Below are 57,671 nucleotides of genomic sequence, written 5' to 3' on the forward strand. Positions count from 1 at the left end.
GGCGGAAATCCGCTTCACCAGATCCAGCGCAGGCAGATATAACCAGCGATCATCGTCCTCACTGACGGCAGCATGTTTTTCTACCCGGAACACCGTATCGCGCACATCGGCCGGACGGGTGAAGAACACCATCATTTTCTGATCGCCATTGTCGGCAACGTCTTTTCTCAGAATCGTGAATTGACGCAGCTGCTTACGGCCCTGCGCGTCCACAATCATCATTCGCGCATCTGAACGGCCATCGTCACCGGCATAATACGATGCCCGTTCTGATGCCTGAATCAGCTCGTTTACATCGAGTTCAGCAGACCATGCTGGTACAGACGCCACCAGTAAACCGGTGAATGCCAGTGCCATTGCAGATTTCATACTTCCCACAACCATCTTACTCTCCTGCTCCCGGTTAACGGGATTTGAAAACAAAACGATGCAGCAAACTCATTGCTGCAGGCAGCACCAGTAGGGTAACCAGTGCGGAAATTGCCATGATGCTGGCGAGGAAAACACCTACGGTGATGTAGGGCACCAGCGGGGCAAACAGTAAAGGCGTAAAGCCCAGCGCGATAACCAGTGCGTTACGGGTAATAGCAGAAGCTGGTTCGCCGAACATGGCTTCAAGTGTCGCGGATACATTGTTAGTTTCTTTGAATATTGCCCGTGCACGTTCGAGGAAATGTATCGCGAAATCCACCGATAACCCCAGTGTTAGTGTGGAAAGTACGGCAATGGGCATGTCGTAATCTTTGCCGACAATACCAATGAGGCCGTAAATAAAGGCAATGGTAATCGTCAGAGGTAGCATGGCCAGCACACCGAAAACAACGGAGCGGAACAGCACCACCATCATGACGAAAACCATGATGAATGCACCAAGCAGACTGTCGAGCATGCCGGCGACCATATTTTCCTGCCACACCACATTCAGATAGGCCTTGCCCGCCCACTGATAATCTATGCCAGCAGGGAGCGGGTGCTCATCCACGTATTGCGCAACCAGCTTCGTCGCCGCTGTCATGTCCTGATTGTCACCACTGGTAAGCTGCAACCACAGCAGGCTTTCACGGTAATCCGGAGTAACGAAGTGCCATAAATCATTGGGTCGGTGTGATGACTGATATTGTAATAACGTTTGCGCCACCGCCTGTGGCGAGTCCGGCAGGGCATAGTCTTTCTCTTCACCGCCACGGAGTTCGCGATTAACCACCTTTACTACATCAGACAGGGAATTCGATTTACCCACCAGGCCTGTAGTCGCCAGATATTGCTGCAAATCTGCGATATAGGCCAATTGCTCAGGAGACTGAAACGTTTTACTGACCGACAGGGCTTGCTCTGCGCGTGCTACCAGTTCATCCAGATACGCCACGGCTTCATCCGACTCCACGGTAAACATGGCGTCGTCAATAGCGATAATCAGTGATTCCAGTGCAGCAGTTGGGGGTTGTTCTGTCACAGATTTAAGCGTATCCCACTGCCAGCCAGATAATTCTTCGGGTACATCCACCCCAATTAATGCCGCTGCCGACGGCACTGCATTGGTATCACTAAACACCAGGTAGGCATTGTAAGTACCGGCAAAATTCTCGTTCAGCACTCTGTCGGCCACACGAATTTCGTGGTCAGCTTTAAACCAGCGAACCGGGTTGTCATTAATCTGAATCTGGGTAATGCCCCATACTGATACTGCAAACAGTGCGCTGAACACCACCAGCCAGCCGCGACGCCAGGACATTGCCAGCTTACCAATACTTCGGGCAATGGCAGCAACACGAGACTGACCATCACCTTCACCGTGCAGTGCCTGCTGCAAATTCACTAAGGTTTTGTCACTCATCCGAGATACATAGGCGGGCATAAACACCAGCGTGACCAGGAAGGCAAACAGAATACCGAAGCCAACAAACGCGCCGAAGATCTGCACCGGTGGAATGGGCGTGAGCATCAGCGAGAAAAAGCCTACGGATGAGGTTATTGAGGTATATAGCATGGGCGTGAACAGATGAGACACCACCTTACTGATGACTTCCCCTGCGTTCTCACCGGGCTTATAGCGGTCTGAGAACTCAGACAAAATGTGCACCGAGTCTACTACCGCGATAGGCATCAGGAAAATCGCTATCATCGACGACATAATGTGCACGGTAAAGCCCATGCCAATCATAATACCCATGGTGACAATCACCGTCGCCATGGCTACCACCATAGGCGCAATGATCAGCGGCAGACTGCGGAAAAACAGGAACAGCAAAATGAAAATCATCAGCCCGGCCAAAGGCGCAGAAATCCCCATCTGGATAAACATTTCCACGCCAAACTGATCTTCTGCCACCGGCAGGCCGGTGATATACCACTGCTGCTGCGACCCCATTTTGCTGATAGCGGCACGGATGTCTTCAGCAATACGGTAACTTTCATTTTTATCCGCAATGGGCACATAAATCGCAGCCGCTTTACCGGTTTCCGCCACCAGCGTATCGTACAGCAGCGGCAGGCGGGAGATGTTCTGTTCAACGGCTTTAGCGCCCGCTTCATCAACGGGTGCTTTGTCCATCATCCATTCAAACCGAATCGTTCCCGGCCCGGCCTGAGAGATATTGTCCACCGTGGAAAGTGACATTAAATCCGCATCAATCACACCATCCATATCAAGAATGGTATCCGTAAGCTGCTTTACTTCAGACAAGGTTTCCGGTGTGTAGACACCGTTGGTGTCCTGCTCTGCCACCACGCCTACTACAATGGCATCGTGCATGGCGAAAGTCTGCTTGGTCTGGTTATGAAAAATCCTCGCCGGATGGTCGGCAGGCAGCATGTTTTCCGGATCGGTATCGACTGTCAGATAAGGGATCATCGCGCCGGCACCCAGAGTGAGTGCCAGAAGAAGAATGTAGACCCAGCCAGCGCACTGAGTGGCAAAGCGTAACAACAATGAAGACATTAGATTTAGCCTGGTTATTCACATCAAGTCTAAGATATTCGCCCTCATTATATAAATAAAAACTAATGTATCAATGTATTTTGCAAAAAAAAACGCAGCATGTTGATCATGCTGCGTTTTTATATAAGAAAAATCTATTTAGTTGTTTAGCTGATTTGCAAACTGGCCAACAGCATCAACAACCGCTCTGGCACCATTTTGAATTTCTTCAATAACCGCACCGGCCTCTTCAGCGTACGACAAACCTGTCTGCGCTTTCTCATCACCCTTGTTTACAAGGTCTACCGCTTCAGCAGCCAGAGATTGGTTGTGTTTCACCACGTTGACAATTTCATCAGTCGCTTCTGAGGTGCGCGAAGCCAACTGACGCACTTCATCGGCAACAACAGCAAATCCACGACCTTGGTCTCCTGCCCGCGCCGCCTCGATGGCCGCGTTCAATGCAAGCAGGTTGGTTTGATCTGCAATGGCGCTGATACTGCCAATAATCGTGGCAATTTGTTGAGATTGTGAGTCGAGGGCGTGAATACCTTCTTTCGCTTTATCCATTTGTTCAGACAGCGAAGACATTTCCTCTAGCACCTTGTTAATAACATCTTTACCTTTTCGTGCCACTGCATCGGTATTGTTAGATGTGTGATAGGCAATGTCTGCCGCGTTCGATACGGCTTGCTCCTGCGCAACCTGGGCTGTGATCTCAGTGGCAAACTTAAATACCTTATAAAGGCGTCCGTGAGAATCGTGAATCGGGTTATACGTTGCTTCCAGCCAAATTGTATTTCCATGCGAATCCACGCGCTTAAAGCGACCCGCGACAAACTCGCCACGGGCTAACTTGGCCCAGAACTGTTTGTAGCCCTCAGAATTCGCTTCTTCATCGGTACAGAAGATTCGGTGATGTTTGCCTTTGATGTCATTCAGGTCGTATTTTACTGTGCGCAAAAACGGCTTGTTGGCGTCGATGACATGACCGTTAAGGTCAAACTCGATAGTGGCTGTCGATTTGTGCAGTGCTTCAACCAAATCTTCATGTTCTTTAGACAACGCAATCGTTCTTGTGAGATCTGTCATGCTCACAGAGTAATGATCTAACCGGCCTTCTATATCAACAACGGGCTGCAAAATGCTGCGCAGCCAGGCTTCTTCGCCATTTCGACGCGTAAATTCTATAGCGCCCTGATAAGTTTGATTAATATCGAAAGCACTTTTGAGCTTTTTGTAGTGCATTGTCGACTTAGCAATTTCAGGAACAAACTCTAGAAATGGACGGCCCTTTACGTCAGATGCGGTATATCCGAGCTCGTTTTGAAAATGTTGATTAACGAAGTCAATTCGACCAGCATGATCCAGACGCAGATAAATCGTTTCCTCTAAAAAACTTTCACGAACCTGTTTGAGCATGTGAAGCTCTTGACGAAGTGCTTCATTTTCTTTGACGAGGTGACGATTAAACATAGACTGTCTTTCCAACGAGTTATTTATTGATATTGAATTCGATTTCGCAGCGCACTTGCCTGAGCGCCAGGATAGTATTTGTATCGGCACTATCATCCGCTTTCTTAACCAGAAACCTAACCAAAATATGTTTCAATTTTAATATCTTGGCGCAATCCCTGACATTGTTTGGCACCCAGGCCAGGTACGACCACGGTTTTCTCTTTTAAAACCGCTCGTCAAATAGACGTTAGGCGAATTATCGATATATGACGTTACCACCGTGGCAAAAAAGATGAAATGCAAAACTTAAGATATAAGTATGTCATTTCAAACCCTTTTAATTAATACAACTAAAGCACAAGTTGTCGCATTACAGCGAGTAAAAGCAATGTCAATAGATCAAAATACATACACCCGGCGTAGCTATCTCATTCGCAAGTTAATACTGCAACGAGGCAAACATGGCTAAAAAAGCAATTCTCTATCGCATGGTAACAAACGAGCATATTTGCCCTTTTGGCTTACGCTCAAAAGATTTGCTAGAACGAGAAGGCTTTGAGATTGAGGATCATAAGCTGACCTCGCGCGAAGAAACCGACAGGTTTAAACAAGAGCATGGTGTAAAAACGACGCCACAAACATTTATCGACGGTAAGCGTGTGGGAGGCTATGACGACCTCCAAGCCTTTTTCAACAAAGGAGACAGCGCCCAGTCTGGTACAACTTATACACCTGTACTCGCCATTTTTGCCGTTGGATTATTGTTAGCGCTGGCTATGCAGCATGCGTTAATGGCGAATCTATTTAGCATTCGCACGCTATTGCTCTTCATCGCCTTTTCTATGACCCTATTAGCCGTTCAGAAACTGCGAGATTTATTCAGTTTCACCAACTCTTTTATCACCTACGATTTGCTGGCTATGCGACATCTTCGCTACGCCTATATTTATCCCTTTCTTGAAGCATTTGCCGGTATTGGCATGGTAGCGATGTTGCCCGCAGTTCTCATTGCGCCAATCTCGCTTTTTATCGGTACCATCGGGGCGGTTTCCGTTGTTAAAGCGGTTTACATCGATAAGCGGGAACTCAAGTGTGCTTGCGTGGGCGGCGACAGTAATGTGCCGTTGGGTTTTGTATCACTTTCAGAGAATTTGTTCATGATAGGCGGCGCTTTACTCATGCTGTGGCTTTCTTATGTGTAAAGCGCCCATGCGCCTTATCTGAGGTTCAGATAAGGCGTGAAAGGTTATTCCGGCTTGTACATTTCCAGTACGGTTAGCAACTCTTCGGCATCAACCGGCTTAGAAACATAGTTGGAAAAGCCCGCCTTCAGGGCTTTAACCCTATCCGCCGTATAGGCATAAGCAGTCAGTGCAACCGCATCGAAATTCCGAATATCTTCTCGTTGACTGCTTCTGATTTTCGCGATGTAACCCAAACCATCAAGTTCCGGCATACCAATATCAGAAAGCACCAGATTAAACGCTTCTGGCGTTTCATTGAGTAACTTCCAGGCTACCAGACCATTTTTCGCCAGGGTGACAACTGCACCGTGACTTTCAAGGAACAGGCGAATGAATCTGCGGGCATCTTCTTCGTCTTCAGCAACCAGAATACGCAACCCACGAAGACGATCACTGCTTCCCGCTGCGCCTTCAACAATATTGGTTTGCGTTTCTTCCGGGCGTTTCGTAGCAACAGGGGCAATGGGTAAGGTCACATAAAATGTGGTTCCCAACCCTTCCCCATCGCTCATTGCCCAAATACTACCGCCGTGCATTTCCACAATACTTTTAACAATCGATAACCCAAGGCCCAAGCCCTGTTTATTGTGTGAAACCTTACCTTGATAAAAGCGCTCGAAAACGTAATTTAATTGCTCTTCCGGGATACCTTTTCCGGTGTCACGCACGAAGAATTTATAATTAGAATGGTCGCGGGCCCCACTAATGGTGACAGAGCCGCCTTTAGGCGTGAATTTAAGGGCATTGGAGAGCAGGTTGTGTATCACCTGTTTGATGCGCACTTTATCTGCCAGAATGGTGGTATGCTCGTCTTTGAACACACTGGTTAAGTGAATGTTCTTCGCCCCGAAACCTGCCTCGAATTGCTTGGTTACGTCTTTAATCGCTTCGCTAATTGGCACTGTGTGCGTACTCAGCTTCATGGTGCCTGAGATGATTCGGGAAAGATCCAGAATATCATTAATTAACGCAGCCTGAGTACCCGCCGCCCGCTTCACCACATTCAGCGCTTCAACCAGACGCTCTTTATTCGACGTATCCATTAATGCCAGATCCGTCCACCCCATAATCGAGTTCAGTGGGGTACGTAGTTCATGGGAAATACTGGCGAGAAACTGATCTTTTGCTTTATCCAGTTCTTCTAATTTTGCCACCTGGCTATCCAGCGAATTTTTCATTCCCAGCGCATAAGGGATAAACAATTGCTCAAAGGCTTCAATGAGTAATTTATCGTCGGTAGTCCAGTCAACAGACTGATCCACCACTGTTTGCAGATACGTCTCGAATGAATCTCTCGGCGTTAGTGATTTAGGCTTATCACTATCGGTTTGCAATTTACCTGCCCAGCGTACGGTTTTGTCTACAGGCTCACGGAACCACATTGTGTAGTAACCATGGCGGCTCGAAACCGGAGATATAAACAAGCCGCGAACACCATTCAACTTAAAGTTTGCGATTATGTCGCTGGAGATCCGTGTCAGTGCGGTTACCTTCGATGGTCCAGACTTATCGCTGGAATACTCATGAAACAGGTGGGAAATCGTTTCAAAGCTGGGCGTTTTCCCTACCAGATAATGGGAGTTAGGCGTGACCACCGCAATACCACATACCCGCATGGTCGATAATAACAAGTCCTGCTCGTCTTTTAGTCCTTCCAGCGGATTACCTTTGGTGGTCAAGGCATTGATCGCCTGATTCAAATTTTGCTGACGTTTCTGCAGCGATTCTCTTTTGACCTCTACGCTTTTTCCATGCAATTGATAAGTAAAAACCTGGCACAAGCTTTCGCAAATTAATCGACTACGCTGCTCTACATATTTCGGCTCGCGGTTATGGCAAGCAATGAGTCCCCAAAGACGATTTTCAAAAATCAGCGATACGGAGAAAGAGGCGCGAATGCCCATGTTACGCATATATTGTAAATGAACAGACGAAACCCCTCTTACCATAGAAAGTGACATATCAAGGGGCTTTCTTTCACTATCAGAGAGCGCGGGTAGTAAAGGTACTGGCGCTTCATCGGTATCGTATACACAACGAACCAGGTTCTTAACGTAAAGTGCACGAGCCTGAGAAGGAATATCTGAAGCGGGGAACCGTAAACCTTTGAACGGTACCATATCGTCGGCGCAATCTTCACCGATGACTTCTCCACAATAGTCCTTATCAAACTTGTATACGCACACCCGGTCGAAATCGATAAAGCCGCGCATGGCCGACGCTATCTTATCTGCCACGGCTTCCACAGAGTTAAGTTCAAAAAGACTAGGCAGTAAGGGGCGGATATCGGTATCTGTTGGCGTCCATTTAGACGATACACTGCCAGTGAGCACCGGTGAGGGCTCGAGCTCAATAATGAGATAGACACCACTGGCGTAAATAACACTGCTGACCAATTGGTGCCATTCACCATCGTGGTAAATTTGATTGCGAAACTTCCACTCGTACGAATGACGGCGACCTGCCGCTTCCGCCTTAGCATAAAGTTCGGTGAGAATATCTGTACTGTTGTCGGGCATTTCTACCAACTCAGACATCAGTGTTTCATTTGGCACGATGGGCGATGAAAAAATATCGCCGATGTTTGCACTCATCACGCGAACCAGCCCAGTTCCTGGCTCAATAGCCAGAAGATAGCCAAAGCTCTGTACTGACTCGATTAAATGAATCGCTTCGTCTTCACAATTTTTGATATTCATGAAAAGTACTTCCCTGAAATTTAGCGCTCCATTATGCATTTTTTTACAAGTGTGGTCTGGAAAAAAGTAAAAAAAATAGACGAAAGTATAATTATTTAAACTAGTTGAACCCCAAGTTCTTTACTTTGCGAAATAACCTTTAAATTCAGATATATACACTTTAAAAAGTCAGAGTTTAAAACTGTTAGATTAAAAACCTGTCATGTTTTGGGGGTAGATAATTCAATCGGTCAAAAAAATTTAAATACGTCTATTTAAAAATATAAATATAAATTTATTTTTAACACTCGCATATTTAATTAGATAAACCGAAATGCATTCCTATATGCAGAAGGCGAAACGGTATAATTACGAATAAAGGCCCGGCGAAAGCCATCGTAAGAGGAAAAACCCACTAACCCGGCAATGGCTTTCATTTCCCGCTCTGAACTGACCAACAGATCGCTGGCCACCTGCATGCGAAATTTCTCCACATAGGCTGCTGGATTAAGCCCCGTTTCATCAATAAAGAACCGATGACATTGTCGTTCGCTTAGGCAAAGTTGTTCCGCAAGAAGAGAAACCGTGATATCGCGGCCGATATTGTCCCGAATCCAATCAATCACATTGCCCAGGCGATCTTGCCTGGGCGACTGAATATCAAGTAAGTCCGAGTACTGCTTCTGATTACCTGAACGTTTCATATAAACCACAAGGTGTTTAGCCACATAATGAGCAACAGCCTTGCCGCAATCGGCTTCAATCAGGCTTAATGTTAAATCGATGCCAGAAGTCACACCGGCAGACGACCAATACTTCCCATCTCTGATATAGAGTTTTGCGCTTTCTACCGTTAGTGCGGGAAATGCGCTTTTCAATTTTTCTGCGAAAGCCCAATGTGTGGCGACTTTCGTTCCCGAAGGCAATCCTGTTCGCGCAAGCAAATATGCTCCGGTACAGATAGAAACCACCCGCTCTGAGTGAGCCATCAGCTTTCTGAGCTTTTCTAAATCCGATTCGGTAATACTGTCACTACGACTACCCGCGCCGCCAGGAATAATGAGGGAATGGCAGTTACCGATATCTTCAATAGACAGCTCGGGTATAATCTGCAGGCCGGCCTCACAAGTAACAGCCTGAGTGCTGAAACCCACTACTTTCATTTCATAGCTATCGGGCTGACACTGATTCGCTTCAAAAAATGCAGACTGTGGGCCTGATAAATCCAGTAGTTCGACGCCCTCATAGGCAAGAATACAAATCGTTTTAGTCATAATATTTGCTCAACATTTATTCAGGAGATGATTAATCTACTGCACTTAGCTATGTCACATATGACTACAAAACAACTAAAACTGCCATTATTCTCTCAGCCCTTTTCTTAGCTGACATCCATCAGATATTAGTCCTGCTCAACAAATTATTGCAGCAACCTGTAATAAAAGTGATTCGCCTTGGACTAAGCACAATGAACAAGTTAATAAGGAGAGTGACCGTGAATGAATTTTTTACCCGACTTCAGGATGTATCCGCTGTAGAGCTTATTGTTATTTGTGCTGCTGTAGCAGTCTTGTGGTTCTTGCCCGCGATCTTAGCGATGATTTTTAACCGTAAACAAGCAAAGCTCATTGCGCTGGCTTGCATTCCCGCCGGCTTTTCAGTGATTGCCTGGACGGCCGTGCTTGTGTGGTCGGTTACAGGAAAGGCTGTAGAGAAATACTTACCCGCCAAAATAAGAAAACAGTTAGCCTAAGCGCTCTCGAATTGGAAAGCGGGTTGCGTTATTCCAATGCGCCTGCTCCATGAAGTATGTAGAACCGCGAATTCATCGAGATAAAAATGCAGTGTTAACAGTGTGTATGAAAAAATACACACTGAGTGGGTAAATATTTCCATGCTTATTTACCCGCAATATCCACCCTCGCTTCCATTAACATAAAAAACCCATAAAATTCATTAATTTAAAATAACAACGGGTAAAATTACCACTCTGGCACACAACTGGCATTAAAAGAATCAGACAAGGAAATCACTTTAGGAAAAGCAGACAGGATGTCAGCAGTACGAAGGATTGTTACCTAATTTAGCAGATCTGAATACTTCACAGAGGAATGTTCAGGTTGTGCAAAGAACACTGATGACGTTGTGACGTTGAAAGTGAACTGTCTTCTTGGCAGTTAATCTCCCCTCTAGGCCTATCCCGGCCTTTCCAAAACCTCTGATTTCTCCCGCCACATGGCGGGAGCTTTTTTTCCAGGGTTTAAACAATCAATTTTACTGCCATAGACGAATATTCTGGTCAATAGGTATACAGTTTACTACGTTGATATGGTCTTCCATGTCGATCAATAAATCATCATGAACTAATGTTTATCTTACAGAACGACAGTTGTTGAATGTCATTGTTTCTGCTTCCATGTGTATTCCTAAAAGTGTTTTGCCGGTGCCGTCAGGTCACCGGCTTTTTTTTTATGTTCGATTTATACGATTTCCCGGTGTTTGTTTATCCGTAACAATGAGCTGTTCTCAATAATGATTCGTATTTACAATCACCAGTGAATAGTTAAATGAGAAGAGTATTATGGAAAAAAGACAGCCAAGACAACCCGCCTGTCTAGTGGTAAAAGAAAATCGTGAACTCACCCCTAACATGCGTCGCATTACCTTTTCTGGTGAAGCACTGAAGCAATATCCTGAAATAGAAACCTCTGCGTACGTCAAACTGATGTTTGATTTCGATGGTAATCCACTAACATCCCCCCCGCATCTATGAAAGATGCACAGCTTCGTACCTACACCATTCGGGCAATTAATCAAAATGCCGGTGAAATGGATGTAGACATGGCAATACACGGTAATGGCAAACACAGCGGCCCTGCGTCCTATTGGGCTGCCTCTGCATTGGAAGGTGACACCATTGTCGTTGGCGGACCGGGCAGTTCCAAAGGTTTAGCCGAGAGTTATGACTGGGTATTATTCGCTGGTGACATGACGTCGCTACCCGCTATCTCTACCTATCTGGAGAAACTCGCACCAGAAACCGTGGGTTATGCAGTAATTAAAGTAACGACGGCAGACGACATTCAAGCTCTGGAAGCACCCGCAGGCGTATCGGTTATCTGGGTAACCGGCAATGACAACCTGATTGACGAAGTGGCAGCACTGTCGTGGCACCCTGGAAAACCCGGCATTTGGGTAGCGTGTGAATTTTCAGATATGCGCGGATTGCGTCAACTATTGGTGAAAGAACGCCATGTTGCCCATGAGCAGTTGTATATCAGTAGCTACTGGCGGGAAGGTCGCTCTGAAGACCAGCATAAAGTTGATAAACGTAAGGATGCAGAAGCATTTGAGGCAGGGAACTAGGCCCAGCCTACCTTCGCATCGTTCTTTCTTCGTCATCATTGGCCGCATGAATGTGGCCTTTGATATCCACAAACGGCATTCCCCCTCCGCTGTGCAAATCTTCAAGATAATCCGTAACGTAAATAATGCCTGCCAAATTATGACAAACGGTAAGCGGCACTGCATTTAGATGAAAATTAAAGCGGTTCAACCATTCAGCAATACGCCGACTGTCACCATCTGACAACGCAAACAGCAAATGATACATCCGTACCAATGCCAGTTGAATTTCTGCTTCGTTGGAGTTTTCTGCAAACCCCACATATAAACTCTGGGTTAGCGCATTTTCCGACACACCCAGTAAATTCGCAGCCTCTGGCGGTGTCAAACCTATCGCTTCATAGGCCATTACATAGGCTTTCATTAAAACGGCTGGTGATGTTCCCGTTGCATGCATAGCGATTGCTCCTGTAATTGGGACCTGTATGCTCCTGTTGTTGCGAGAACCATTCCAGTTATTACAGTTTAGTTAAATTTATCCATTTAACCGCTGAAAATAAGGAAAAAATTGCCCAAACTTTCCAGAACATCAATTCTGGCAACAGGGAAAATGGCTTTTTGCTGCATAAACATCAACTTTAGCAACAACATGGTTTGTTCAGAGAATAGAAAGTCTTAGGTAAATAGAGGGTCGCAAGTTATTTCACGACCCACTTTATTTGAGCTGAAACCGGCATGGCAAGAACACCATACCAGTTTCTTCGTTCAGGCAGCAATCACGCTGGATAACGCAGAGAAGGAGGGCTGAGCCTGAATATCTAGAGGCAGGTGCAATTCTCTGGCAATGTCACTCACACTGATAATACCGCGTATAACGTGCTCCTCACGGTCGATCACCAAACAATGCTGCTGCCCATTATCTTTCAGCGTACAGATAATATCTTCAACGGTAGCGTATGCGAGCTGCTCATAGTCGAACGACTGCAACATAGATTTAGGTTGCATGAAATCTGCGGCTGTCAATTCGCTGCGGGGAATTCCCTGAGCAACTTTCTGCATAATGCGCTGACTGGTCAAATCTGCCAATGTAACAATACCGCTGAACTGGCCGGATTTATCCAACACAATTTTCATTTTCACGTGCGACTGCTTCATCAACTGCTCGAGGTCAGCCGCTTTAGCATCGTAATCAATGACCAGCGGCATATGTTGTTTAAAGTCGGTGAAAACGGCTTTTGCAGGCGACTGCAAGGTGAGTCTGTTTTGCACTTCAGGCCAGGCGAGTTTATCCACAGATTCAGTTTTGTATAGAGGTAAAGTATGCATAGCTAATTCCTTAAATATCGAAGATTCTGGCTGCAACCAATTTGCAACCCGCAGTTGATATCAGGAAAAGCGGGGCGGACCTCTGATCTCATTGTTACTGTAATAATCGGCAACGCCGTGACTGACTATTTCAGTATCAGAGAGAGAAATAAAACGCGGAAGCGCGATGTCGACAGGAGACAAGATGCCATCGCCGTTTTCGGACTCCGACTCAGCATCTGGTTGCTCGGCAACAACAAACAAATCGCCGCTGACAGCTGCAACCAAGGCTTCTGTTTTCGCGCCCGCAGCCACGCCTCTGCCATCTGACAATGCAGGCAACAAAGTAAGCAGACATAGAGCAATAACCCAGAAACGCATGTGTTCTCCTTTGAGGCATATCAATTTTCTGCATGCCTCTTTAATAACATACGACGTTTTTCAGAATTTAAAACTACACTTTAACGCAGTATTCAAAGGGCTCGTCGACAGGGAAATATTCCACCGCAGCTAAAGATTGGGAAGTATTCCCACCCAAACCGGGAAAAGTTCCCATAAGTTGATACCAAAGTACCACCTATCTTCAGACCATAAGTTAATTTTCTGTAAATGGCACTTGCCATACGATTTACATTATAATAATTGTGGAATAGCACTATGACTCAGAGAACATTCAATAGAAGCCTTTTAGCACTTTCAGTGTGTGCGATACTTCCGGTAACCGTTGCTCATGCCAACAAAGTAAACTGGGAGGATCAGGAGCTTATTGAAGTGGTTGGTCAGACCCCGCTCTCCGGCTACGGTGTCGATAATTCTCAGGTTAACGCCTCTCTGAATGCCGACGATCTGAGTCTGGCGAATGCGAACTCACTGGCCCGCCTGCTCGACAGTGAATTACTGTCGGTGTCGATTAACGATGTTCAGAACAATCCCTTTCAACCCGATGTACAGTATCGTGGTTTTACGGCGTCACCACTCCTTGGCTTACCGCAAGGTTTGTCGGTTTATCTGAACGGTACGCGCTTTAACGAACCGTTTGGTGATACCGTAAACTGGGATCTGCTGCCCATGTCAGCATTTGACAATGTGAGTCTGATAAGCGGCGCGAATCCCCTGTTTGGTCAGAACACGCTTGGCGGCGCGCTGTCTCTGCGAAGCAAAACCGGTTTCTCATTCACCGAAAACAAGCTCACCTTACAAGGGGGTAGTTTTGGTGAGAAAGGCGCTACGTTGGAAAGTGGCGGCAATAATGGAGAGTGGGGTTACTATGTAAATGCCAGTCTTTATGAAGAAGACGGCTGGCGCGACTTTTCGCCTACCGAAGTCAAACAGCTTTTTGGTACGCTTTCGCGGAAAACTGACGACTCATCCACGCAACTGACGCTGGCACTGGCCGACAACGATCTTATCGGCAACGGTGCTATACCAGTAGACCTCATTCCTCACGAGGGCCGCGATGCCATCTATACCCGACCAGACCAAACGCTGACCAACCTCATTTTTGTGAGCCTGGCTCAGGAGTGGGAACTGAATGACAACCTCCAGCTGGCAGTTAACCTTTATTATCGCGAGAACGAAATAGAAACCTACAACGGTGACGACAGCGATTACGAAGAATGTGATGTTGGCTTTGGTGAAACTCTCTGTGAAGAGGGTGAAGAAGATGACGATGACGACGATGATGATTTTGATGGTGATGATGAAGTCATTGTCGATGACGACGATGATGATGACGACGGCGATGCAGATGATATTCCAGTGCAGTTTGTCGGCTACTTACCCAACACGGCGTTAGAAGACATTTCTGATATAGACCCAGACGAGCTGGACGGCACCGCCAACACTTCACTGACTAAAAACCGCAGCTATGGTGCGAGCTTTGAGTTACATGGTAAAGCACAGCGCATGCATACTCACAACTGGGTATTTGGTGGCGGTATCGACAGAGCGAATATCGACTTCAACAGTGCGACTGAGTTTGCGATTCTGGACAACGACACAGCAGAAGACACCCGCGGCGTGACCGGTGTGGGCTTATTCGATGCGGGTTCAGAGGTTTTCCTTCGAACTGACGTAACGCACTACCACTTGTTATTAAGCGATTCAGTACAACTGTCTGAGAATTGGCAGGTTTGGGCTTCTGGCCGCTTTAATCGCTCTGAAATAAAAATGATGGATCAAATTGAAACCGGTGAAGGGTCGCTGAACGGCGATCACACATTCAACCGTTTCAACCCTGCCGTTGGGGCACAGTACCAACGTGACGCATTAACGGTTTCAGCAAGTTATAGCCAATCGTCGCGGACACCAAGCCCAGCAGAACTGTCTTGTGCCGATGAAGATGATCCGTGCAAACTACCTAACGGTTTCGTGGCCGATCCTCCTCTTGAGCAGGTTGTTACCGACACCCTGGAGCTACGCGCTTCCTGGATCAAAGATAATCTGGAGTTAGCCGGTGCGATTTTCCACAGCAACTCTAAAGATGACATCATCTTCCAACAAGCCGGCGACCGTCCGTCTGTGGGTTACTTTGTGAACGTGGACAAAACCCGCCGTCAGGGTGCAGAATTTGCGGCTCGCTATAACTTTGACACCCTTTCTGTAGGTGCCAGTGCCAGCTTCTTAGATGCTACGTTCCAATCTGACTACACCGCTTTCAGCCCGCAAAATCCGCTGGGTGGTAACCGTCAGGTTCAAGCGGGTGACACCATTCCAGGACAGCCAGACATGCAACTTGGACTGGACTTCGATTGGCAGGTGATGAATAACCTGCTGCTTGATATGTCAGTAAGCTATACCGGCGGGCAGTACTTCCGTGGCGACGAAGCCAACGAAAACCGCCAGCTTGGCGGCTACACGGTTGTTGATGTATCTGCGACCTGGCAGCTTACCGAAGCCTTAAAACTCGGTTTGCGTGTCGACAACTTGCTCGACAAAGAGTACGAGACCTTCGGTACCTATGGCGAGGCCGACGAGGTACTGGAAGGTATTTACGACGATATCGAATCTACTGAGTTTGTAGGCGTTGGTGCACCGCGCAGCATCTCTGCATTTGTCAGCCTGGTATTCTGATTTAAGCTCACTGAAGCTGGTCATTCCCTATGACCGGCTTTTTCCTATCACCTCAAAGCACCCTTCGATACCGGCGCTAATCCACATGTTGCCGTTTTCTCCGCTAGCACGACCTGCTAAAGTACAGTTTTTAGCATCAAAAAAACGCGTTTATGGAAAACCCTTTGTTTAAATCTGCCCTGCTTTCTGTGGCGACAGCGTTGTTTCTAACCGCCTGTGCCAGTACGCCAACGCCCAAGGGCGCAGTGAAAATTACAGAAACTACGTCTTACTCTGATATCGATGCGAAAGTGGATGCCTTTAACCGCAAATACGGCCCCGAGAATGTGCTGATTGTGTCAGATATCGACAATACCCTGCTCACCAGTGCGACTGATTTAGGTGGCGACATCTGGTACCAGTGGCAGCGTGGCAAACTCGACATCCAGCCCACAGACCAGCAAAAAGTGTCCTGTCTGTTTGAAGACACGATTGGGTTGCTTTATGAGCTCAACCCCATGCGATTAACCGATCCCCTGGTACCGGAAATGGTCGCAACCTGGCAGATGAACGGTAATACGGTAATGGCGCTCACTTCCCGCGATCCTCGCTATCGTGCCGCCACCGAGCGGGAACTGGAGAGTAACGGTATTGATATGACCAAATCGCCGCTTACCACCGAAGATGGCGCACTGCCCGAATACCGCGAGCAACTGGAGCGTGAACTGACTTACAGCCAGGGCGTGATGATGACAACCGGCATGAATAAAGGCGACATGCTGCATTGGGTCCTGAAGCAGACTAATCGTCACTTCGATGCAGTAGTGTTTATCGATGACTCTGAAAGGAATATCGACAACATGTATGCCGCCTGGAAAGACAGCGGCACCGACATGCAAATCTTCTACTATACCCACGTAGAAGAGGCCCGGATTGCCGCCTTCGGTAGCGTTCTCACCCAGCAGCAAGCCGACAAAATGGCTGCAGACTACGAAATCCTCAACAGTACACTGCTAAGAGTATTTCCGGCACGTCCCACTCAGCATTGTCTGACGGTAAACTGATGACGACGTTATTTATTACCCCCACCCTGCGCATTGATGACAGCGAAATTGATATGAGTGCTATTCGTGCCCAGGGGGCTGGCGGTCAGAACGTGAATAAAGTGAGCAGCGCAATTCATCTGCGCTTCGACGTGGCCGCCTCTTCGTTACCTGAGCACATTAAAGCGCGCCTGCTAGCTAAAGCTGACACACGGCTCACTGCAGAAGGCGTGTTTGTGCTGAAAGCACAGAATTACCGCACTCAGGAGCAGAACCGTCAGGACGCCATCGACCGACTTTCACTATGGATTGGCGAAACCACCAAAGTACAGAAAACCCGCCGCCCGACGCGTGTAAGTAAAGGCGTACAGAAACGTCGTGCGGAAGCAAAGAAACAGCAGAGCCAGCGCAAGGATATGCGTAAGAAGGTGGATTACTAGCCCGTCATCTAAAGTTCGAAAAGTGAGACAGATGATTACGGATGGCTCATTGCTGATTACTTATTGCAAATACTTCATTGCAAATAGCTTTGCGCCGAAGTAACCACATGCTCCCTTAACGCTTTCAGTTGCGGGCTTTCTGATTGCCAGTAATGCCAGTACAGGTGAATATCCATATACTTGCCAGGAAACAAATCGACCAGCTCACCGGTGTTGATGGCATCCTCAATCTGAAGATCCGGCAACATGCCGTACCCCATTCCCGCTAACATGGCCTGGCGAAAGCCTTCGGACGACGGACACCAATGAATATATTCTGGCTCATCATCCGCGTATTCACGCATAAAATCGTGTTGGGTTCTGTCGTTGTGGTCGAACACCAGACAAGGGGCACGGAATAGGTCAGCGGTTTCTGTGATGCCGTGAGCCGACAGAAAGCCAGGACTCGCCACGGCGCGGTAACGAAGCGCACCAAGATAAACGGATTTACCACCATTAACGGTTTCATCGCTGCTGCAAATACACACCATCACTTCACCCTGTTTCATTCTTTTCAGGCTCACAGACTGATCTTCTACCAGAAAATCGAAACTGAATTTCTGCTCAGGTAACGTCAACGCCCGGGGTAACCAGGTGGCCAAGGAATCTGCATTCACCGCCATGCGAACGGCAAGAATATTTTTCTCGGCGTCTTCATCGCCCGACTGCATACCCAACGCAGCCTCAAGCTGAATAACCTGTTGCAGATGGGTGAGTAGTCGGCTCCCTGCCGGTGTAGCCACTGGCGGTTGAGAGCGCACCAGCACAGGTTCACCGATTTGCTGCTCCAGTTGGCGAATACGGCGACTCACCGCAGACTGGGTAATAAACAGCTTTTGCGCCGCCCGTTCAAAGCCCCGGTTGGCAATAACGGCTTCCAGTGCCCGGAGTAATTGATAATCAAACATGATTTTTACGCATGATAGAGTAGGTTTATTCATTAGAATCATAAACCATTTATCTTTATTCTGCGCACTGTTTGAAAACCCATGAGCAATGTAAGAGGAAATAGCGTGGAATCGTTGATCACCGGAATTTTGATGGGGCTTAGCCTGATTGTCGCCATTGGTTCTCAGAACATCTGGGTACTGAGTCAAAGCATGGTGAACCCTCATCGCGTAACCATCGCACTCACCTGTATTCTATGCGATGTATTACTTATCATTACCGGTGTGTTTGCTGCGGTAAAAATTCAGGCTTTTTTACCGGCGTTGTTACCTTTTCTTATGTGGGGCGGCGTAGCGCTGTTGCTTTGGCTGGCAGCTCAAGCCCTCACTCGGGCATGGAAAGGAAACGGTGGGTTGCAGGTGGCACCACAACAAGCTTTGTCTGCACGTAAAACCTGTCTGGTGGCATTGGGGATCAGCTTACTCAACCCTCACGTGTATCTTGATACCGTGGTACTGCTGGGGAATATTGGAAGTTTACAGCCACAACCTGAAATTTTTGCCGCAGGCGCGATTGTCGCTTCTATTTTCTGGTTCAGCAGCCTGGTGTGGTTGGCGCCGAAATTGAAAGTCTGGTTAAGCTCACCATTGCGGTGGCGTATTTTCGATGGAACCGTGGCTGTTGTCCTCATTGTTATTGCCGTTAAGCTTGCCAGCATAGAGGTTTAACAGCCACGTCTTTGTATGGCTTAGTGTTTCTTAATTTTTTCCAGATAGCCCATGGCAAACGCAGAAACCACAAACGTGATATGAATAAACAGATACCACATGATTTTCTCATTTTCGATGGTCTGGGCATTCATGAAAACTTTCAGCAGATGAATAGATGAAATCGCCACAATGGATGCGGCGACTTTATTTTTGAGCGAGCCCGTATCCAGCGTGCCTAACCAACCTAGCTTGTCGCTGCTCTCGTCGAGATCGATTTTAGAAACGAAATTCTCGTAACCTGAAAACATCACCATGACCACAAGCCCGCCCACCAGCGACACATCGACCAGTGTCAGCGCCAGTAGAATCAAATCAACTTCCGGTACTGAGAAAATGATGGGCACTATATGGATCAGTTCCTGAAAGAACTTCACCGTTAACAAAATTAGAAGCAGGCTGAGCCCCAGATAAATAGGTGCCATCAGCCAGCGCGATGCATAAAGCAACTTTTCGAACAATCTTTCCATTTTCTATTTAAATTCCAAAATAACTATCGACTACTTTCATTAAGCCGCCTGACCATCTCGTCATCCAGCTTGAGCATGCGGGCAAGTTCTTGCAAGTATACGGTTTCCATATGATTTTTTTCATCAATCACTAAGCATGAAGCCAAATAAATTTCTGAAGCCTCAGCAGGTGTCGAAGCCAGTGCCGCCACTTCTGAAGGATCTAACGGCTTGTTGATTTCTCTTTCCAGAAACTGCTTTTCATCGCTGCCGATGGCTGAGTTAGCCAATGCCTCATGAATATGCTTCATTTCAGTTTCATCAATATGACCGTCGGCTTTCGCCGCGGCAATCATCGCTTTAACACCATTTAAGTGCGCAAATTCGATTCAGCCTTCATAAATAAAAAAAGAGAGCCAGAAGCCCTGACTCTCTAACCCATTACGTTGGCTTTTATACGGTGCTAGTGCAGCTTGAGTTTATGACCCACAATATTGCCCACCTTGCGACTCATCAATGTCATGGTGCCTTTAAACCAACCATGTACGGCAAACTGGTGCATGTTATACAGTGAAATATAAACCAGACGCGCCAGTCGCCCTTCAATGAACATGCTGGAGTTAGACAATGCGCCCATCAGGCTGCCGACAGTGCTGTATTTACTCAGATGCACCAGCGAGCCATAGTCTTTGTATTCATATTCTTTCAAAGGCTTGTCGCGGAACATAGCAATGATGTTCTCACCGGCAGTGGTGGCCATTTGGTGTGCGGACTGCGCACGAGGCGGTACCCAGTTGCCGTTTTTCTGTTTGAAGCCACAGCAGTCACCGATGGCAAAAATGTGGTTATCAATGGTGCTTTGCAGATACTCGTTCACCAAAATCTGATTGGCACGGTTAGTTTCAAAAATGCCCATATCCACCAGGAAATCCGGTGCTTTCACACCTGCTGACCACACCATTAAGTCAGCATCAATTTCCTGACCGTCTTTGGTTTTAAAGCCTTTTTCTGTGGCTTCAGACACCATAGCGCCTTCAAGTACTTCTACACCCAGTTTTAACAGCGCATTCTTAGCTGATGCAGCTATTTTTTCAGGTAGTGCGGGCAGAATACGAGGGCCAGCTTCAATGATGGACACCTTTAAACGCTTGGCAGACATTTCCGGCATACCGTACGCCCGGGCGAGGTTGGCTATATGGTGAAGTTGTGCCGCCAGTTCGGTCCCCGTAGCACCACCGCCAACAATGGCAACGTGAAGCATATCCTGCGCGGTACAAGATTGATTGATGCGTAGTAGCTGATTCAGTAACGCCCGATGGAAACGTTCAGCACCGGCCAAAGAGTCGAGTTTATAGCAATATTCGGCCACGCCGGGGGTACCAAAATCGTTGCAAACACTGCCCAGGGCCATTATCAGGTAATCATAGTCGATAGTACGCTCTGGCAAGATTTCTTTGCCGTCGCGGTCGTTAAGGGGGTCGAGAATTATCTGCTTTTTATCTTTATCCAGTTGGCGCATATTGCCCAACTGGAACTGGTATTTATGGCGCACGGCGTGCATGCGGTAATCCACACCGTCGGAGTTTTTATCAATAACCCCGGCCGCCACTTCGTGAAGTAAAGGTTTCCACACGTGTGTCTGGCTACGATCAACCAGAATAACTTCTGCCTCACCTTTGCGGCCCAGCTTGTGACTCAGATGTGTCACTAATTCGAGACCTCCAGCACCACCGCCAACAACGACGATCTTTTTCATGATGTTTCCTCAATACAATTTTTCCAGCTATTGAATGTCTTGAAAACGGTGTCATCCAATAGCTCGAAAAACTGCGTGTGGTGCTGAAACGCCCGCTGCACGTCTGGCGCGCGGATGAGGTGGGAGTTCAGCAAGAATGTCTGGCGCTTCTGCAAGGGGTCGGCGTTGATTTTCAGAACACGGCGTAAACCCATCCATGGGGCCTCGGCTGCCGCATCCCTGCGGCAGACGGTTCTGAGAAATCAACGCCTCCCCCATGCGCGCACCAGACACTCAGCGACTCAACGTCCTCCTCAGCCGGAAGCGCCAGATGCCAGACATCACAGATTCACCACCTTAAATACGGTTGGAAATATTATTCCCAACGATAAACGAGACTAACCATGTAGTTTCTCGGACGACCGGGGAAATAGCGGTCTCCGCTGAATGAGGTGTAGTCTGCGCGTTCTGCGTATGCTTCATCAAACAGGTTATTAATTCGTCCAGACACCGTCATTTGCGGTGTGATATCCCAGCTGGTTCTCAGGTCCACAATGTCGTGGCCATCATATTCGTGCTGGTTTTCCGGATCGGTGTAATACGAGCTTACGTGATTCCACGCCAGTTCAGCAATAATGTTTTCCGCAGGCGTGTAGCGAAGGCGGGTGTTGGCTACGTGTCTTGGCGCGGTATCCATGTCATTGCCGTTAATGTCTATTTCGCCAGAAAGCTGTGAATGGCGGTACGTATGTTTCGCTGCGGTGGCAGCAACAATTAACGCGAACTGTTCGTTCATCTGCCATTCCATCTCAAGCTCAACGCCCTGATGACGGCTCTTGCCGTTGGCCACATAGAAATAATCGCTGTCACGATAGATGAAGTGGTCTTTATCCATCTGATACACCGACAAGTTATAGCGAAGTACGTCGCCTTTGCTCTTAAGACCAATTTCGATGTTGTCGGCAACCACCGGTTCAAGATCGGCAACAGACTGGGCGCGTTGCAATCGGTAAAGCTCGGTGGCTTGTGGCGCGCGGTAGCCCCGCGAAAGGTTTCCGTACACTAGTAAATCGTCTGATAGCGAATACGATGCGCCTAACTTTGGCGAGAAATTACTGAAACTGTCATCGCGACTTTCCGGACGGGTGTAGCGGCAGCCCCCCATACCACAGGTGGTGCCATCTTCCCGTACCCGGCCTGCATTCATATTATTGGTGTAGTCGTATTTGGTGTGCTCATATCGCACGCCCGCGCTCCAGTGCCAGTTATCGATGTCTCCGCTGAGTTCTGCAAAAGGCGCAAGTACAGTGGCGTCTACGCTGTAATCGTAGTGACGACCGGAAGGAATGGTTTCTACCAGAAATGCAGAGCCTACGGTTGGCGAGTCCTGATATTGCAGCAAATCACCGGAGGTGTATTCGCCATCGACACCGGCCTGCAATGTCATATTGTCAGCCAGTTCATGAGACCACAGCGTTTGTATGCCCGCACCACGCTGGCTGTTTTTTTCAATGGGTTGGCCTGGCAGGAAGTGCATCAGAAAGTCCATGTCCTGATCGCGTAAATAAGGGGTCACAATGATTTCATCGCCGTTATCCAGCGTCATTGCTACCTTGCTCCACAGTCTCAGTGAACGGGCGTTGCGATAAGCTTCCGGGTTTTCATTACCCTGCGCCAGTGCTTTATCTTTGTAGCTGTCGGTGCCGCTGATATAACCCGCCGTATCTTGCTCCAGGTTGGTGTATGTGAGACCAGTATTAACAGAAAATTGGTTACCCTCGTAGCGGTGACGAAGATTCACTTTCTCCTGGTCCAGCCCCTCATCTACACGGTAACCATTATCACTGGTCACACTGGCATTAATACCAACGCCGGTGTTCCCAGCGTCGTAGCCAGAACGCAGCTTGTATCGTGTATAGCCGTAGGAGCCATAGTCAAAACCCGTCATACCGCCACCCTGAGTGGTATCTGGCGTGATCACGTTCACTACGCCGTGAATAGCGTTGGAGCCGTAAAGTGCCGAGCCGGGTCCTTTTAACACTTCAATTCGCTGGGCCATTTCGCTGTGGGCTTCAAACAATTCGTTAATGTTACAGAAACCGGCCGCTCGCAGGGGAATGCCGTCTTCGGCAGTAAGTAAGCCGCCACAGGCACCCGGCCCCGAAAATACCGGTGAACGTAATGCTGGAAGATATTCCTGGCCGTTACCGCGTTGTAGTTGCGCCCCGGCGATATTATCGAACACTTCCTCGATATGTGTTGCCGATAAAAGGGCAATGTCGTCTTCCTCTACGCTACTTACCGTTACCGGTTGGGTAAAGCTGTCTGTGCCAGTGCGGGATGCAGTGGTAGTGATGTGCTCAATACTTTCCGATTCAGTTTGCGCTGCCGCAGAAGAGACTGCGCCGATAGTCAAAAGGGCACAGTACAGCGAGCTCAACGGAAATGATGTGTGACGCTTTGCAGTCATAATTCTCTCAAAATGGATTACAGACAGCTTGAACTGTCTCAATAGTAAGTGGAAAAAAACAGTGGGGGAAGCCTGCGCACGGCCTCATTCAGGTTTGTTTTAATGGTACTTTTTAGCGCTACCTGAAGCCACCGCCAATACTACTACTTTGGAAGTACACCTATAGTTTCATTTCATTGACGGACTAAAGGATAAGCGAATCACCCCTATCGACGAGTTTCCAATTTAGCCCCCGACAACAATACTCGAAGCATCAAAAAAGTTCGCTGGCAACGCATCAGTGAACAATGGGCATGAGTAACCCGGGATCGAAGTGAATTGTTGCTCCGCCTATACGAAAACTAAACAAATCAAAGATAGGTGAAACACATGAAAAACAAGAACGTAAGCCTCAAGCCTCAAGCCTCTTGCCTTAGCCGTATCAGCACTGGTTTGCTCAAGCGCCAATGCAGCCATCAAGATTTATGATGACGCAGAAGTTGCTACAGTATCTGTAGACGCATCTTTCAACACATTTTACGTAAATACCAGCACAGAAAGCGATGCTGCTGGTACATCACGCGACCAGTCTCGCGTTAAGATGGGCTTCCTGCCAAACTGGCTGGGAATGAACTTCAGCAAAGACATCAACGGCCTGAAAGTAGGTGGACGCTCTTCTTTCTGGGTCACCATCAATGACAGCAACAGCACAGTAACTTCTACCGGTATTGATGTACGTCAGTTCTACGCAACACTCGGTTCAGACTGGGGTGAAGTGTTACTGGGTAAAGATTTTACTCTGTTCAACCGTAACAACATTTTCTTAGACGAAATCCTGATGGGTTACGGCAACGTGAATGACACGCTTGGTCTTATCGACGGTCAGGGCGTTTCATTCGGTAACATCGGCAGCGGTTACACCTACCCTATGCCAACCTCTCAAATTCGTTATACCACTCCGACTTTTGGTGGCGGTTTCAAAGTAGCAATCGCAGCAATCGATCCATCACCGGTAAATGCGGCTGATGACCGCGAAGAATCTGCACCACGCATCGAAGCGGAAGCCACTTACTCAACAGATTTCGACGGCGGTAATGTAACAGCTTGGGTTGGTTTCCTGAACCAAAGTTCAGAGTCAGACACCATGGGTGACGTTGACTCAACAGGAACTTCTTACGGCGTAAAAGTGGGCTTTGGTGGCTTTGCACTGCATGCATCAGGCTACACCGGTGAAGGTATCGGTATTTTGCTTGGCCCAACAGAAGCAGCGCTTGGTTTAGGCCCAGTTACGATGTACGACATGAACATGAACGAATTAGATAGCAGCGGTTATCTGGTTCAAGGCTCATACAAAATGGACGATCACCGTTTTGTGGTGTCTTACGGTGAGAACGAAATTGAAGATTCTGACTACATCGGCCACGAAGCGATGCAGGTTGCTTGGTTCTACAACTACAACAGCCACGTCACTTTCGCGGTTGAGTATGCCACCAGTGAATTCAGCGGCATCCTCGGTGACGAAGAAGCCGACACTATCGCGATTGGCGGCATTGTGAATTTCTAAACTGTTATTTGATTGCCAGAAAAATAACAGTCATTCATTTCCGGTCCGCGGGGCCGGGGTCGGGACAGACGAAAATGCTGTCCGCAGACTAAAACCCGCGATCTGGCAACGCTTTTAAAATTGAAAAACCGGAGTAATACTTATGATTTACGCAGCACCTGGACAACAAGACTCGGTTGTAACGTTTAAAGAACAATATGGCAACTACATCGGCGGCGAATGGGTCGCTCCAGTAAAAGGCCAGTACTTCGACAACGTTTCACCGGTTAACAACGAAGTATTCTGTTCTATCCCACGTTCTACTGCAGAAGACGTAGAACTGGCACTTGATGCCGCTCACAGAGCGAAAGCTGCTTGGGGTAAAACGTCTGTACAACAACGCTCTCTGCTTCTGCTGAAAATTGCAGACCGCATTGAAGAAAACCTGGAAAAGCTGGCAGTAGCTGAAACTTGGGACAACGGTAAAGCAGTACGCGAAACACTGAACGCCGATATTCCTCTTGCCGCTGACCACTTCCGCTATTTCGCAGGCTGTATCCGTGCACAAGAAGGTACCATCGGTGAAATCGACGAGCACACTGTTGCTTACCACTTCCACGAGCCGCTGGGCGTAGTAGGTCAAATCATTCCTTGGAACTTCCCTCTGCTGATGGCAGCGTGGAAACTGGCGCCGGCACTGGCTGCGGGTAACTGTATCGTTCTGAAGCCTGCTGAGCAGACGCCTGCTTCAATTCTGGTACTGATGGAAGTTATCGGTGACCTTCTGCCTCCTGGTACCCTGAACGTAGTCAACGGTTACGGTGCAGAAGCGGGTCAAGCACTAGCAACTAGCAAGCGTATTGCTAAGATTGCTTTCACAGGCTCCACTCCGGTTGGTTCTCACATTCTGAAGTGCGCTGCAGAGAACATCATTCCTTCAACCGTGGAACTGGGTGGCAAGTCGCCTAACATCTACTTCTCTGATGTAATGAAGCATGAAGATGAGTTCCTCAGCAAGTGTGTGGAAGGTACTGTTCTGGCCTTCTTCAACCAAGGTGAAGTATGTACCTGTCCTTCACGTGCCCTGATCCAAGAAGATATGTACGATGACTTTATCTCTCTGGTAGTTGCACGTACTCAACAAATCAAACGTGGTAACCCGCTGGATACTGATACTCAAGTTGGTGCACAGGCATCTGCTGAGCAGTATGACAAGATCCTGGGCTACCTGGAAATTGGTAAGAAAGAAGGTGCAGAAGTCCTTATCGGTGGCGGCCCTGCTAACATCGAAGGCTTCAACAAAGGTTTCTACATCGAGCCTACGCTGCTGAAAGGCAACAACAACATGCGTGTATTCCAGGAAGAAATCTTTGGTCCTGTAGTAGGCGTGACTACCTTTAAAGATGAAGCGGAAGCACTGGCCATCGCTAACAACACCGAGTTTGGTCTGGGTGCTGGTGTATGGACCCGTGATACTAACCGTGCATACCGCATGGGTCGTGGTATCGAAGCTGGCCGTGTATGGATGAACTGCTACCACGCATATCCTGCACACGCCGCGTTCGGTGGTTATAAGAAATCAGGTGTAGGTCGTGAGACCCACAAAATGATGCTTGACCACTATCAGCAAACTAAAAACCTGCTGACCAGCTACGACATCAACCCGCTGGGCTTTTTCTAAAAGCGTTGCCTGAAAAGGCGTAAGTCCGGTACCCGTCATTCTGGCGGGTACCTTTTTCCTCTGCTGGTCTACGCTTAATAAGGTAAGCCATTCTCAAAACCTAGAAGAAAAAAGTACCTTATGACTGCATTGCCGCGCATTCTGTTTCTGTTAAGCCTCCTGTTCTCCAGTTTTATGCTGGTTAAAGACGCGTTTGCCAAAGACGTTGTCCGCGTGGGTGTTTTACAGTACGGCACAGTGAACTGGGAGATGCAGGCCATTGAACACCTAGGCTTGAAAAAAAACGATGATATTCAAGTAGAGGCGATACCACTGGCATCTACTCAGGCGTTACTTGTCGCACTTCAGGGCGGAAAAGTAGACGTCATTCTCAACGACTGGCTATGGGTTGCCAGACAAAAAGGCCTTGGCCGCGAATACCGTTTCGCTCCCTACTCATCTAACGGTGGCCAACTTGTTGTTCGAAACAACGCAAACATTCATTCACTCAGTGACTTAAAAGGCAAAACCATCGGTATCGCCGGTGGGAAAACCAATAAAAACTGGGTGCTATTCAAAACATTTATTCAGCAACAAACCGGATTAATACTGGGCAAAGACATCGCCGTTAAATTCGGTGCGCCGCCTATGCTCAATGCACTGGTAAAACAAGGCGATCTGGACGGTGTTCTCAACTTCTGGCATTACGCTGCGCAACTCAACGCTGAAGGCATGCCGACACTGCTGACAATGGAAGATTTACTTCAAGGTTCAGGCATCGAGACAAAATTACCGGTACTAGGCTGGGTTTTCAGTGAAAACTGGGCCAATGAGCACCGTAGCGCGATTAATCAATTTCTGGCGCTGTCAGCTGACGCGAAACACAAAATGAAAGAACAGGACGATGTGTGGCAATCGCTACCTGCTTTCACCCGCTATCCACAACCTGCGCAGCCTTACCTTATTGCCGGATTCCGTGATGGTGTCTTCACCCACGTGACCGAACAAACCGAACCCACCATGGCGAAGGTGTTTGCCATGCTTGTAGCCAACCAGGAAGACAATGATGTCACCGGTAACCTCACAGCCCTACCAGAAGCCATCCTTTGGCAATGGGAATAGCGTGTCTGGCGAACTAAATGCCAGCACACCGCACTGGTACCAGCTTCCGGTATTGAAGCGGCTGGCATCTGTGTGCCTGTTACTGGCTTTCTGGCAGGTGTGCGTAGTCGCGTTTAATCCTGCCCTACTGCCTGCGCCAACAGATGTATTTTCCCGCTTAGGTAGCGAACTGCAAGGCCCGCTACTGTATCACCTCGGCCAAACGTTGCTTCGTGTTGGCATTGCCTTTTCTATTGCAATGGTGATCGGCATTGCCATCGGCCTGGTTATGGGTCATAGCAAACGAGTTGACGACTGGGCGGACAGCATTCTCACACTCATGTTGAATGTGCCCGCACTGGTGACCATCATCCTGTGCTTTATCTGGTTCGGTCTGAACGATATCGCCGCTATCCTGGCTGTGGTGTTAAACAAGGCGCCAAATGTGGCGGTGACCCTACGAGAAGGCGCCCGTGCCGTAGACAGCAAACTGATGGAAGTTGCCAAAGTTTACCAATTGTCTCCACTACGAACCTTCAGCAAGGTGTATTTACCTCAGCTTTATCCGTATGTCATCGCGGCTGCACGAGGCGGCCTTGCCCTAGTGTGGAAAATCGTACTGGTAGTAGAACTTATTGGCTGCAGTAATGGAGTTGGCTTTCAGCTTTCTACCTATTTCCAACTGTTCGATATCACCGCCATTTTAGCCTACACGTTAGCCTTTGTTAGCATTGTATACGGCATTGAGGCGTTGGTTTTACGCCCGCTTGAAAAAAGGGTGTCAGGGTGGCGTCAACGATGAGAATTGAAGTTAAACTAAAGGCATTTGAAGCCGCTACCCCTCTAATCGCCGATCTGAATTTTTCCGTCGAAGAAGGTGAAATTGTAGCCCTGATTGGCCCGTCTGGGGCCGGGAAAAGTACGCTGTTAAACATTATCGCCGGGCTTGATACCGATTACGACGGTAACATTGCCAATGTACCAGAACGTCCCGTTGGGCTAATGTTCCAGGAAGCTCGCCTAATGCCTTGGCTCACTGCGTTAGAAAATATCACATTGGTTGCTCCTGCCTCCCACCCTGATCCGCAAAGCGAAGCCAAAAAACTGCTCTCACTGGTCGGGCTGGAAAAAGACATCAACAGCTATCCGGCCCGCTTGTCTGGCGGCATGGCCAAACGCTTAGCGTTGGCAAGAGCGATGATGTTCAACCCTGGCGTATTACTCATGGATGAACCTTTTTCATCACTGGATGCCCCAGCCGCAGAGAGTTTACGACGATTATTATTGACGCTGAAAAAGGAAAAGCCTTTCAGCATTATTTACGTAACCCACGATTTGAAGGAGGCCGTCACCATAGCCGACCGCGTACTGATATTAGACGCAAAGCCCATGACCATTGTGCACCAGGAAATTATCTCACTGCCCCGCCCGCGATTCCTCCACGATGAGGCGGTCAATGAGGTATGCAAACCACTGTATAACGCCTTCCCGGCACTCCTTTATGGAGACACAGATAGGTGAGTCCGTATGTGAAATTGCACAACATTGTTGTTAAGCATTTGTGAAACAGATATTATTCCTCCATACCTCTGGAGGAAACATGAGTCGTCAACAAGCACAACTGGCTGTCGCCCACGACGTAGTCAGCGGTGTAGCCCGCGCCGGGAGTGAAAATCAAGACCCGGTAAAAGCTGCTGCTGAAATCTATCGGGCACTTGCTCCGTGTGAGCCTACCTGCGTGGTATTTTATTGCTGCACACGATATCCGCTGGAGTTACTCTCCCGTGAATTATCGCGCTACTTCCCTGATATTACCGTTATCGGGTGCACATCGGCGGGTGAAATAACCCCTCTGGGATACTGTAAACATAGCATTAGTGCGTTTGGTTTAAGCCATCAGTCTTTTGCAGTGGAGTCAGTACTCATTGAGAACCTGACGGCGTTTACTAAGAACGACGCCGATGTTCTGGTTGCCAGCATGATGGATAATCTACGTAAGAAAGCGGTCACGCCGACTCCCATCGACAAACACTGCTTTGCTATGACATTACTCGACGGATTATCTATCCGCGAGGAGCAGGTAATTGCCGCTCTGAGCACCAGTTTGCATGAAGTGCCGCTGGTGGGTGGTTCTGCCGGTGATGACCAGCATTTTGTTGATACCCAGGTTTTCTATAACGGTAAATTCTACAGCGACGCTGCCGTATTCATGCTGGTGAATACCACCTGTATGTTTGAAGTATTTTCGCAGCATCATCTGGCTCCGCAACAGGAAAAACTGGTAGTCACTCAAGTATCACCCAATTTACGTGTGGTACAAGAGTTTAATGCCGAGCCCGCTGCACTGGAATACTGCCGCATAAATAACCTGAAACTGGAAGATCTCAATCCTCGCACGTTTGCCATGTATCCACTGGCCGTTCAGATTGGTGATCACCTCTACATTCGTAGTATTCAGCAGGTTAATGACGACCTCAGCCTTACCTTCTTCTGCGCAATAGACGCAGGCGTAGTGCTTACACAAATGACCTCACCTGGCTTGCTTTCTCATACCTCAATGATCTTTAATTTATTGGAAGAATCAGTGGGTGAGATCCAACTGCTTATTGGCTTCGATTGCGTGCATCGCCGCGCTGAAGTTGACGAGTATCAGTTGGAAACAGAAATGTCTGCGTTATACCGGGAGCACAATGTCATTGGCTTTAATACCTATGGTGAGCAAATCAATGGGTTACACCTTAATCATACCTTCACTGGTGTTGCTATAGGATATCCCCGTGACGAATTCCAGCCAGAACATACCTACTCATAGCCCCTACCCGGCCGTTGAAACTGAAGCCGCTTCCGACGAACTGGAACGGCTTCGTTACGAAAACGAAAAGCTCACTAAGATCAATTCGGTATTAATGCGCCGTGTGGAAATGGGCTGGGGCAACCACAGTGATGCTTATCAAAGCTTTGAAGACGCGGCACTGCTGGCCGACAAGGTCAAAGAGCGTACCTACAAGCTTCAGCAAACCCTGCACCGGCTTGAAGAATCAAACCAACAACTCGATCAGGCTCGCCACGAAGCGGAAATTAGCCGGGTATCGTCAGATCAAGACAGACAACGCCTCACCGACGCCATCGAGAGTATTTCAGAATCGTTTGTGTTGTTCGACGCCGAACGCAAAATTGTCCTGGTAAACAGTCGTTGCCGTGAATTCTGGAACCGTTTCGGCATTAAGTTCGAAATGGGTGTCACAACTTTTCAGCAAATCACTGCCGCATCGCTGCCGTTAGTCGATCATAGCTGCAAAGTTCAACGCAAAGTCAGTGCCTTCCCGGAATCCATTACCCAGACGATTTTTAAATTGCGCGACGACACCTGGATTCAGATGTCGGAAAGGAAAACCGCTGAAAATGGCCTGGTGGTGGTGTATACCGATATCACCAACATTAAGAAAACCGAAGAGCTTCGCTATCAAACCGCCATGGCGGAACAAGCGCAGCTCTTGAAGTCTACCCTTGAAAACATGACTGAGGGTGTGGCGCTCATTAACGAAAACAATGAGCTGGAAACCTGGAACCAGCAGTTTCTTGAGTTCGCCGGTTTGCAGGAAAGTGAAGTACGCCGAGGCGACAAGTATGATGACCTACTCGCCAACAGCGAATTACACGCCCTGCCCGCGTTACGATTATCTGAACAACTCAACGACGACGGCTTCTGCGAAACAGAAGTGACCATGCAAAATGGCTGTGTGTTATTGTTCAAGAGCCATCTGATCCCGTCTGGCGGCATGCTTAATACCTTTACAGATATTACCGAACGCAGTCATCACCAGCGTGCATTACAGGAAAGTGAGCAGCGCATACGCTTAATTACCGACGCCATGCCCGCGCTTATTTCCTACGTGAATAAAGACATGTGCTACGAGTTCGTTAACCGCGAATTCGAAAAGTGGTATCACCGCTCGCGTTCAGAGATCATCAGTCAGCATCTACGCCACGTGTTGGGTGAGCAGGCCTTCAATAATCTGTTTATCTACATTGAGCGGGCGATGCTGGGGCAATCGGTGAACTTTGAAGTAGAAAGTACCATGGAGAATGGCAATAGCCGGATCTCCAATAAAACCTACATTCCCCATTTCGACCACGACCGCAACGTGGTGGGCTTTTTTGCCCTTGAACAGGATGTCACCGAACAACGCAGAACAGCCCGGGCCCTTAAACATGCTTACGATTACATGGAGCAGCGGGTTAATCAGCGTACCAAGAAGATTTCTGAAATTAACGCTCAGTTGCGCAAAGAAATTGAGGACCGCCAGTTAGCGCAAATCCACTTGCTGGAAGCCAAGCGCGAGGCCGACCACGCCAACGAATCGAAAAGTAAGTTCCTGGCCGCCACCAGTCACGATTTACTTCAACCTATGAACTCCGCACGCTTGTTTGTTAGTGCACTGGCCGAACAAAAGTTACAACCAGAAGCACTAAAGCTGACGAATTCATTAAGTTATTCATTGGAAAATCTCGAATCGCTAATTACCGCCCTGGTAGACATTTCTAAGCTGGAAGCAGGCCTTATCGAGCCCGTACTCGACGACTTTGCGGTTGAAGATTTGATGACAAATCTGGAAGCCGAATTCCGTCCTCAAGCAGAAGCTAAAGGGCTCAAATTCCGTTTCCGTAACTCGTCCAGAGTGGTAAATTCCGACGGCTATCTACTGGCCCGTATCCTACGAAACCTGCTTTCCAATGCCATTCGCTACACCAATGAAGGCACCATTCTGCTGGGTGCGCGACGCAAAGCCCACGGCCTTGAAATTCAGGTCTGCGACACCGGTATCGGTATTCCGGGAGATAAACTCAGCGAGATATTTCAGGAATTCAACCGGGTAGAAGCGAAAAAACGACGTCACGATCAAGGCTTGGGTTTAGGTCTGGCCATTGTAGATAAACTCGCTACGGTGATGAATCACAAAATCGGCGTAGCATCAGTGGAGAACAAAGGTTCCCGCTTCACGGTAACCCTGCCCTTTGGTACTCAACGCAGTACAGCAGATTTACCCATTAAACCTACCGTTCAAGACCGGTTTAATAGTCACCTGGAAGGTGCAAACCTACTGATTATTGATAACGACGAAGCCATTTGTCGTGGTATGGAAGAGTTACTCACCGGCTGGGGCATTGATGTGACCAGCGTACAAACACTGGAAGAACTGGCGCGAGATAACTGGCTAAAAGACTTACAACCCGACCTGATAGTTGCCGATTACCACCTCGACGATGGAGATACGGGCTTTGACGCACTGGAAATTGTAGAGCGAGAGTTAGGCAGCGATGTGCCTGTGATTATGATCACCGCCAACTACACCAACGAGCTTCGTCAGTCGGTGCGGGCCAAAGGCTATTCATTGCTGAACAAGCCGGTTAAGCCTCACAAAATGAAACTGGCGTTGAGTAACCTGATGTCGAAAAAGGCTGAACGCACAGCAGAAGGCTAGAGGGGCGTTTATTAGCCCCTTTAGCGCACCAAATAATGATTAAAGTCGATGCTGGCGGCACACAGGGCCGCCTGAATGCGGTTGTGCACGTTAAGTTTGTTGAGAATGGCCGATACGTGCGCCTTCACCGTGGTTTCGGCAATGTTGAGTTCGTACGCAATCTGTTTATTCGACTTACCCTTAGCAATACATTCAAATACCAGTAGCTGACGGCGGGTTAACGCTGCAATCAGTTTAGGATCGATTTGCTGTGAATTGCTGTCGTCCTTCGGCTTGCTGCTACCACCTTTGCGAATAATATCTGGCGGCAAATAAACCTGACCCGAGAGCACCTGCTCTAACGCTGCTACAATCTGCTCGCAGCTGGACGATTTAGTAATAAAGCCTACTGCACCATAGGTGAACGCCTGCAATACCACGTTTTTATCTTCTTCAGCAGAGACGATCACAATGGGAATTTCCGGAAACTGATTTCGGAATCGAACAATACCGTTTAATCCGTCCATGCCAGGCATGTTTAAATCGAGCAAAACCAGATCAATGTCTGGATTTTCTTCTGCGACCTCAATGGCAGCATCGAGATCAGTACAGGTAACAGTTTTTGTATCAGCGATATTGCGCTCTACGAAATCTGTAATGGCATAACGAAAAAGTGGATGATCGTCTGCAACCAGGATCTCTACCATAATTGTAAACCTTTTGTTAATTCTAAACGAATAGTAGTCAATTCAGCATAGCGCTGTCGAGCATTAAGCTGTCTACTTGCTTGGTTTTTTCTTTTGTTGCATACCACGCTTCGGATCGTACCCCCAAATTGCCACGCCGCAGAATACGACTGTGGTAACAAGAGTGACCCATGTTGCCGTAGGATTCCAGCTTTCATATAAAGCAAATCGTATTAATTCAACGCCATGGGTAAAGGGATTGTACGCTGACACCCAATAAAGCCACTCGTTCGACTCTTTAAGTTTCCACAACGGATAAAGCGCTGAGGAAAGAAAGAACATGGGAAAGACAACAAAATTCATTACCCCGGCGAAGTTTTCTAACTGCTTGATAAACGACGACAACAACAAGCCGAGAGCGCCCAGCATTAAGGCTGTTATCAGCAGAGCCGGAGCAGCATATACATAGCCCATCAGCGGCACTTCAATGCCCAACAGCCAGGCTATCAGGAAAAAAGCGTATGCTTGCAACAACGATATAATCGCCCCTGCCACCAGTTTCGACACCAACAAAAACGGCCTTGGCAACGGACTGGTAAGCAATATTTTCATACTTCCCATTTCCCGGTCGTACACCATGGACAAGGAACTTTGCATGCCGTTGAACAGCAAGATAATGCCTGCTAAACCCGGCATGATATATACATCATAGGTGATATACGTGTCGTAAGGCGGAATAATTGCAATACCCAGCGCAGCCCGGAATCCGGCGGCGAACACCACCAGCCATAATAAGGGTCGCACTAGTGCACTAACCAGTCTGGCTTTTTGATGCCAGAAACGCCACATTTCTCGAATTACAATGCCTTTGAAAGCAACCCAGTACTTCATGCTGCCTCCCCGGAAGTGGTGAGGTTGCGGTACAGTGATTTCACGCCACCCACCTGCTCATCATCCAGCGCTTGCTGACAGGGTTTGTCGAGCAGAATTTTGCCCTGATGTAACAGAATAAGGTGGTCTTCAGGCAACACTTCATCTACCAGGTGGGTCGACGACAACACAGTAATGCCCCGTGATTCACACAAGCCACGAATATGCTGATTGATGCTGTCGCGGGTTGGCATATCCAGTCCCACACTGGCTTCATCGAGAAGCAGAATAGCCGGGTCATGCAACAATGCACGGGCTATTTCTACCCTGCGACGATGGCCGCCGTTTAACGAACGTACAGAATCTTTTTTGCGGTCGATAAGTTCAAAGCGAGCAAGTTCACGCTCGATAGCCGCTTTGCTCGCTTTTGACGACATGCCGTGAAGACTGGCGTGGTACTCCAGATTTTGCTGAACGGTTAAGTCTAGATCCAGCGTGCTTTGCTGAAACACAATGCCCAGGGCTGCCAACGCTTTTCGTGGTGCCTTTAAGGTGCTGTGACCAGCCACGTCAATGGCGCCGTCACGGGTTTGCAGCAGCTGGCACAACAGATTAAACAGCGTGCTTTTGCCCGCGCCATTTGGCCCTAGCAAGGCGTAAAACTGCCCCTGCTCTAGTTGCAGGTTAACGTTATCCAACACCCACTTTTGCTGGTAACGATAACGCAGCGAATCGACGTTCAGCGCCAGACTCACGGCTTCACCGCCACACCCCAAGGGTAACGACCCACTTTCAGGGTTTTAATTACCTTCAGGTCGTCCGTATCAATAACCGAGACGTCTCCACTCACGCCATTGGTCGTCAGTAGTAATTTCTGATCGTTGGCGAATTCAAGCATCCACACTCTGCGACCGACTAACAGGTAGTCCAGTACTTCGTAGGTTTTCGCATCAACTACAGCAACATGATTTGCCGGGCCCAGCGCCACAAACGCATATTTGCCGTTATTGGTGAGTTTTACGCCTACAGGCTGAATCTTGTCTCTGTGCACGCCGGGAATTTTAAAATTAATGGTATGTGTGATGGCTTTGCTGGCCACATCAACAATGGAGACAGTGCCGCCAATCTCAGAAGATGACCATACGGTTTTGCCATCTTTGGTAAATTCCACATGACGGGGGCGCTGATCCACCAATGTATTGTCGACAAGTTCCTGGGTGCTGGCGTCAATCCAATGCAGCATGTTGGTGGTTTCAGAGGTATTAATCACCCACTTTCCATCCGGACTGGCTGCCATGCCCTCAGGCTCTACGCCCACGTCGATTTGTGCCACCACATCCCGCTTTTCAGTATCGACCACCGTAACAACGGCATCATCTTCGTTAGCTATGTACAGGTGGTGATTGTTAGGATGCAGCGCAAACTGTTCAGGGTCTTCGCCGGAAGGCAGGTTATGGATAATTTTATTGGTTGCCACATCCAGTACCTGCACCGCATCGGAATCACTGGCGCAAATGTACAAATATTTGTAGTCATGACTGAAAATAATGCCCCGGGGGCGCATGCCGACGTCAATGGTTTGCAATACCTCTAGGGCGTCGGTATCAATTAGGGTCAGAGTGTCATCTTTTTCATTCGAGACGTAGGCAATATCTGCCATCGCCGGGCTCGCAGCCATCATCATTGCAGGTAAAATCCAAGACTTCATTATTTACTCCTGTGCCATTGAGCAGCGCACTTCAGGTTTGTCATACCCCAGCGTATCCAGGTCGGTATTCGGATGCAGGAAACCCTGCTGAGGCGACTGGGAAACCAGAGATTCAGGTTGAACAAGTGGAATGGGTTGTCGTAGCTGGCCGTTCCAGTTTCGGAAGGTAAGCTTACGCCCTTTGAATGCCGCCAAATCGAACTTATCACTCATAAGATACTGATAAAGCGTAGCAGAATTCGCTGATTTGGTGCGAGTGACGGCTTCAGAAACCGCTCGTACGGCCAACCAGGCATTGTAGTCGTCTTCATTCATCGGACGACCATTGGTATCAAAAAAGCGGTTTTGCAACTGCAGTGCTCCCCACTGTTCAATACTGCGATGCCAGCTAGCGGCCTTCATTCCGTGCGTACCGGCTACAGGGCGCGGCAGGTAAGTGTTGTAAGGAAGATAAAAGCCGAACAGGTTATCGGCATCAGCCACCAGCACCACGTCGTAATCTTCACCCTGTGTCAGTGCAGGCACTTCCTGCTGAGAGGTACGGCGTAGGTCCGTATCGAAGGTCCAGGTTCTGCGACCGGTAATTTCGGTGCCGAAACGCTTTGAACTTCTTACATAAGCGTTAGCCATGGCTTTATCTGCCTCGCTGCTACCTTCTACGATAAACCATTCACGCCACCGTCTCGCCATTAAAAACTGTCCCAGTGCATCGCCTAGCATGGCGTAGCTCGGGGCTGTGTGTACCAGCCCAGCCTGACATTGGGTAACCCGCCAACGATCTGACTTGTTTGTGGCGTTGATAAATAACCGGTTGCTAGCTTCAGGCAGTGCCAGTATTGCTGACATCACCTTATCCGACACATCAAGGATAACGGGCCCGGGGTTCGTGGCAAGCCAGCTATTTAACGCTTCGATAAGCTCGTCAGAATCCGCCCCATCAATCACTTGAAGGGCGTAATGCTGATTTAAAAATTTCCCAGTGGTGTTGCTATCGACAATGCCCAGCTCTGCTCCCGCAACGCCGTTATTTTCAGGGGTTTTAAACAACGCTAGCGATGGCGAAGGTTTACTGGAGCTTTGCATAACGTACGCTATATTTATGGTCAGTTCATTGGCGTGAACAGGCGATAAACAAAGCATAAGCAATGGCAGGGAAAGGAACAGACGCGACCGTTTACAGCAATGTTTCGCTGCACGTAAACATAGGGTCTTGGCAAGTTTCGCTATTATTTTTTTATATAGGGCGGTCATTCCGACCCTCCTTTTCGCGAAGGTGAACTAAATACTAGTTGATGCCCCCGCCATAATGAATGAGCTTAAAGGATGAAAGGTTTACTACCTTAGTACAATTGGAGGAAAAGCGCTTATATCCTAATTTGTAAAAGGTGTCTGGTTGTGTCGCAAATACAACAAAACCAACTGAAGTTGTCCGCCAACTCTAACCAGCATTGACACTATCTGACAACTTTTGGAGATGTACACATGAAAACTTTTTCTACCATCATGCGTAGCACGCTTGCAGCAGTGATTGCGCTGTCTTCCGCGCAGGCATTTGCTCACGGCGACGTTACCCCTCAGGCTGTCGATACCAGTGCGTTACCACAATTAGGTGAAGAATGGAAAACAACGAACCCGTTCACCGGCAATGAAACTGCCATCAAAATTGGTGACTCAGCTTACAACCAGAACTGTGCACGTTGTCACGGTCTGGAAGTTATCTCTGGTGGTATCACGCCTGATTTGCGTAAACTTAATGACGAAAACGAATTTTTCAGCCAGGAAGAAGCTGATGAGTGGTTCCTGATGCGTATCCGTAACGGTGCAGTAATCGACGGTCGCGTTTATATGCCTCCGTTTGAAGGCATTCTGAGCCAAGAAGCGATGTGGGCGATTAAATCTTACATCGAGACTCGCGGTACGCCTGAGTAACGACCATGGCTCGCTTATTACGTTGCTGGATAACGGGCCTGGCGCTGACTGCTTTTATAGCAGCCAGCGCTTTTTCAGTTCAGGCCAAAAGCTATGACGACATCATCGATGCTGGCGTCATCACCATCGCGGTGTACAATAATTTCCCTCCCTATTCCTACCTGGAAAATGACAAACCGACGGGTATCGACATTGACGTGGGCAATGCCATTGCCAAAGGTTTGGGCGTAAAAGCCGAGTTCATGTGGATCAATGCCGACGAGAACCTTGAAGACGACCTGCGTCAGGCCGTGTGGAAAGGCCATATCATCACTCGTCAGAAAGCCGATTTAATGTTGCGTGTCCCTTACGACCGCAAGTTTAGCTATGGCATTGATGGCTACGGTTTACCCCGCAATGAAATGGTGGCTATGTTTGGTCCCTACCACCGTGAGAAATGGGCGCTGCTCAAAAACACAGAAAAGACCAACGGCATCGATACGCTGGCGATTTTTCAGTATGAAAAAATTGCGGTAGAAATCGACTCGTTGCCCGACACCTTTCTGGGTTCGACCATTGGCGGCCGTTTGCGCAAGAACATGGTGCATACAACCACCACCTTCGATGGCGTTGATTTGTTCAAGAAGGGTGAAGTCGCCGCAGTCGCTGGCATGCAGTCTCAGTTGGAGTGGGCACAACCTGCCTCCGAACAATACACCATCAATGCTACCGGCTTAGCTGCCATGAGCATAAAGGCCTGGGATATCGGCATGGCAGTCAAAACGGATTACCGACAACTTGCCTATGCCATTGAAGGCATCACCGAGCCGATGATCAAAGACGGTCGCATGCAAAGTATCTTTGAAAAGTACGGCGTCACCTACACTATTCCTGGCCTTTATGCCGAATAACCGGTGACACCCCATTCAATACTACGGAGCCCGGTTTTCATATCGGGCTTTTTTCCCCTATCAACGCCTAAATCTTCAGCATTACAGTCTTTTTTCAGCATCATTTTTGCGCCACTTTTCACATTCATAGCGTTTATATAAAACACAAAAAAACGTAACACTATCAATGCAAAGCAGAGAGAAGACAGCTATTCGGATTCGACTTATCGAAGCAAAAAAGCAGGTAGTACTACTAAGGGACTAAAAATGATAATCCAAGGTTTAATGGTTGTTAAAAAAACATTAGCTAATACTGATGCTGTCGTCATCCGAAGATAGTCTATGCTTAGTGACTGTTGCCCAACTAATAACGCGCCGGAAGACGGATTGAACTATAACGCTAGGCAACCTGGAAAAACCTCTCCCAACCTTTAACGAGGTTTTAGAAAGGCGCGCCGGTTGCGCAAAAAGGTGGAATAACCACCTCAAGCACCTGTTGAACTACTGGAGAAACATGATGAAAAGTCGAACAGTTTCACGTCACCTGATTAGCTCTGCTGTCGGTCTGGCATTGTCTCTTAGCACCGTTGTTGGTGTTCAAGCGGCAGGCGTTACCGATAAAGACATCCTCAACGATGCCAAAACTACCGGCGACGTACTTAGTTATGGTATGGGCCCGCGCGGACAGCGTTTTAGCCCACTGGACACGCTTAACACCAAAAACGTTAAGAAAATGCACCCTGTATGGGCATTCTCACTAGGTGGCGAGAAGCAACGTGGTCAGGAATCACAGCCTCTGGTACACGACGGTGTAATGTTCGTAACTGGTTCTTATTCACGTATTTACGCTATCGACGTAAAAACCGGTGATGAGCTGTGGCAATACGAAGCTCGTCTGCCAGACGGCATCATGCCTTGCTGTGACGTAATCAACCGTGGTGCGGCGCTGTACGACGACCTGGTTATCTTCGGTACACTAGACGCGATTCTGGTAGCACTTGACCAAAAGACCGGTAAAGTGAAATGGCGCAAGAAAATGGGTGACTACAAAGCAGGTTACTCGTTCACTGCTGCGCCTATGATCGTTAAAGGTAAAGTTATCACCGGTATTTCTGGTGGTGAATTCGGTATCGTGGGTAAAGTTGAAGCCCGTGATGCGAAAACCGGTGAACTGGTATGGACCCGCCCTACCGTTGAAGGTCACATGGGTTACCTGAACGGCAAAGAAAACGGCATCACTGGTGGTGAAGCGAACAAGACCTGGACTGGCGACCTGTGGAAAACCGGTGGTGCAGCAACCTGGCTTGGCGGTACTTACGACCCAGATCAAGATCTGATCTTCATGGGTACGGGTAACCCTGCACCGTGGAACTCTCACTTACGTCCTGGTGACAACCTGTACTCTTCTTCACGTCTTGCTATCGACCCTGATACCGGTGAAATCAAATGGCACTTCCAGACCACGCCACACGACGGCTGGGATTTCGACGGTGTTAACGAACTGATTGCCTTCGACTACAAGTCAAAAGGTAAAACGGTTAAAGCAGCGGCAACCGCCGACCGTAACGGCTATTTCTATGTACTGAACCGTGAAAATGGCGATTTCATCCGTGGCTTCCCATTCGTAAGCGGTATTACCTGGGCGAGCGGCCTTAACGACGACGGTACACCTATCTACACTGAAACCGGCCGTCCTGGTGACCCTTCTGAAAGCGAGAACGGTGAGAAAGGTAAAACAGTATTCTCAGTACCTTCATTCTTAGGTGGTAAGAACTGGATGCCTATGGCGTACAGCGAAGACACAGGTCTGTTCTATGTGCCTTCTAACGAATGGGGTATGGACATCTGGAACGAGCCAGTAAGCTACAAGAAAGGTGCGGCTTACTTAGGTTCTGGTTTCACCATCAAGTCAGTATTCGAAGACCACATTGGTTCACTGAAAGCGGTTGACCCGAAAACGGGTGAAACTGTGTGGGAGTACAAGAACGGCGCGCCTCTGTGGGGTGGTGTTCTGGCTACTGCGGGTAACCTGGTATTTACCGGAACACCTGAAGGCTATCTGATGGGCTTCGATGCGAAGACCGGTGAGATTGTTTATAAGTTTAATACAGGTTCAGGTATCGTCGGCTCTCCAATTACTTGGGAGATGGACGGTGAGCAATATCTGAGTGTTCTGTCTGGTTGGGGTGGCGCCGTTCCTCTGTGGGGTGGTGAAGTTGCCAAACGCGTAAAAGACATCAACCAAGGCGGTACAGTCTGGACCTTCAAGTTGCCTCGCTCGTAAGGCGGGCATCGTAACAGGGTTATGGTCCCACAACCCTGTTACGAGTTTTTCTTCAGAGAGCTGGCATGGACCTGCCGCCAGCTCTTTTTAAGGACCTCCCCCATGACAGGATTCATCCATACTGCCTTTTTAAGACTCCTCTTCTTCATTTCACTCTGCATCAGCACATGCGCCACTTTGGCCGAAGAAGTCAGTATCGATGATTCCCTTATCCAATCCATTTTTCCTAAAGCCACGCTCATTGGCGACAAGCAAACCGATGTCCCCGTGCAACCGGTTTATCAGTTACAGGAATTACTGGGCTATGTATTTGCCAGTAACGATTTAGTGAATCTGTCGGGCTTTTCCGGTACCCGAATCAACCTGCTTATCGGCATCGACACCGCCGGCAATGTAAAAGGCATTCGTATTATCAATCACCACGAGCCCATTTTCCTGCACGGGCTTGGCCCGGAACCCATGCTCAATTTCATAAACCAGTATGAAGGCGTGAATGTAGGCCAGCGTGTAATTGTAGATTCTGCTGCCAAGAATAATCCGGACGACCCATCTATAGTGCATGTGGATGGCGTTACCAAAGCCACGGTGTCGGTGATCATCATTAACGACACCATTTTGTTGTCTTCGCTTAAAGTTGCGCGTCAATTATTGTCCGGCTTCGCCAGTTCACCGTTGGCCACACCAAAAGACACCTTTGAAGAAAAGAACTGGCAGCAGTTGCTTGATGATGGTCTGGTACGTCAGTGGCGTATCAGCCAACAAGATATGGCCGATGGCTTTAACATTGAGCTTGATACATTCCCCAGCGATACCTTTGACCTTTCTTACGATAACTTCGACGTGTATTACGCCTACCTGAACGCCCCGACTATAGGGCGTAATTTGTTGGGTGATAGCGAATATCAACGCCTGATGACAATACTGAAGCCCAATGAGCAGGCTTTTCTGGTGATGTCGGAAGGTTTCTTCAACTATCTGGAAGACGACTTCAAACCCGGTACGGTAGCTAATCGCATTTCGCTGACGCAGAATGACTTGCCCTTCCCCATGCGGGATTTAAACTTCTACAGTTATGCCGACCAACAGTTGGGCGCAGGCATGCCTGAGAGCGACGATGTGCAGGTATTCGTGGTAAACACCCAGTCTGGCTTCAACCCTGGCGATACCATGTCATTGAATCTGAACATTGATATCGCCCGCAACCATCTCATCCGCAATCAACTGCACCTGCACGATGATTACAGCCTGCCTGAAACCCTGTTTGATTTTGCCGAAGCCGTGGTAGAGGAAGCGCCGAAAGCGCCGTGGGTTCGGATTTGGGAAAACCGCATCATGGATATTTCGGTGTTAGTGGTAAGCCTTATTCTGGTTACGCTAATTTTCATCTTTCAGCACCGCTTGTCAGCCAACGAGAAACTGTTCCGCTGGGTGCGTTGGAGCTTCCTCACCTACACGCTCATATTCATTGGCTGGCTGTGGCAGGGACAGCTTTCTATCGTCAATATTTATCCAATCCTGCAAAGTGTGATCAATGGTTTCGACATCAATATGTACTTGATGGACCCCATTCTGTTCATTCTCTGGAGCTACGTATTCGTTAGTCTGTTTATTGTTGGTCGCGGTATTTTTTGTGGTTGGCTGTGCCCATTTGGCGCACTGCAGGAAATGGTGGGCTGGGTGGCGAAAAAGCTGCGTATCCGTCAGAAGAAGGTGCCGTTCGACGCTCACAGTAAACTCTGGTGGGTTAAGTATGCCATTCTGATTGGCCTGGTAATCACCTCTTTCGCCTCAGTGAGAGTGGCTGAAATTGCCTCAGAAGTGGAACCGTTCAAAACCGCGATCACATTGCAGTTTGTACGTACCTGGCCGTTTGTGCTGTATGCGGTTGCCCTGCTGATTGCCGGCCTTTGGATCAACAAGTTCTACTGCCGCTATGTCTGCCCGCTGGGCGCCGGCCTGGCTGTACTGGGTTACTTCCACGCCGGTGAATGGCTTACCCGTCGCAAGGCTTGTGGCAACCCCTGCACGCTTTGTCATCACAAATGCGACATCAAAGCCATCACGCCCACAGGTGATATTAATTACAATGAATGTGTGCAGTGTCTGGAGTGTATTGTGTACTACAACAACGATGATTTATGCCCACCACTTAAAAAAGCAAAGCGGAAAGATAGGCAACGCGATCAACAGGTACATATCGTTAGCCCTCATATACGTTAAGAGCCTTCGGCGACTTTTTTTCACCCTCCAATTTATTAAACATGCAGTAAAAACGTACTATCTAGTACTTTTTTATTGTCGGTAAAAATTACAATTAAAACCGTGTAAAATTTACACAACATTTAACTTTCTGTTAAATAAGAATTTCCTTATTTGGCTTATTTTTTGCACAAGCCAAGTTCGCATTTAGCCGTTTAATTTGCGGAAAAATTCTTAGAAAAACTTCTAAGCAAGGATATAGTCAAATCATAGGAAATTTTGTAATGCAAAAGTCAAAGTCGCGCCTTTTAAAGGCTTTAAGCATCTCAGCACTTGCTCTGTCAGCTTCATCATACGGGGCCCTCATACCAAGTTCGACTTATTATGGAAATGTCGGAATGTCCACAGATGGATGGGGCGGTTCAAGTAATAGCGGTATTGTTAGCGCTAGTGTAGACGCAGGTTCTACGGTAGTGGCTGCCTACCTTTACACTGCGACTCAAGGTTCAAACACTACGCCGACTGTGGCCCTAGACGGTGTGAATGTTACCTTTGGCCCGGAAGTCACTAATCCAAGTTATCCGCATACAGGAATGCATAAAGCAGACGTAACTTCCATTGTGAAAAGTACTATCGATGCTGGCCCTGGTGGTATCTACGATTTCAGTATTGAAGAACTCGTCGGTGGTGCATCAGTTGATGGTAGTGGTCTGGTTATCGTTTACGAAAATTCAAGTTTACCGATTGCTTCTGTTGGCTTGCTGGATGGTTTCTCGGACATTCTCGGCGATACAACATCAATCAACTTCGCAACCCCTTTAGATCCTACCTCGCCAGGATTCTTTGCAGAGATGGTGCTAGGTATAGGCTTTAGTTGCTGTAATCAGGCCTCTGACGTTTCAGTCAATGGTACACTCATTACAGAAAATGCCGGTGGATTTGATGACGGTGAAAACCAGGCAAATGGTTCCCTGATCACCTTCGGTAGCTTCGACGATGCTTATTCACCGTTCATGCCTTCCTATGCCGAAGATACAGAGCGTTACGACCTGACAAACTACATTAATGTTGGCGATAGCTCGATCACAGTAGATACAATTAACCCTTCAGTTAACGACAATATTTTCTTTGCTGGATTTTATGTTTCCGGGGAAGCGGGTTTCAATGCACCACCACCATCAGTAAACGCACCAGAGCCAGGTACCCTTGCAATGATGGGTTGCCTTTTAGCCGGGCTTGCCGGCTTCAGACAACGGGTAAAGCGAAGCTAGTTAAATTGATAGGTTTTGTACTTTACATGCAATGACTACACTCCGCTTCAGCGGAGTGTTTATTTCACGAAAGTAGCTGTGGCAGTGAGCAACTTTACTTATCTTTCCTGTCCAACCAGCTTTTCAACAATGCAAACGTAATGCGTGGCCGGTCGTTATAGAAACCGTGTGCACCACCTGGCACCACAGCCAGTTCTGCTCCCGGTGTCAGTGCCAGATAATCCTGTACGGTATCGATACGAGCCGAATCGTACTGGCCAATCATGAACAAAGTTTTCATCGGGTCGATGCCTGCCAGTAAATGGGTGGCATCGTAGCTCTTTAACACGCCGGTGGATGAGAACTCACTTGGTCCCCACATCTTGTTGTAGATAAGCGGATTAAAGCCGTTGCCGCCTACGTTCTCGTAATAGGCTCTGGCCGCTTCAGTGCCAATACCCCGGATGTAATAAACTGAATAAAGTTTGGTGTAAGCCTTGCGACATACATCACCTTCTGGCGGCGCAGCCGATTCACACTGTTTCAGCGTTGCCTGCACGTCTTGCGGGGCGGCTTTCACCAGCAGGTTTGCATCCATGATCCAATGTGGCGTCGAAATAAACGTGCCTCCTAAAACCGTAGACACGGTGCGCTGCGGATATTTAGCTGAGTATTCCAGTGCCAGCGCCGAGCCCCAACTATGGCCCACAACATGCCACTCATCTAACCCTAGGGTTTTTCGAATCGTTTCAAGAGAATCAACAAATCGTTCTACCCGCCAGTTGACCGGATCGTTCGGCTGCTCTGATTTACCGCTGTCGAGTTGATCGTACATGATAACCATACGGTCGTTAGCCAGCTCCGTCATACCGGCAAAGCCATTATGCGTGCCACCCGGACCGCCGTGAATAAATATCACCGGTGTCGCATTTTTATGTTCAAGGCCATTTACGCGCACATAAATTTTGCCGCCTTCTACCGGTACCATCAGTTCCTTCTCAGGCTGAGCCCAGGCTGCGGTTTCTGCCACCGAATGGAAAGACGTTACACAAAAAGAGAGAACAGTGAGTAATGATAAAGCCACAGCTTTGGCTGATGACGGGAGTTTGAAGCGCATGAACTAATCCGGTTTGTAGTCGTTATTCTGGGAACAAAAAAGGCGCTTAGAGTAGCAGATTATCCATCACCGGCACAAAGCGGTCAGCTGCACGCTTCAGGCTATCGGCAGTCAGCGCTTCAACACCGTACACTTCCACTTCGCATTGGTACTTTTCCCGGGCACGCTGAACCAGCAAATCAAAATCACCGTCGCCAGACACCAGTACAAGTACGTCGCAATGTTCCGCTGCTTCCATCATGTCCAGCGTTAAGCCAACGTCCCAATCACCTTTGGCACTGCCGTCGGCGCGTTGGATAAAGGGTTTCAGCTTCACCTCAAAGCCAATAGCTCTGAGAATATTCTGAAACTGCTTCTGCTTTTCGTCGTTACGATTGATGGCATAAGCATTGGCAGTCATCACTTCCCTGTCGTGAGTCACCTCAGCCCAAAAACGGTTGTAGTCGAAGTTGCGCTTAAACGCACTGCGGGTGGTGTAATAGACGTTTTGTACATCGACAAAAATACCGGTTTTTTTCACAACAGACCTTAAATACTTAAATAGCGTTAACCATCAGCAACCCCGGAGCAACCTGCGTAGCGCATACTGACAATAGAGGTTGCCATTCTAACAAAAACGCTCTCTGTCCGTTGCAAAAGAAAACCTTATTTGCAGTTCATGTGAACACAGGCAGAATGATATAAGCGATAAATGATCCTTAGGAATTAGAAGCCATTTTCTCAACCAGATAATCCACAAACACCCTCACTCTGGCGGGCATGTGTCGCCCGCCAATAAACACGGCATGTATAACTTCTTTGTCTTGTGGATTGAAGTCTTCTAGCAGCGGAATAAGTTGTCCCGATGCGAGCGCCTGTTCGATATGAAAGTTGCCGACCCGGGTAATGCCAATATCAGCCATGGTAAGTTCAACCAGCGTTTCACCATTGTTCGACGTCATATTCCCTTCTATGGGCAAAATGTAATCTTCACCATTTTCACGAAAAGGCCAGCCGGGCTCTATGCGCTGAAAACTGAAATCCAAACAGTTAAAGTGTTTTAGATCGGCAGGGGTTTCGGGAATGCCAGCCTGTGCTAAGTAGTTCGGCGATGCGACTATGGTTCTGCCGGTTTCACCTAAGCGCCTGGCGGTTAAATTGCTGTCAGGTAAAGGGCCGAAACGAATTGCGACGTCAATATGGCCATCGGCCACATTGCTGATTTTATCGCTCACTTCGACTTCAATTTTGATATTGGGGTAGCGCTCTAAAAACTCTTTGTACAAGGGAATCATGGTCAAACGACTGTAGGCTGTTGCGGTACTTACTTTAATTAAACCGCTTGGGCTGGCGCGGTCGGAAATGGCGCGCTCGGTCTCTTCGACATCTTTTAAGATCCGCCGAGCAGCCAGGGCATAAGATTCCCCTTCGCTGGTTAAGTAAAGTTTGCGGGTAGAACGGACAAGCAGCCGCACACCTAAACGCTTTTCTATTCGGGTCATCATCCGGCTTACTGCCGATGGTGTTAGACCGAGTTCTCTGGCCGCCCCACTTAAACTGCCGAGTGTTGCCACCGTCAAAAAGGTTTCCATTTCAGCCGTTCTATCAGCTTTAACTTGCTTCATTTGTGAATCCAATGCAAAACAGATTAGCTTCCCACCCCACTACTCGGGCATTCTTTATGTCGTTATATTCCCTGGTATCATAAATAAACTTGAGTTCAACATGAAGATTAACTTTCCACTGATGGCGCTGGCCATTGGTGCTTTTGGAATTGGTGTAACAGAATTCTCTCCTATGGGAATGTTGCCCGTGATAGCAGATGACTTAGGCGTTTCGATACCTACAGCTGGTATTCTCATTAGTGCTTATGCCTTTGGAGTACTGGTAGGTGCGCCGGTCATGACTTTACTGTTTGCCAATATGCCGCGCCGTCGCCTGCTGGTATTGTCCATGGGCATTTTTACCCTGGGTAATTTAATGAGCGCGCTGGCCGACAGTTACAGCGCCTTGATGATTAGCCGCATTATTACCTCGTTCAATCACGGCGTATTTTTTGGTGTTGGCGCTGTCGTCGCAACCCAATTAGTGCCGCCGAATCAACGCGCCGGGGCGGTTGCGGCAATGTTTTCAGGGCTTACCATTGCAACCGTTGGCGGTGTTCCGTTGGCAAGCTTTGTGGGCACAACGCTGGGCTGGCGAAATGCGTTTCTGGGCATTGCAGCTATCGGCTTAGTGGCAATGATAGCCTTGCGCTTTAGTTTGCCTCCTTTGGTGAATCAGGAGAAAGCGAACATTCGCAATGAATTAGCCGTGTTAAGCAAAGGTTCTGTGTTGGCAGCGCTTCTGTTAACAGTGGTGGGTGCCAGTTCAATGTTCACGGTATTTACCTACATCGTGCCAATTCTGCAACAAGAAACCCATGCTTCAACCACCTTTGTAACGGCCATGCTGGTGCTTTACGGCGTGGGGCTTGCAGTGGGTAATGTGCTGGGCGGACGCTATGCCGATCGCACTTTGTACGGCACGTTAATCGTATCGTTAATTGCAGTTATTCTGCTGCTGGTGATCTTTACCGTTACCATGTCTTCTTCCGTTATCGTTGTGCCACTGATTTTCCTTTGGGGCATTGCCAGTTTCGCTGTGGTTCCACCGCTGCAATCATTGGTGGTACAGGAAGCCAGCGAAGCGCCGAATCTGGCATCGGCCATGAACATTGGTGCGTTCAATCTTGGCAATGCGGTTGGCGCAGCTTTAGGTGGCGGCGTTATAAGTGCAGGTCTTGGATTACCAGCGGTAGCCTTAGCTGGCGCAGGCACCGCTTTGCTTGGGCTACTCATGGTATTAGTTGCCAGCAGAAAGAAAACAAGCTTTGCGCTTGGTACCTAGCCCATGCTGGTCATGATTTGCCAACGGGGCGCGCCCGCGCCCTGTTAAACGCCCTTCACCGTAATTGACGTAACGTCTCGTGATACCGCCACGTTGCTGAGCAGTTTTACAAAGCGCCTCACCTGTTGCGTTTGCACAGGAGCAGTTTCAGGCAACTCACAATGTAACGTGGCATCACTGAGGCGCTCGTAGATCACTTCCCGACCACCGAGATCGGCAAACTGCCCGGCGTTTCTCATCCGGTAATAATCGTTCGCCAAGGTAATGGCGGGCATTGCGAGCAATGCTTCATCAGTAACGCGACTGATATTGCCGCATACCAGCGTTTCCAGTGCGTCACCAACCGTTTTGCTTTGAATGAAAGTAGCCAGAGGCTGCGGCCATTCACGACCCACATAGCGCTGACGCACCACTTCTTTTAAATGCGCGTCGGTAAACCCCAGATAGTCCGGTGTATCCAGAATGGTTTTATCCCAGTTTATCAGCCCCGCCTGGTTGCGGTATTGCCACTCTTTAGCATACACAGGGAACAAGGTATCGAAACGGTCGACTTGCTGCTGAATGATGGTATCAACCTGAGCACTGCCATCATTGTTCAGGGTAACCACGCTGTAGCCTGGCTGATAGGCAGCCAGCGACGGTACCTGCACATTCACCAGCCCGCCAGTATCTTCGGGCTGTGCAATGTCGTACAGGTGCATGTGTCCGGCCATGTGCAACCGCAATCCGAGATCAGACAGGATCTGCGTTGTCGATGCTGACGGCATACGTTTGAGTTGCATGCCGGTGTCTCCGAACAGCTCAGCCAGCTGCTTTTGTGTGTTGTCGTAGAAGTCCGCCATAGGAAAATGGCTGAACGCAATCAGGTGCTTGTTGTGCTTTTCAGCCCGCTTGACTACGCCGGCAATCCAATCAAGGAGTTCAGGTTTGTAGTCCACCAGCGCGTTGTAACCCGCATTGCCTGAACCATTAAATTCCAGCGACGAAACCTTGCCTTTGGGCGTGTACACATTGGCATCGATGGCCAGTAGCCAAAGGCCTTCTACCGGTTCAACCAGATAGCTGGCATCCGGCATGAAGATGCAAGATTTGCCGCTCTCTTCAATCTGGTTGCTCTCTTCAGTCGAATTACTTTCCCCACTTTTACTTTCTGGGTCGCACCAGCGCCAGCCACGCTTACTGACTTCAGCCGTACCAAAGGGTGTTTCATAGAGTAAATCCTGTGAAGACGGGCTAAAGCCCTGTGATTTCAGAGTTTCCATGATGTCAGCATAGCCCCATTCCCGCAGCGCATTGCTGCATTGCCATGCCGATTGATTCAGGCAGTCGGGGTGGTCAGGACTCATTACCGCTACTTCTTTGCCGCTGCGATGCAGAAAGTCTTTCTTTCCTCCGGCACGGGAAAAGGGTCGCACAGGGTCATGGTTGCCGGTAATCGCAAAAAAACGCATACCGTATTTATCGGTGTATTCAGCCAGAATATCAGCCAGCGCCCTCACATTGGCGGGCTGTCCGTCATCAGAAAAATCACCGGGTAACGCCACCAGCTTTATGCCTTTGGCAGCAATTTCATCCAATGCAGCAAGAAAAACAAAATAGTTTTCATTGAACAGCCGGGTGCTGTTGAGCTGTGCCTGCATGCTGCGCATCAACACCGGTGTTTGTGCTCCCTGCGTGCTTTGATCTGATGTTCGCGTATCTGCAATTACGGGCAATTCAGAGGCATCTAAGTTTTCAGCTGCCGAGAGGAAATCATGCAAGTGAATGTCTGCAAGAAAGGCAATTTGTACTTCCTGCGCTTTCTCCTGATTATCAGGTTCCGGCAATTCCGTTTTCACCGCATCAGCACCGCAGCCAGAAAGTAATAGGCCGGCAACCATACCAACCACCCATTTTCCCCATAATACCGTTTTCATTTTTCCCGTCCTGAATTGCGAATGTCGGCCGTTAAAACACACAAAAAATAGCAGCCCAACTCACATAGACGTGCACATTGAAAAAACGGGGACAGAGATTTTTCAATGTCATAAAAACTTCATCTCTAATATGACAATTTGATGAATATTAACAGGTTAGCGAATTTTTGCTGTCCCCGAAATTTTGCTTTTCGCATCTTCCTCACACATGACTTGTGAGAGAAAACCCATGCGACTTTTAACTACCTTGCTTTTATCCATAGCGGCTACGCAAACAACGTTTGCTGATGCACTCACGGATTATCAATGGATTGGCTCGCACAATAGCTACAAGCAAGGTTTGCCAGCGTCGGTTTATCAATTTCTGGCCAAGAACGACCCGCACGCTGCCAATCAGATTAATTACGGCCACGGCGATCTTGAAGCACAACTGGATTCCGGTTTACGTCAGTTAGAAATTGACGTGGTAAATGACCCCACAGGTAATCAATATGATAAACCGGAGCTGGCTACACGCCTTGGCGAAAACTGGCTAAGTAGTGAATCTCAACGGGAACTGGCGCGACCAGGCTTTAAGGTGCTGCATATACCTCACGTTGATGTGCAATCTCACTGCACCGATTTTGCCGCTTGCCTGAACAAGTTAAAACGCTGGTCTGAGGCCCATGCTGACCACTTCCCTGTCGTGGTACTGATCAATGCCAAAGAGAACCAGCCTTCTTTTATAAAAAGCCCTGCGCCTGCGCCCTTCACTGCAGCCACTTACGACCAACTCAATGAAGTCATCCGCACTGCATTAAAAGAGCGCGTTATCACCCCTGACGATATCCGTGGTGACTTCAGCACTCTGCGTGAGGCAGTGCTTAAACGCGGCTGGCCTGACGCAGACAGCCTGCGCGGCAAATTTATCTTCGTATTCGATGGCAACGTTGAGCAGAACGCGCGCTTCATGGAAAACCATACAGGACTAAAAGGTCGCGTGATGTTTGCCTCGTTACCGGCAAACGATGATGGCGCCGCTTTTATGATCATCAACGACCCGTTCACGCAACACACCGAAATTAGCCAGCGTGTGGCAGAGGGGTTTCTGGTTCGCACCCGTGCGGATGCTGACTTTAGTGCCAGCAATGAAGAAAAAGCAGCGCAAAAAATGGCGGCGTTTACCAGTGGCGCGCAAATGATTTCCACCGATTTTTATCCCGGTTCTCCTCAGGCAAAACGTGACGGCCACGTTGTCAGTTTTGCCGATGGCGCCCTGCGCCGGAAAAACCCGGTTTCCCAATAATTCACATCACTCAACATTAAAAACAGGAACACACTATGACAACCACGTTTAAAAAACACGTTCTGGCGGCTTCCGTCATCAGCGTATTAGGCTCCGTTTCTTCTGCTGCCGTGGCGCAAGAACAACCCAGTGCCGACGACATTGAAAAAATTGAAGTGTCAGGCTTTCGCAGCTCGCTCATTAAAGCAAAAGATCTGAAAAAAGATGCGCTGGGCACACAAGATACCATTCTGGCCGAAGACATTGCCGACTTTCCCAGCCTGAACCTGGCAGAATCCCTGCAGCGTGTACCGGGCGTCACCATTACCCGTGAAGCGGGCGAAGGCCGTCAGATCTCACTACGTGGTCTGAATGCAGACTTCACGCAAGTACAGTTAAACGGCATGGAAGCACTGGGCACGTCTTCTTCACCCATGGACAGCCGCGGTACCACGAACAACTCACGCTCTTTCGACTTCAACATCTTTGCATCTGAACTGTTTAACCAAATCGACGTGAAGAAATCGTACTCTGCTGATATGGATGAAGGCGGTATCGGCGGTACTGTAGGTCTGCACACTGCCAAACCTTTTGATTACGATGGCTTTAAAGGTGCTATCAGTGCACAAGCGGGTCAGAACTCAAATACCGAGGACACCAGCCCTCGCATCGCGGCTCTGGTTTCGAATACCTGGGACAAGTTCGGCGCACTGTTCTCCATCGCATACAGCAACCGAGACACCAGCGAACAGGGTTATAACACCTATCGCTGGCGTCCTCGTGATGCCCAGGGTTCTGACATTTCTGCGTTATCAGCGGAAGATCAGGACGCGGTAAACAGTGGTGATTTGCGCTTCTCCCGTGGTAGCCGCTACTCTTTGTTTAACAGCGACCAAACACGTCTGGGTGCAACGGTTGCACTGCAATACCGTCCTACCAGCGACCTGTCGATCGGCTTAGATGCGCTGTACGGCAAACTGGATAACAAACGCTCCGAATTCCACCTGCAAAGCCGTGGTTCCAGCTCAACGGCGTTAGGCTGCACCGGGCCGGACTACGACGACGGCGCGCGCTACTACTGTTCTGAACTGACCGACATTGAATACAACAGTAACAATGAAGTGGTGTACTCAGAATGGCGAAACACGGCGCTGCATTCAGAAAGTCGCGATCAAACAGCGAAAACAGAAATCACCCAGTTTGTATTCAATGCAGACTGGACGGTGAATTCTGATTTATCGCTATCTGCCCTTGCTGGTCACATGAAGAGCGAATACCAGGACAACAGCGCTAAGGTGTATCTTGAATCCTTCGGCGACATGACACTGGACTTCCGCCCAGACCGTTTCTACGGCCAGAACACCTATGTCAACGACTACGATCCAACTAACATCGATGAGTTCCGCTACCATGAAATCGACCTGCTTGAAAACGAAGTAGAGAACAGTTTCGACGTGGCTAAAATTGATGCCGATTTATTCCTCAATGATATCAGCAGCGTGAAGTTCGGGTTGTCGTATAAGAAGTTCAAACACATGGACAACTACCTGCAAACCGACAACCTGCTGCGCAGTGAATGGCAGTCGGGTGACGTGTCTGACATAGTAGACCCAGCCACTGTGTACGTGAACAATGGTCACGAGCGTCAGTCGTGGCTGAGTACTGATGTGAACGCCGTGCTTGCCGACTTCAATATCGACCGTAATGGCACCATGAGCCGCACGCCGAACAATGTGGAAGAAGAAACCAAAGCAGCGTATGCGCTTTACGATCTGAACATGCTGTTAGGCGATACTGAGCTTCGTGCAAACTTTGGTGTGCGTTACTACGAGACAGAAATTGCGTCGACCGGCCTGGTTAACGACACCAACTATGTCACCATTGAAAGTGACTACGACGGCTTCCTGCCAGCGATGAACCTGGCGTGGTATGCCACCGACAATCTGGTGTTGCGCGCCAGTGCGGGTAAGAACCTTACTCGCCCAACGCTAAATAACCTGGCCGTTGGCGGTAGCATTAACACCGATCCACTGGCCGGTTCAAGCGGCTTGTCTATCAGTTCTGGTAACCCGTCACTGCAGCCATTCGAAACCCTGAACATGGAAACGGGCGTTGAATACTACTTTGATGATGTAGGTTACGCAGCGCTGTCTTACTTCCGCAAAGACATCGACAACTTTATCGCCACCACCACCATTCCTACGCCGTACGGTGAAACCGGCTATCCTTCAGCCCTGATTGAAGGCGCGGTAGACGAAAACGGTGTGGCGCAGTCTGCCAGCACGCTGTACAACGTATCGCAGCCACAGAACCTGGAAGACAGCGATTTCAGCGGTTGGGAAGTGGCCTTCCAGCGTGATTTCGACTTCCTGCCAGCACCGTTTGATAAGCTAGGCGCAATCGCCAACTACACCTATGCGGATGGCGAATCGGTACACAACATTCTGGTAGACGGCGAAAACGTGCAGGTATCCCGTCCGTTCTATGGCCTGTCGAAAAACACCTATAACTTAACGGTTTACTACGAAACGGAAACCTGGGGTGCACGAGTATCTGCAGCCCATCGTGACGATTACCTGACACAGGTTGAAACTTCCAGTGATGATCAGGACGAAGCGGGTTTCCACGGCACGACTTACTTTGACTTCTCGGCGTTCTATAACATTAACGAGAAACTGAAAGTGAGCCTGGAAGGCATCAACCTGAGCGATGAGCGTGAAGAGCAGTACTCTGACTCCGATGATCGCCTGTACAACACCACATTAAGTGGCCGTACTGTTTACCTGGGCGTGACTTACGTCATGTAAGGTTTCATTGAAGAACCAAAAAGGGCCGGTTTCACGGCCCTTTTCTGTTCGTATCTGTTTTGTTCTTACCTATCTAGCCCTGATACACATTTTAGTAGTGACTCAAAAACGATACGTTACGCCAACGTAGTAATCCCGTCCGCTTAGCGTGGTGTTGTAAGGGCGGTGAGAGGAATCGGAATACTGAATTTCTCGCTGATTGGTGAGATTTGTAGCTTCCAGTCGTAGCTCCCAGTTATCCGCCACATACCAGGCAATAACGGCATCAACATACACGCTTTCTTCGAAGCCGGTTTCGTCTTCATCTTGCAAAGTCTGGCTATCGACTCGGGCAAGATAATCGTCCCGATAGGTAGCGGAAAGACGAATACTTAAATCGTAGCTTTCCCAGTAAGCAGTGATGTTCGCCAGCCAAGGCGAAAGAAAGGGTAGGCTTTTCACCGACAGTGCTTCACCGGTATTGGCATTATGGTAAGTCAAATCGCCCTGGGTGTAACTCACATTCCCCACCACACCCAGATGGTATTGGGGCGACCAGGGCCAGGGCGTCTCAAGTTGAACACTGGCTTCTACACCGTAAAGCCAGGTTTGCTGGGCATTCTGTGCGCTGACCAATGTCACACTGTCGCTTGCAGATAGCGCTAGCAAGTCCTCGTATTCTGGGAGTCGACTGATTAGTAAGTTGTCACTTACATACACAATGTAGTCATCCAGATACTTTGTAAATGCGCTCACTGCAAACCGATTCATGTCGGAAAGATATCGCTCCCAGGCCACATCGATATTGTAAGCGCTGTAGGGGTTCAGGCTGTCGTTATAGCCATAGAGCGTATTTTCTTCGCTGTCATAGCGTACAGCAGCGGCCAGATCATCTAACTGCGGGCGGCCCAGCGTTTTACTCACACTCAGGCGCAATGTGTTGTCTGTGGCCAGTCGATAACGCAGATTCACCGCAGGTAGCCAATGGGTGTGACGCAGTGTGCGGTTGCGGGCGAACTCGCTGTCAGAATCGCTGATGCGGGTTTGTTCGCTTTCAATGCGCAAGCCTGCATCCAGCAACCAGTTTCCCCAATCTGCGCTGAATGAGGAATACAGCGCCAGGCGCTGCTCGATGATGTCGTCTTGTTCGGTGCTATGCTCACTTTCAGCGGCAGCATGGGTGCCCTTCAGTGCACTTACCTCATTGGGCAATCCGAAATAACCAAATATCGCATTGGTATTGAGTGTCAGCCAGTTAAGCTTGGGATGAGCGGTGAGAGGCGTGCTGTAGCTTTCGGGCACCGTGCTGTCTCGTTGCCCGCTTGCCCAGTCAGCCGAAAGGAGATCCTGGATATCATAAAAATCGGTTTGATTGCGAAAATGAACCAGCTCGATGCCGGTCTTCCAGATCGTGTTATCAGTCGGCTTGTAGGCTAACGTATAGCGGGCATTGAAAAAATCCGTAGCGGCAAAATAGGCTTCGGCGTCCAGCTCCTTCATTTGCCAGAAAGTAGGTTGAGTCAGGTCGTCCAGATAGGTGATGTCAGCAAAGCGAGCGTCCTGACGATAATCCACCGTAATATCGGTTTCCCCTTCCATGTAGGCTTTGTTACTGCGGGGCATATCGTAGCGGGCGAGCTCCCAGCCAATCACACCGCTGCCGGTTAGCGACTGTGCCCAATGATGCTCAACATTCATCACCCATTGATTGTAAATGGTGGCCACTTGCTGATAACGACTTTCCGTTCCCACCTGAGCCTGTTCATAGGCCGCGTAGATCAGTTCGTTCTGGTCGTTCACAGCGGCATCAACGATGCGGGTTTCCCCTTCAATCACCGGAGTCGAATTAAAGCCACGGGGATACAAGTGATATTCGTAACGCTCACCCGCCAGGCGTCCGTGCAACCAATCCAGAGTAACGTGGGCAAAGTCGGTTTTATATTCAATGGAAGCCCCTACTCCGGCACGGTCCATGTCACTCTGCCATACCGAATAACGGTTTCCCCGTGGTATGGTTAACTCGCCATTTTGCCATGCATTGGCAAGCGCTGTTGGCAGGGCGGAGGTATCCGCCCCATCAGGCGGAATACTGCGCCACCGAAACGTATTTGCGCCCATTTCCTGATAAAAGCGAGTGCCGTAGGCCACAGAGAACAATGCGCCCCAGTGACCACGGGTATTCGACACCATGGCAGATACCCGCTTCGATAACGCGTCGGTAAACTGGTTATCACCGGTCTGGGCAGACAGGTTCCAGTGTAAACCGGGGTGGTCGAAAGGGTGCGCGGTTTTAAGCGCCACAATGCCCGCCATTCCCCCTGTGGGCAATTCAGCATCGTAGGTTTTCAATA

General features: G+C 48.7%; 46 protein-coding genes and 1 pseudogene (2 of these 47 cut by a window edge). 23 read left to right on the plus strand and 24 right to left on the minus strand.

Annotated elements, in window-relative coordinates; translation table 11 throughout:
- The 3 genes from BFC18_RS01195 to BFC18_RS01205 all read right to left on the minus strand — a co-directional run.
- Window positions 1–384: the 5' end (the start) of an outer membrane lipoprotein-sorting protein gene (locus BFC18_RS01195; RefSeq protein ID WP_425388343.1), read on the minus strand. Its footprint begins 426 nt before the window's first position; 384 of the gene's 810 nt are visible here — the first part of the coding sequence; its start codon is at window positions 382–384; its stop codon lies off the left edge, out of view.
- Between the two features lie 19 nt (window positions 385–403).
- A complete protein-coding gene (locus BFC18_RS01200) occupies window positions 404–2,938 on the minus strand; it encodes an efflux RND transporter permease subunit (protein WP_070123367.1) in 2,535 nt (844 codons plus the stop codon).
- 138 nt (window positions 2,939–3,076) lie between these two features.
- Window positions 3,077–4,393 carry a methyl-accepting chemotaxis protein gene (locus BFC18_RS01205; RefSeq protein WP_070123368.1) on the minus strand — a complete coding sequence of 439 codons (1,317 nt, stop codon included), beginning with the start codon at window positions 4,391–4,393 and terminating at the stop codon, window positions 3,077–3,079.
- A gap of 443 nt (window positions 4,394–4,836) precedes the next feature.
- Here BFC18_RS01205 and BFC18_RS01210 point away from each other — a divergent pair, with 443 nt between their 5' ends.
- Window positions 4,837–5,577 (plus strand): MauE/DoxX family redox-associated membrane protein, encoded by a 741-nt coding sequence (locus BFC18_RS01210; protein WP_070123369.1) that lies wholly within the window; start codon window positions 4,837–4,839, stop codon window positions 5,575–5,577.
- 44 nt (window positions 5,578–5,621) lie between these two features.
- On the opposite strand, the gene BFC18_RS01215 is transcribed toward BFC18_RS01210, so the two are convergent.
- Both BFC18_RS01215 and BFC18_RS01220 read right to left on the minus strand, forming a co-directional pair.
- Window positions 5,622–8,318 carry an ATP-binding protein gene (locus BFC18_RS01215; protein ID WP_070123370.1) on the minus strand — a complete coding sequence of 899 codons (2,697 nt, stop codon included), beginning with the start codon at window positions 8,316–8,318 and terminating at the stop codon, window positions 5,622–5,624.
- 299 nt (window positions 8,319–8,617) lie between these two features.
- On the minus strand, window positions 8,618–9,571 hold the full coding sequence (locus BFC18_RS01220) for a GlxA family transcriptional regulator (protein ID WP_070123371.1): 954 nt from the start codon (window positions 9,569–9,571) through the stop codon (window positions 8,618–8,620).
- Between the two features lie 221 nt (window positions 9,572–9,792).
- Between BFC18_RS01220 and BFC18_RS01225 the strand changes: the two genes are divergently transcribed.
- From BFC18_RS01225 to BFC18_RS21990, 3 genes are all read left to right on the plus strand, one after another.
- The gene (locus BFC18_RS01225; RefSeq protein ID WP_245680308.1) at window positions 9,793–10,050 is read left to right on the plus strand and encodes a superinfection immunity protein; all 258 of its coding nucleotides are present in this window, start codon (window positions 9,793–9,795) and stop codon (window positions 10,048–10,050) included.
- A gap of 828 nt (window positions 10,051–10,878) precedes the next feature.
- Entirely contained in the window at window positions 10,879–11,070 is a 192-nt protein-coding gene (locus tag BFC18_RS21985) for a siderophore-interacting protein (RefSeq protein ID WP_281182355.1), read from the plus strand.
- A complete protein-coding gene (locus BFC18_RS21990; RefSeq protein ID WP_281182356.1) occupies window positions 11,067–11,663 on the plus strand; it encodes a siderophore-interacting protein in 597 nt (198 codons plus the stop codon). The genes BFC18_RS21985 and BFC18_RS21990 overlap by 4 nt, the downstream gene beginning before the upstream one ends.
- 7 nt (window positions 11,664–11,670) lie before the next feature.
- Here the strand turns inward: BFC18_RS21990 and BFC18_RS01235 are convergent, their stop codons facing one another.
- The 3 genes from BFC18_RS01235 to BFC18_RS01245 form a co-directional block, all read right to left on the minus strand.
- The gene (locus BFC18_RS01235; RefSeq protein ID WP_070123373.1) at window positions 11,671–12,099 is read right to left on the minus strand and encodes an antitoxin Xre/MbcA/ParS toxin-binding domain-containing protein; all 429 of its coding nucleotides are present in this window, start codon (window positions 12,097–12,099) and stop codon (window positions 11,671–11,673) included.
- Window positions 12,100–12,407: 308 nt separating this feature from the next.
- Window positions 12,408–12,968, minus strand: coding sequence for a CBS domain-containing protein (locus BFC18_RS01240; RefSeq protein WP_070123374.1), 561 nt, complete (start codon window positions 12,966–12,968; stop codon window positions 12,408–12,410).
- A gap of 60 nt (window positions 12,969–13,028) precedes the next feature.
- Window positions 13,029–13,328, minus strand: coding sequence for a hypothetical protein (locus BFC18_RS01245; protein ID WP_070123375.1), 300 nt, complete (start codon window positions 13,326–13,328; stop codon window positions 13,029–13,031).
- Window positions 13,329–13,604: 276 nt separating this feature from the next.
- Here BFC18_RS01245 and BFC18_RS01250 point away from each other — a divergent pair, with 276 nt between their 5' ends.
- The 3 genes from BFC18_RS01250 to arfB all read left to right on the plus strand — a co-directional run bounded on the left by BFC18_RS01250 (window position 13,605) and on the right by arfB (window position 17,481).
- Window positions 13,605–16,019, plus strand: a complete 2,415-nt coding sequence (locus BFC18_RS01250) for a TonB-dependent receptor (RefSeq protein ID WP_083272850.1) — start codon at window positions 13,605–13,607, stop codon at window positions 16,017–16,019.
- Window positions 16,020–16,183: 164 nt separating this feature from the next.
- Window positions 16,184–17,062: a DUF2608 domain-containing protein gene (locus BFC18_RS01255; RefSeq protein WP_245680309.1), complete on the plus strand. Its 879-nt coding sequence runs from the start codon at window positions 16,184–16,186 to the stop codon at window positions 17,060–17,062.
- Window positions 17,062–17,481: an alternative ribosome rescue aminoacyl-tRNA hydrolase ArfB gene (gene arfB, locus BFC18_RS01260; protein WP_070123378.1), complete on the plus strand. Its 420-nt coding sequence runs from the start codon at window positions 17,062–17,064 to the stop codon at window positions 17,479–17,481. Before BFC18_RS01255 ends, arfB begins: the two co-directional genes overlap by 1 nt.
- Window positions 17,482–17,555: 74 nt before the next feature.
- Here the strand turns inward: arfB and BFC18_RS01265 are convergent, their stop codons facing one another.
- A complete protein-coding gene (locus BFC18_RS01265; protein ID WP_070123379.1) occupies window positions 17,556–18,428 on the minus strand; it encodes a LysR family transcriptional regulator ArgP in 873 nt (290 codons plus the stop codon).
- A 105-nt stretch (window positions 18,429–18,533) separates the two neighbouring features.
- Between BFC18_RS01265 and BFC18_RS01270 the strand changes: the two genes are divergently transcribed.
- On the plus strand, window positions 18,534–19,136 hold the full coding sequence (locus tag BFC18_RS01270) for a LysE/ArgO family amino acid transporter (RefSeq protein WP_245680310.1): 603 nt from the start codon (window positions 18,534–18,536) through the stop codon (window positions 19,134–19,136).
- Window positions 19,137–19,156: 20 nt separating this feature from the next.
- Here the strand turns inward: BFC18_RS01270 and BFC18_RS01275 are convergent, their stop codons facing one another.
- The 5 genes from BFC18_RS01275 to BFC18_RS01295 all read right to left on the minus strand — a co-directional run bounded on the left by BFC18_RS01275 (window position 19,157) and on the right by BFC18_RS01295 (window position 23,829).
- Window positions 19,157–19,645: a TIGR00645 family protein gene (locus tag BFC18_RS01275; RefSeq protein WP_070123381.1), complete on the minus strand. Its 489-nt coding sequence runs from the start codon at window positions 19,643–19,645 to the stop codon at window positions 19,157–19,159.
- A 23-nt stretch (window positions 19,646–19,668) separates the two neighbouring features.
- Window positions 19,669–19,980, minus strand: a complete 312-nt coding sequence (locus BFC18_RS01280) for a tellurite resistance TerB family protein (protein WP_070123382.1) — start codon at window positions 19,978–19,980, stop codon at window positions 19,669–19,671.
- A 107-nt stretch (window positions 19,981–20,087) separates the two neighbouring features.
- Window positions 20,088–21,380, minus strand: a complete 1,293-nt coding sequence (locus tag BFC18_RS01285; RefSeq protein ID WP_070123383.1) for an NAD(P)/FAD-dependent oxidoreductase — start codon at window positions 21,378–21,380, stop codon at window positions 20,088–20,090.
- Complete coding sequence (locus BFC18_RS01290; RefSeq protein WP_070123384.1) at window positions 21,377–21,574, minus strand: hypothetical protein; 198 nt, start codon at window positions 21,572–21,574, stop codon at window positions 21,377–21,379. Before BFC18_RS01290 ends, BFC18_RS01285 begins: the two co-directional genes overlap by 4 nt.
- A 161-nt stretch (window positions 21,575–21,735) precedes the next feature.
- Complete coding sequence (locus BFC18_RS01295; protein ID WP_070123385.1) at window positions 21,736–23,829, minus strand: TonB-dependent receptor; 2,094 nt, start codon at window positions 23,827–23,829, stop codon at window positions 21,736–21,738.
- 421 nt (window positions 23,830–24,250) lie between these two features.
- On the opposite strand from BFC18_RS01295, the pseudogene BFC18_RS01300 reads away from it, so the two are divergent.
- The 7 genes and pseudogenes from BFC18_RS01300 to BFC18_RS01330 form a co-directional block, all read left to right on the plus strand.
- A pseudogene (locus BFC18_RS01300) lies at window positions 24,251–25,372 on the plus strand (porin); the annotation flags it as partial.
- A 142-nt stretch (window positions 25,373–25,514) separates the two neighbouring features.
- A complete protein-coding gene (exaC, locus tag BFC18_RS01305; protein WP_070123387.1) occupies window positions 25,515–27,032 on the plus strand; it encodes an acetaldehyde dehydrogenase ExaC in 1,518 nt (505 codons plus the stop codon).
- A 120-nt stretch (window positions 27,033–27,152) separates the two neighbouring features.
- On the plus strand, window positions 27,153–28,133 hold the full coding sequence (locus BFC18_RS01310) for an ABC transporter substrate-binding protein (RefSeq protein WP_083272851.1): 981 nt from the start codon (window positions 27,153–27,155) through the stop codon (window positions 28,131–28,133).
- Window positions 28,075–28,914: an ABC transporter permease gene (locus tag BFC18_RS01315; RefSeq protein WP_245680311.1), complete on the plus strand. Its 840-nt coding sequence runs from the start codon at window positions 28,075–28,077 to the stop codon at window positions 28,912–28,914. The genes BFC18_RS01310 and BFC18_RS01315 overlap by 59 nt, the downstream gene beginning before the upstream one ends.
- A complete protein-coding gene (locus BFC18_RS01320) occupies window positions 28,911–29,633 on the plus strand; it encodes an ABC transporter ATP-binding protein (protein WP_070123388.1) in 723 nt (240 codons plus the stop codon). The genes BFC18_RS01315 and BFC18_RS01320 overlap by 4 nt, the downstream gene beginning before the upstream one ends.
- 79 nt (window positions 29,634–29,712) lie before the next feature.
- Entirely contained in the window at window positions 29,713–30,924 is a 1,212-nt protein-coding gene (nosP, locus tag BFC18_RS01325) for a nitric oxide-sensing protein NosP (RefSeq protein WP_070123389.1), read from the plus strand.
- The gene (locus BFC18_RS01330; protein ID WP_083272853.1) at window positions 30,890–33,595 is read left to right on the plus strand and encodes a NahK/ErcS family hybrid sensor histidine kinase/response regulator; all 2,706 of its coding nucleotides are present in this window, start codon (window positions 30,890–30,892) and stop codon (window positions 33,593–33,595) included. Before nosP ends, BFC18_RS01330 begins: the two co-directional genes overlap by 35 nt.
- 20 nt (window positions 33,596–33,615) lie before the next feature.
- On the opposite strand, the gene BFC18_RS01335 is transcribed toward BFC18_RS01330, so the two are convergent.
- The 5 genes from BFC18_RS01335 to BFC18_RS21565 form a co-directional block, all read right to left on the minus strand.
- On the minus strand, window positions 33,616–34,281 hold the full coding sequence (locus BFC18_RS01335; protein ID WP_070123390.1) for a response regulator: 666 nt from the start codon (window positions 34,279–34,281) through the stop codon (window positions 33,616–33,618).
- A gap of 72 nt (window positions 34,282–34,353) precedes the next feature.
- A complete protein-coding gene (locus BFC18_RS01340) occupies window positions 34,354–35,151 on the minus strand; it encodes an ABC transporter permease (RefSeq protein WP_070123391.1) in 798 nt (265 codons plus the stop codon).
- A complete protein-coding gene (locus BFC18_RS01345; RefSeq protein WP_211481001.1) occupies window positions 35,148–35,885 on the minus strand; it encodes an ATP-binding cassette domain-containing protein in 738 nt (245 codons plus the stop codon). The genes BFC18_RS01340 and BFC18_RS01345 overlap by 4 nt, the downstream gene beginning before the upstream one ends.
- Complete coding sequence (locus BFC18_RS21560; protein ID WP_070123392.1) at window positions 35,882–36,838, minus strand: YVTN family beta-propeller repeat protein; 957 nt, start codon at window positions 36,836–36,838, stop codon at window positions 35,882–35,884. Before BFC18_RS21560 ends, BFC18_RS01345 begins: the two co-directional genes overlap by 4 nt.
- A 3-nt stretch (window positions 36,839–36,841) precedes the next feature.
- Complete coding sequence (locus tag BFC18_RS21565; RefSeq protein ID WP_245680312.1) at window positions 36,842–37,921, minus strand: ABC transporter substrate-binding protein; 1,080 nt, start codon at window positions 37,919–37,921, stop codon at window positions 36,842–36,844.
- A gap of 399 nt (window positions 37,922–38,320) precedes the next feature.
- Between BFC18_RS21565 and pedF the strand changes: the two genes are divergently transcribed.
- The 5 genes from pedF (at window position 38,321) to BFC18_RS01380 (ending at window position 45,390) form a co-directional block, all read left to right on the plus strand.
- Window positions 38,321–38,767 carry a cytochrome c-550 PedF gene (gene pedF, locus BFC18_RS01360; protein WP_070123393.1) on the plus strand — a complete coding sequence of 149 codons (447 nt, stop codon included), beginning with the start codon at window positions 38,321–38,323 and terminating at the stop codon, window positions 38,765–38,767.
- Window positions 38,768–38,772: 5 nt separating this feature from the next.
- Window positions 38,773–39,657 carry a substrate-binding periplasmic protein gene (locus tag BFC18_RS01365; protein ID WP_070123394.1) on the plus strand — a complete coding sequence of 295 codons (885 nt, stop codon included), beginning with the start codon at window positions 38,773–38,775 and terminating at the stop codon, window positions 39,655–39,657.
- A gap of 493 nt (window positions 39,658–40,150) precedes the next feature.
- On the plus strand, window positions 40,151–41,920 hold the full coding sequence (locus tag BFC18_RS01370; RefSeq protein ID WP_425388344.1) for a methanol/ethanol family PQQ-dependent dehydrogenase: 1,770 nt from the start codon (window positions 40,151–40,153) through the stop codon (window positions 41,918–41,920).
- Window positions 41,921–42,022: 102 nt separating this feature from the next.
- Window positions 42,023–44,140: a NosR/NirI family protein gene (locus BFC18_RS01375; RefSeq protein ID WP_070123395.1), complete on the plus strand. Its 2,118-nt coding sequence runs from the start codon at window positions 42,023–42,025 to the stop codon at window positions 44,138–44,140.
- A 377-nt stretch (window positions 44,141–44,517) separates the two neighbouring features.
- Entirely contained in the window at window positions 44,518–45,390 is an 873-nt protein-coding gene (locus tag BFC18_RS01380) for a PEP-CTERM sorting domain-containing protein (protein WP_070123396.1), read from the plus strand.
- A 94-nt stretch (window positions 45,391–45,484) separates the two neighbouring features.
- Here the strand turns inward: BFC18_RS01380 and BFC18_RS01385 are convergent, their stop codons facing one another.
- The 3 genes from BFC18_RS01385 to BFC18_RS01395 all read right to left on the minus strand — a co-directional run bounded on the left by BFC18_RS01385 (window position 45,485) and on the right by BFC18_RS01395 (window position 48,090).
- Window positions 45,485–46,486, minus strand: a complete 1,002-nt coding sequence (locus BFC18_RS01385) for a proline iminopeptidase-family hydrolase (protein ID WP_070123397.1) — start codon at window positions 46,484–46,486, stop codon at window positions 45,485–45,487.
- A 46-nt stretch (window positions 46,487–46,532) separates the two neighbouring features.
- Entirely contained in the window at window positions 46,533–47,006 is a 474-nt protein-coding gene (locus tag BFC18_RS01390) for an NYN domain-containing protein (protein ID WP_070123398.1), read from the minus strand.
- 178 nt (window positions 47,007–47,184) lie between these two features.
- A complete protein-coding gene (locus tag BFC18_RS01395; RefSeq protein ID WP_070123399.1) occupies window positions 47,185–48,090 on the minus strand; it encodes a LysR family transcriptional regulator in 906 nt (301 codons plus the stop codon).
- A gap of 100 nt (window positions 48,091–48,190) precedes the next feature.
- Here BFC18_RS01395 and BFC18_RS01400 point away from each other — a divergent pair, with 100 nt between their 5' ends.
- Window positions 48,191–49,354: an MFS transporter gene (locus BFC18_RS01400; RefSeq protein ID WP_070123400.1), complete on the plus strand. Its 1,164-nt coding sequence runs from the start codon at window positions 48,191–48,193 to the stop codon at window positions 49,352–49,354.
- Between the two features lie 44 nt (window positions 49,355–49,398).
- Here the strand turns inward: BFC18_RS01400 and BFC18_RS01405 are convergent, their stop codons facing one another.
- Window positions 49,399–51,270 carry a metallophosphoesterase family protein gene (locus BFC18_RS01405; protein ID WP_070123401.1) on the minus strand — a complete coding sequence of 624 codons (1,872 nt, stop codon included), beginning with the start codon at window positions 51,268–51,270 and terminating at the stop codon, window positions 49,399–49,401.
- Between the two features lie 229 nt (window positions 51,271–51,499).
- On the opposite strand from BFC18_RS01405, the gene BFC18_RS01410 reads away from it, so the two are divergent.
- Both BFC18_RS01410 and BFC18_RS01415 read left to right on the plus strand, forming a co-directional pair.
- On the plus strand, window positions 51,500–52,555 hold the full coding sequence (locus BFC18_RS01410; RefSeq protein ID WP_070123402.1) for a Ca2+-dependent phosphoinositide-specific phospholipase C: 1,056 nt from the start codon (window positions 51,500–51,502) through the stop codon (window positions 52,553–52,555).
- A 35-nt stretch (window positions 52,556–52,590) separates the two neighbouring features.
- Window positions 52,591–55,341: a TonB-dependent receptor gene (locus BFC18_RS01415; protein WP_070123403.1), complete on the plus strand. Its 2,751-nt coding sequence runs from the start codon at window positions 52,591–52,593 to the stop codon at window positions 55,339–55,341.
- A gap of 102 nt (window positions 55,342–55,443) precedes the next feature.
- On the opposite strand, the gene BFC18_RS01420 is transcribed toward BFC18_RS01415, so the two are convergent.
- Window positions 55,444–57,671: the 3' portion of a TonB-dependent receptor gene (locus tag BFC18_RS01420; protein ID WP_139138924.1), read on the minus strand. Its footprint extends 706 nt past the window's final position; 2,228 of the gene's 2,934 nt are visible here — the last part of the coding sequence; its start codon lies off the right edge, out of view — the gene reads right to left on this strand; the stop codon is at window positions 55,444–55,446.

Source organism: Alteromonas confluentis (genome assembly GCF_001757105.1).
Lineage (GTDB): Bacteria > Pseudomonadota > Gammaproteobacteria > Enterobacterales > Alteromonadaceae > Alteromonas > Alteromonas confluentis.

Excerpts from the sequence above, each read along its gene's own strand:
- BFC18_RS01200 (WP_070123367.1), bottom strand. The coding sequence starts at position 2,938 with ATGTCTTCATTGTTGTTACGCTTTGCCACTCAGTGCGCTGGCTGGGTC.
- BFC18_RS01205 (WP_070123368.1), bottom strand. The coding sequence starts at position 4,393 with ATGTTTAATCGTCACCTCGTCAAAGAAAATGAAGCACTTCGTCAAGAG.
- BFC18_RS01210 (WP_070123369.1), top strand. The coding sequence starts at position 4,837 with ATGGCTAAAAAAGCAATTCTCTATCGCATGGTAACAAACGAGCATATT.
- BFC18_RS01215 (WP_070123370.1), bottom strand. The coding sequence starts at position 8,318 with ATGAATATCAAAAATTGTGAAGACGAAGCGATTCATTTAATCGAGTCA.
- BFC18_RS01220 (WP_070123371.1), bottom strand. The coding sequence starts at position 9,571 with ATGACTAAAACGATTTGTATTCTTGCCTATGAGGGCGTCGAACTACTG.
- BFC18_RS21985 (WP_281182355.1), top strand. The coding sequence starts at position 10,879 with ATGGAAAAAAGACAGCCAAGACAACCCGCCTGTCTAGTGGTAAAAGAA.
- BFC18_RS21990 (WP_281182356.1), top strand. The coding sequence starts at position 11,067 with ATGAAAGATGCACAGCTTCGTACCTACACCATTCGGGCAATTAATCAA.
- BFC18_RS01235 (WP_070123373.1), bottom strand. The coding sequence starts at position 12,099 with ATGCATGCAACGGGAACATCACCAGCCGTTTTAATGAAAGCCTATGTA.
- BFC18_RS01240 (WP_070123374.1), bottom strand. The coding sequence starts at position 12,968 with ATGCATACTTTACCTCTATACAAAACTGAATCTGTGGATAAACTCGCC.
- BFC18_RS01245 (WP_070123375.1), bottom strand. The coding sequence starts at position 13,328 with ATGCGTTTCTGGGTTATTGCTCTATGTCTGCTTACTTTGTTGCCTGCA.
- BFC18_RS01250 (WP_083272850.1), top strand. The coding sequence starts at position 13,605 with ATGACTCAGAGAACATTCAATAGAAGCCTTTTAGCACTTTCAGTGTGT.
- arfB (WP_070123378.1), top strand. The coding sequence starts at position 17,062 with ATGACGACGTTATTTATTACCCCCACCCTGCGCATTGATGACAGCGAA.
- BFC18_RS01265 (WP_070123379.1), bottom strand. The coding sequence starts at position 18,428 with ATGTTTGATTATCAATTACTCCGGGCACTGGAAGCCGTTATTGCCAAC.
- BFC18_RS01275 (WP_070123381.1), bottom strand. The coding sequence starts at position 19,645 with ATGGAAAGATTGTTCGAAAAGTTGCTTTATGCATCGCGCTGGCTGATG.
- BFC18_RS01280 (WP_070123382.1), bottom strand. The coding sequence starts at position 19,980 with ATGATTGCCGCGGCGAAAGCCGACGGTCATATTGATGAAACTGAAATG.
- BFC18_RS01285 (WP_070123383.1), bottom strand. The coding sequence starts at position 21,380 with ATGAAAAAGATCGTCGTTGTTGGCGGTGGTGCTGGAGGTCTCGAATTA.
- BFC18_RS01290 (WP_070123384.1), bottom strand. The coding sequence starts at position 21,574 with ATGGGTTTACGCCGTGTTCTGAAAATCAACGCCGACCCCTTGCAGAAG.
- BFC18_RS01295 (WP_070123385.1), bottom strand. The coding sequence starts at position 23,829 with ATGACTGCAAAGCGTCACACATCATTTCCGTTGAGCTCGCTGTACTGT.
- exaC (WP_070123387.1), top strand. The coding sequence starts at position 25,515 with ATGATTTACGCAGCACCTGGACAACAAGACTCGGTTGTAACGTTTAAA.
- BFC18_RS01310 (WP_083272851.1), top strand. The coding sequence starts at position 27,153 with ATGACTGCATTGCCGCGCATTCTGTTTCTGTTAAGCCTCCTGTTCTCC.
- BFC18_RS01315 (WP_245680311.1), top strand. The coding sequence starts at position 28,075 with ATGATGTCACCGGTAACCTCACAGCCCTACCAGAAGCCATCCTTTGGC.
- BFC18_RS01320 (WP_070123388.1), top strand. The coding sequence starts at position 28,911 with ATGAGAATTGAAGTTAAACTAAAGGCATTTGAAGCCGCTACCCCTCTA.
- nosP (WP_070123389.1), top strand. The coding sequence starts at position 29,713 with ATGAGTCGTCAACAAGCACAACTGGCTGTCGCCCACGACGTAGTCAGC.
- BFC18_RS01335 (WP_070123390.1), bottom strand. The coding sequence starts at position 34,281 with ATGGTAGAGATCCTGGTTGCAGACGATCATCCACTTTTTCGTTATGCC.
- BFC18_RS01340 (WP_070123391.1), bottom strand. The coding sequence starts at position 35,151 with ATGAAGTACTGGGTTGCTTTCAAAGGCATTGTAATTCGAGAAATGTGG.
- BFC18_RS21560 (WP_070123392.1), bottom strand. The coding sequence starts at position 36,838 with ATGAAGTCTTGGATTTTACCTGCAATGATGATGGCTGCGAGCCCGGCG.
- BFC18_RS21565 (WP_245680312.1), bottom strand. The coding sequence starts at position 37,921 with ATGCAAAGCTCCAGTAAACCTTCGCCATCGCTAGCGTTGTTTAAAACC.
- pedF (WP_070123393.1), top strand. The coding sequence starts at position 38,321 with ATGAAAACTTTTTCTACCATCATGCGTAGCACGCTTGCAGCAGTGATT.
- BFC18_RS01365 (WP_070123394.1), top strand. The coding sequence starts at position 38,773 with ATGGCTCGCTTATTACGTTGCTGGATAACGGGCCTGGCGCTGACTGCT.
- BFC18_RS01370 (WP_425388344.1), top strand. The coding sequence starts at position 40,151 with ATGATGAAAAGTCGAACAGTTTCACGTCACCTGATTAGCTCTGCTGTC.
- BFC18_RS01375 (WP_070123395.1), top strand. The coding sequence starts at position 42,023 with ATGACAGGATTCATCCATACTGCCTTTTTAAGACTCCTCTTCTTCATT.
- BFC18_RS01380 (WP_070123396.1), top strand. The coding sequence starts at position 44,518 with ATGTCCACAGATGGATGGGGCGGTTCAAGTAATAGCGGTATTGTTAGC.
- BFC18_RS01385 (WP_070123397.1), bottom strand. The coding sequence starts at position 46,486 with ATGCGCTTCAAACTCCCGTCATCAGCCAAAGCTGTGGCTTTATCATTA.
- BFC18_RS01395 (WP_070123399.1), bottom strand. The coding sequence starts at position 48,090 with ATGAAGCAAGTTAAAGCTGATAGAACGGCTGAAATGGAAACCTTTTTG.
- BFC18_RS01400 (WP_070123400.1), top strand. The coding sequence starts at position 48,191 with ATGAAGATTAACTTTCCACTGATGGCGCTGGCCATTGGTGCTTTTGGA.
- BFC18_RS01405 (WP_070123401.1), bottom strand. The coding sequence starts at position 51,270 with ATGAAAACGGTATTATGGGGAAAATGGGTGGTTGGTATGGTTGCCGGC.
- BFC18_RS01410 (WP_070123402.1), top strand. The coding sequence starts at position 51,500 with ATGCGACTTTTAACTACCTTGCTTTTATCCATAGCGGCTACGCAAACA.
- BFC18_RS01415 (WP_070123403.1), top strand. The coding sequence starts at position 52,591 with ATGACAACCACGTTTAAAAAACACGTTCTGGCGGCTTCCGTCATCAGC.